Below are 56,752 nucleotides of genomic sequence, written 5' to 3'. Positions count from 1 at the left end.
GAACCTCACCGGGGTCTACATCGACCACTGGATGACGATCGACTTCGCGGGCGTCGTGAGCATGGCGGACGCGATCGGCGGGGTCGAGGTCTGTGTGAGACAGAATGTGAAGGACGGTCCGCTGCCCGGTGTGCCCGGCGGCTCCGGCCTGAAGATGAAGGCCGGTAAGAAGAAGGTCAAGGGCAAGCAGGCGCTCCAGTGGTTGCGCACGCGCCACGCCTGGGGCAGTGACCTCATGCGGGCCAGGGCCCAGCACATGTACATGAACTCGATGATCCGCGGGCTGAAGGACCAGAACGTCTTCACCGACACGGGCCGCCTGATGGGCCTGGCCGAGTCGGCGACGAAGTCGCTGAAGGTCTCCGAGGAGATCGGCACGGTCAAGAAGCTGTACGACCTGGGCATGCAGCTCAAGACGGTGCCGACGAACCGCATCACGATGACGACGATGCCGAACGTCGCGGACCCGCTGGACGCCAACCACGTGGTGCCGGCCGGTGCCGACGCCGAGAAGCTGTGGTCGATGCTCCGCGACGACGTGCCGTTCGACAAGAACGGCTCGGACGCGGACGCGAAGAAGAAGACCGAGGAGAAGGTCTCCAAGGACCCGGCCGCGGCCGACGGCCAGATCGCCGTACAGGTGCAGAACGGCACGCGGACCGCCACGGAGGCGGCGGCGCCCCTGCGGGCGAGCGCGATCGCGGATCAGCTCACCAGCAAGGGCTTCACACAAGCGGTGGCGGACCGCTCCGCGGCGCTGAGCGAGGACAAGACGGTCGTCCGCTATCCGAGCGCGGACCTGGAGGGCGACGCCCAGCGGGTCGCCAAGTCCCTCGGGATTCCGCTGACTTCGGTGAAGCGGAGCACCGACGTCTCCGGTGTCACCCTCGTCGTGGGCGCCGACTGGCGTACGGGCACGGCCTATCCGAAGAAGTCGGCCCCGAAGGCCGGCGACGTCCCCGGCAACGCCGACGCCATCAACGGTTCGGACAAGAGCCAGTGCATGGACGTGTACGAGCCGTACCGCTGGTAGCCGTCCCGGCGGGGGCCTACCGCTGGTAGCCCTCCCGGCGGGGCGGCGGCCGGTGAACACACGCGTGGATCGCGCAACGCGAGCCGCGTCCAGGTCGGCCGCAGGTCCGCCACAGGTCCGCTACAGGTCCCCCGCGGCTGATCCCGCTGACGACGAAGGCCCCTTCCCGGTCCAGGAAGGGGCCTTCGCCATGTACGCCGAGGGGCGGTCAGGTCTCGCTCAGCACCGCCGGCCGCCGCGACGCGATGACCTTCTTCGCCAGGGCCTTCGGGCTGGTCAGGAAGCCGAAGCCCCAGGACATGTGCATGGTGGCGAGGGCGACGGGAATCTGCAGCCGGGCCTTCGGCGGCAGCCCCTTGCCCGCGGGGACGGAGCCGAGGGCGATCGCCGCGAGGTAGCCGCCGGGGACCAGGAAGCCCCAGGGGGTCACCGCCGCACCCACCACGAGCCCGGCGACGATCGCGCAGACCGCGGCCGGCGGGGCCAGATAGCGCAGGTTGATCGAACCCGAGTGGTAGCGGGCGACGACATGACGCCAACGCCCGTAGTCCTTGTACTGCTTGGCCAGGGCGCGCACCGAAGGACGCGGGCGGTACGAGACCCGCAGCTCGGGCGAGAACCAGATCAGGCCGCCCGCCTCGCGGATCCGGAAGTTCAGCTCCCAGTCCTGGGCGCGGATGAACTCCTCGTTGTAGCCGCCCTGTTGCTCAAGGGCCTCGCGGCGGAAGACACCGAGGTACACGGTCTCGGCCGGTGCGGCCTCGCCGCCCGTGTGGAAGGCCGCGTTGCCCACGCCGATCTTCGACGTCATCGCCGCGGCGACCGCGTGCTCCCAGTCGTTCTCGCCCTCGGCGTGCATGACGCCGCCGACGTTCTGCGCCCCGGTCTCCTCCAGGAGGCGGACGGCGGTCGCGATGTAGTTCGGCGAGAGGATGCCGTGCCCGTCGACGCGTACCACGATCGGGTGGCGGGACGCCTTGATCGCGGCGTTCAGCGCGGCGGGGGTGCGACCGGTGGGATTCGGCACCGTGTGCACACGGGGGTCTTCTCGTACCAGCTCGGCGGCGATCTCGTCCGTACGGTCCGTCGAGGGACCGATGGCGATCACGACCTCCATCTCGCCCCCGTACTCCTGGGCGAGGATCGCTTGGACGGCTCCGCGCAGATGCCGTTCCTCGTTGAGGACGGGCATGATCACGGAGACGGCGGGAAGCTGCACGTCGGGCTTGGCGTTCATCGCGGATTACGTTACCGCGAATGGGGGACACGGACGCGCGCCGCCCGGTCCCTGCGCCGGGCCGCAGATCGTATGGGCCTACGGTGCTCACGGACCCCCACACCCGGCCGACGCGGAGGTGTCCGCCTTGCCCACGCCGCCCCGCTCCCCCGCCCGCCCGCAGCGGCAGCGTCCAGCGCGGCCGCCCGTACGGCGCAGGCGGCCGCGCTGGGCCATGCGGGTGACGACCTCGGTGTCCGTGACGGTGCTCGCGGCGGCCGGCATCGGGCACGCGCTGCTCACCGGTCTCGGCTCCGACATCGACCGGATCGACCCCTTCAAGGACATGAAGAACCGGCCCGCGCACGGCCACGGCATGAACGTCCTGCTGGTCGGCACGGATGGCCGCGACCGGATCACCCCGGAGGAGAAGGAGAAGTACCGGCTCGGCGGCGCCCCCTGCCACTGCACCGACACGATCATGATCGTGCACCTCTCCGAGGACCGGAGGCGGGCCAGCATCGTGAGCCTGCCGCGCGACTCGTACGCAGAGACGCCCGCCCACATCGACCGGACCACCGGCCAGCGGCACCAGCCGCACCCGGTCAAGCTGAACGCCGCGTACGCGGAGGGCGGGCCCCAGCTGACCGTGCGGACCGTGGAGAACATGACCCATGTGAAGATCGACCACTATCTGGAGGTCGACTTCACCAGCTTCATCAAGACCGTGGACGTGCTCGGCGGGGTCCGGATCTGCACGGTGAAGCCGCTCAAGGACACCTACACCGGGCTCGACCTGCCGACCGGTGTGCACGACCTGAACGGCGGGCAGGCACTGCAGTACGTGCGCTCGCGGCACATCGACGGGGCCTCGGACCTCGGCCGGATGCAGCGCCAACAGCGCTTCCTGGCCGCGCTGATCGAGCGGGCCACCTCGTCCGGGGTGCTGCTCAACCCGATCAAGTTCCGGGAGGTGACCGGGGCCGTGCTCGGCTCGGTGCGCGCCGACAAGGGTCTCGGGTCGAGCGAACTCATCGACCTGGGGCGGGCGATGCGGACCTTCTCGCCGTCCTCCTCGGAGTTCACGACGGTCCCGATCGGGAAGATGGGGTACGCCGTCAAGGGCATCGGCTCGACCCTGAAGTGGGACGAGGGGAAGGCGGACCGGCTCTTCCGCACCCTGCGCGACGACAGGCCACTCGCCCCGCACCGGGTCCGCTCCAAGGCCCTGCGCGTCGATGTCGCCCCGCAGCAGATCCGGGTCCAGGTCGAGAACGGCACCATGACCGCCGGCCTCGGCCGCCGCGTCGACAGCGGCCTGTCGGCCACCGGCTTCCGCACGACCCGGGCCCCCGTGAACGCCCCCGACCGCTCGGTCCCGCGCACGATCGTCCAGTACGACCCCCGCTGGGACCGCTCCGCGAAGTCCCTCGCCACGGCCCTGCCCGGCAGCGAGCTGCGCCCCGTGAACGGCCAGGGCCCCCTGATGAAGGTCATCGCCGGCTCGGACTTCAAGCAGGTCCACAAGGTCCGCGCGGAGGACCCCACCCAGGGCGAATTCAAAACGGTGACGGGCGACCAGGTGGTCTGCCCGTAGCCCGGCAATCCAAGGAGGGGTTCGCCACCGAATGTGTTGTGGAGGGGCGCGCCCCTTCAGGGGCGCGGGGAACTGCGCGACCAGCCACAACGAACCCGCACCCGCCACACGCCCTAGTCGTCGAGCCCTTCTGCGGATCGTTTCTCCCGCAACTCCACAATCGCCCGCCGCCGCGCCAGCCGATGCGTACGCCGAATCTGCGCCTCCTGATTACGGCGCCGATCACGCTCACTCTCCGCCACCACCGGAGGTACCCGCCGAGGCTTCCCATCGGCATCCACCGCCGCGAACACCAGGTAGGCAGAGCCGACCTGCTGAGGCGGCGTCGACTCGTTCCAACGCTCGGCGAGAACGCGGACGCCGACCTCCATCGACGTACGACCCGTCCAGTTCACCTGTGCCTTCACATGCACGAGGTCGCCTACGCGTACGGGTTCCAGGAAGGCCATCTCGTCCATGGAGGCGGTCACGGCGGGCCCGCCGGAGTGCCGCCCGGCCACCGCGCCGGCCGCGTCGTCGACCAGTTTCATGATCACGCCACCGTGCACCGTGCCCAGAAGGTTGGTGTCGTTGTGGGTCATGATGTGGCTGAGGGTGGTTCGGGACGCCGAAGTCGGCTTGCCCGGAATATCGGATTCCGGGGTACGGGCCTGGTCTGTCATGCCGACCACCTTATGCCGGGCACTCGCAAGGGTTGCTTTGCATCAGGTCTGCAACAGCCCTGGTGCGATTTTCCGAAGACTCTTGTATGGCACACAGTGGGACCCTGCACACTGGGGCCCATGAGCGATTGGCCCCAGGGATACAACGGCGGCGACCGGCAAGGCCGCGGCAGCACAGGCGCCGAGCCCGAGGGCGCCCGTGTGATGCGGCAGGTGCAGCGCGGCCCGGGGGCCGGTCCACGCCCCACGGCGCCGTCACGCGGGGTCCCGCCCCAGCCGACGTACACGGACGGCTACGGCGAGGACGCCTACGACGGTTACAACACCGGACAGGTCTACGGCTCGCCGGGCGGAGGCGGTCCGCAGGAACCACCGGGCGGCCATGGACGGGGTCCGCGGCCCGCGCCGGACTGGCGCAAGCGGATCAAGTGGACGGCGATCACACTGGTCACCGTGCTGGTCGTGGTCTCCGTGGGCACGTACTTCTGGGCCGACTCGAAGCTCAAGCGCGAGGTCGACCTGTCGAAGGTGATCGACCGGCCCGACGGCGGCGAGGGCACCAACTACCTGATCGTCGGCTCCGACAGCCGCGAGGGCATGTCCGCCGAGGAGAAGAAGAAGCTCCACACGGGCTCCGCCGAGGGCAAGCGCACGGACTCGATGATGATCCTGCACGTCGGCGACAACGGGAACACGATGATCTCGCTGCCGCGCGACTCGAACGTGACGATCCCCACGTTCAAGGGCTCCGAGTCCGGCAAGACCTTCCCCGGCACCGGCCGTCAGGTGAAGCTCAACGCGGCGTACGCGGAGGACGGGCCCGAGCTGCTCGTGCGGACCGTCGAGGCCAACACCGGGCTGCGCATCGACCACTACGCGGAGATCGGCTTCGGCGGCTTCGCGAAGATCGTCGACGCGGTGGGCGGTGTCGAGATGGACATCCCCAAGGCGTTCAAGGACGACAAGTCCGGCGCCGACTTCGAGGCCGGCAAGCAGACCCTGAACGGTGAGCAGGCGCTGGCCTTCGTCCGTACGCGCTACGCGTTCGCGGGCAGCGACCTGGACCGTACGAAGAACCAGCAGAAGTTCCTCGCGGCCCTGGCGAGCCAGACGGCGACGCCGTCCACGATCCTCAACCCCTTCAAGCTCTACCCGACCATGGGCGCCGGCCTCGACACCCTCACCGTCGACAAGGACATGTCCCTCTGGAACCTCGCCTCGATGTTCTGGGCGATGAAGGGCATCACCGGCGGCGACGGCAAGTCGATGAACATGCCCATCTCCGGCAACTCGGCCAACGGCAACCTCCAGTGGGACACCGCCAAGGTCAAGACCCTGGTGAACCAGCTGAAGAACGACGAGAAGGTGACGGTGTCGGGGAACTGACCCGGTCCCGAGCCGTACCGCGGCGAGACGCGAAGGCCCCCGGCACGACGCCGGGGGCCTTCGACGTACGGCGGCGGGGCGTTACGGCAGGTTGCGCGCCATCACGATGCGCTGGACCTGGTTCGTGCCCTCATAAATCTGTGTGATCTTGGCGTCGCGCATCATGCGCTCGACCGGGTAGTCGCGGGTGTAGCCGTAGCCGCCGAGGAGCTGGACGGCGTCCGTGGTGACCTCCATGGCGACGTCGGAGGCGAAGCACTTGGCCGCCGCGCCCTGGAAGGTGAGGTCGCTGTCGCCGCGCTCCGACTTGGCCGCCGCCGCGTACGTGAGCTGGCGGGCGGCCTCGATCTTCATGGCCATGTCGGCGAGCATGAACTGGATGCCCTGGAACTCGGCGATCGCCTTGCCGAACTGCTTGCGCTCCTGGACATAGCCCTTGGCGTAGTCGAGGGCGCCCTGCGCGATCCCCAGGGCCTGGGCGGCGATCGTGATGCGGGTGTGGTCCAGGGTCTTCATCGCGGTGGCGAAGCCCGTGCCCTCCTCGCCGATCATGCGGTCGGCCGGGATGCGAACGTTGTCGAGGTAGACCTCGCGCGTCGGGCTGCCCTTGATGCCGAGCTTCTTCTCCGGGGCACCGAAGGAGACACCCTCGTCCGACTTCTCGACGACGAAGGCCGAGATGCCCTTGGAGCGCTTCGTGGGGTCGGTCACGGCCATCACCGTGTAGTACTCCGACTCGCCCGCGTTGGTGATCCAGCGCTTCACGCCGTTCAGCACGTAGAAGTCGCCGTCGCGGACCGCCTTCGTCTTCATGCCCGCCGCGTCCGAGCCCGCGTCCGGCTCTGAGAGGCAGTACGAGAACATGCCGTCGCCCTTGGCCAGCGGGCCCAGGTACTTCTTCTTCAGGTCCTCGGAGCCGGAGAGGATCACCGGGAGCGAGCCCAGCTTGTTCACCGCGGGGATCAGGGAGGAGCTGGCACAGACCCGCGCCACCTCCTCGATCACGATGACCGTGGCCAGCGCGTCCGCGCCCGCACCGCCGTACGTCTCCGGTACGTGCACGGCGTGCAGGTCGGAGGAGACCAGGGCGTCCAGGGCCTCCCGGGGGAAACGGGCCTCCTCGTCCACCGCCGCGGCGTACGGCGCGATCTTCGCCTCGGCCAGTGAACGGATCGCGTCACGGAGCATGTCGTGCTCCTCGGACGGGCGGTACAGGTCGAAATCAGCCGATCCGGCCAAGGTCTCTCACGCTCCAAAGACGCTGTGATGCTGACGCTAATTACCGTTAAGTAACTCAAATTTTAGGGGCCCGCCCACGGGAGTGATACGTGAGCTTGGCGACAAGGGGAAAACTGCCCGGTGAAGCACTCGAACAAGCCCCGACTATGCTCGGTCAGCGCACTCGAGGCGCGCTGCAGGCGCACACCTGACGGATACCTGACCGACACCTACTGGAGCATCCATGGCCCTCAAGATCACCGTGATCGGCACCGGCTATCTCGGCGCCACACACGCCGCGGCCATGGCCGAGCTGGGGTTCGAGGTGCTGGGACTCGACGTCGTACCCGAGAAGATCGAGATGCTCCAGCGGGGCCAGGTCCCGATGTACGAGCCGGGGCTCGAAGAGCTGCTGGCCAAGCACGTCTCCGGGATCGAGGGGTCCAGCGGGCGGCTGCGGTTCACCATGGACTGGGCCGAGGTCGCGGCGTTCGGCGACATCCACTTCGTCTGCGTGAACACCCCGCAGAAGCACGGCGAGTACGCGTGCGACATGTCGTACGTCGACGCCGCCTTCGCCTCGCTCGCACCCCATCTGACGGGCCCCGCCCTCGTCGTCGGCAAGTCCACCGTGCCCGTGGGGTCGGCCGAGCGGCTGGGCCGCACGCTCGTCGAACTCGCCCCCGCCGGCGAGGAGGTCGAGCTGGCCTGGAACCCCGAGTTCCTGCGCGAGGGCTTCGCCGTCCAGGACACCCTGCACCCCGACCGCATCGTGGCCGGCGTCCGCAGCGAGCGCTCCGAGAAGCTGCTGCGCGAGGTGTACGCGACGCCGATGGCCGAGGGCTCGCCCTTCGTGGTGACCGACTTCCCGACCGCCGAGCTGGTGAAGACCGCCGCGAACTCCTTCCTCGCCACCAAGATCTCCTTCATCAACGCGATGGCCGAGGTCTGCGAGGCCGCCGGCGGTGACGTCGTGAAGCTCGCCGAGGCGATCGGTTACGACGACCGGATCGGCAGGAAGTTCCTGCGCGCGGGCATCGGCTTCGGCGGCGGATGCCTCCCCAAGGACATTCGCGCGTTCATGGCACGCGCCGGTGAACTGGGCGCCGACCAGGCCCTCACCTTCCTGCGCGAGATCGACTCCATCAATATGCGGCGCCGCGGCCAGATGGTGGAAATGACCCGTGAGGCGCTGGGCGGCGGATCGTTCCTCGGGAAGCGGATCGCGGTGCTCGGCGCGACGTTCAAGCCGGATTCGGACGACGTCCGGGATTCGCCCGCGCTGAATGTCGCCGGGCAGATTCATCTGCAGGGCGGCCAGGTCACGGTCTACGACCCCAAGGGCATGGACAACGCCCGACGCCTCTTCCCGACACTGGCGTACGCGGAGACGGCCGCGGAGGCCGTACGCGGCGCCCACGCCGTTCTGCACCTCACCGAGTGGAGCGAGTTCCGCGAGCTGGACCCGGCGGCGCTCGGCGAGGCCGTGACGGACCGCGTCGTACTGGACGGCCGCAACGCGCTCGACCCCGCCGTGTGGCGGGCGGCGGGCTGGACGTACCGGGCGATGGGGCGACCGGCCGCCTGAGGCGCCACGACGGCTCGGCGCCACGGCGGCACGTCGGCCCGGCGGCTCGGCGGCTTGTTGTTCGCCGGGCACAGCCCTGCACTCCTTCTCTCCAATTGGTTCGAATCGCATTCGAGCAATGTGGTGGAATTGCCGTGCCGTGCGCGCTACATCTTCACAGTCGCAATGCGCGGAATGACGTCGTTGTAGCCCGTTCTCACAGCAGGGGTACCCCTGGAGGAGAGGCAGGCAACAGGCGATTAACCAACGCGTAGCCGCGCGGAATTCGGCTCCCACTCCACTGGTCCGCATTCACCGATCCGAATGACCGGACCATGCCAGGAGTGATCATGCCCCTGTTCAACAGGGCGGACTGGCCGAGGGATCACCGCGACGAGGTGGTCGCGGGCGCGCTCGTGGGCGCTGTGCTGATCGTGCTCGGCTACGCCTCGGGGATCGGCGCCCCGCCGTCGTCGGGGTCGGCACAGGCCGCCGTGCCGCCCGTGTCACCGCCCGCGGCGACGGCACCACCCAGTACGGCTCCGGCGCCGGGCGAGGAGGCGCCGGAGGGAGACGCGCCCGCGCCCCAAGTTCCGGGCGGGGTGGGCGAGTTGCCGATCGGCACCGGTGTCGTGCCGATCGGGGGCGGCGGCCATGCCGGGCACGGGACCGGCACCGGCAACGGGAGCGGCACGGGGAGCGGGGATTCCGGTACCGGTGGCCATGACGGTCACGGCGGGCAGGGTCCCACGCCCTCCCCCACGCCGACTCCCACCCCCTCGCCTTCGGAGCCCCCGGCCGACGACGGCTCCTGCGACGACGGCGACGTACACCTCGTACAGCCCCTGCTCACCGGGATCGCCGGGCTCACGGGCCAGGCCCTCGACCTCGCGGGCGGCACGAAACCGACACCCGGGCCGACACCCGAGCCGACGCCCTCCCTCTGCGTCGGAGTCGCCACCCCGGACCTCCTCTCCGCCCCGGACGACGCGGAGGCCACCCCGTGACATCCCAACCCCGCCTCCTCGCTCCCCTCCTCGTCCTCCTCACCGCCCTCCTGTACGTCCTCGCCGGCGCGGCGCCCGCCTCCGCCCACACCGAGCTGGTCCGCTCAACTCCCAAGGACGGCACGGAACTCGGCAAGGCGCCCGCCCACCTCACCCTCACCTTCGACGAGCCCGTCGAGCTGTCCGACGTACGCGTGATGACGCTCGACGGCGACCGGCTCCCCGTCTCCCGCGCCCCGCGCGGAGGCGGCGACACCGTGCGGGCCGCGTTCCCCGAGGTGGCTCCGAAGACCGGTGAACTCGCCGTCACCTGGTCCGTCGTCGACGAGGAGGACGGGCACGCGTCCTCCGGCCGGCTGACGTTCGGCATCGGTACGGCGGCGGCGTCGTCCCCCGCCGCCCAGGACCGCGGCGACGAGGCCGCACCCGCGCCCTCCCCCTCGGTGCGGCACGGCCTCGTCGCCGCTCGCTGGGCCGGTTATCTCTCGCTGGCCCTGTTCATCGGCGGGATCGCCTTCGTCGCGCTGCTCTGGCCGCGCGGGGCGGGTGAGCCGCGGGCACGGGCGCTGCTCGCCCTCGCCTGGACGGTCGGCCTGCTCTCGACGGTCGTGTCACTCGGACTGCAGGGCGCGTACGCCGAGTTGGGCGGCATCCGCGACGCGCTCTCGGCGTCGGTGTACGCGAACGTGCTCGCCACCGGGCCGGGTCTCGCGCTCGCCGCCCGCGGGCTGCTGTGGGTGCTCGCCGCCGTGGTGCTGAGCGCGCTGCTCCAGGGCGGCGGCCGTACGGCACGCTCGCCCGGCTGGCGGGTGGGTGCCCTCGCCGTGTCGCTCGGGCTGCTGCGCGCGACCGGGATGACGGGCCACAACTCCGAGGGCACGGAGCCGACTTGGGGTGCGCTGGCCGACCTGGTGCATCTGCTCGGGGCGAGTCTGTGGATCGGCGGTCTGGTCATGCTCGCGGTGGCCGTGCTGCCGCGCCGGGACCCCGACGAGCTGGCGCTGGTCGTGCCCGGCTACTCGAAGCTCGCGGGCGCGTCGGTGGCCGCGATCGCCGTGGCCGGGCTGGTGCTGGCCTGGCAGGTCGTGGGCTCGTACGACGCCCTGCTGCACACCTCCTACGGGCAGTTGCTGCTGGTCAAGACCGGTGTGCTGGCCCTCGTTCTGTTCGCCGCGTGGCGCAGCCGTCAGTGGGTGCGTACGCGTCTGGAACTCGCCGTGCTGTTGCGCGGCGAGGCCGCCACCGTGCGGCCCTTCGGTTACTCGGTCGCGGCGGAGACGGGGCTCGTCCTCGTCGTGCTCGCCGTGACGAGTCTCCTGGTCACGGCCGATCCCGGCCGCTGATCTCCCCTGAAAACCCCGAAATCCCCTCACAGACAAGGGAGTTGCGTTGATGCGCAGTAAAGACACCGGCGAACGGCGCCGCCGGGCGCCCGCCGGGAACCGCGCCCTGCTGGTCGCCGGGCTCGGCGCCGCCTTCGCGGCGGTGCTCAGCCTGGGGCTGCTTCAGGCGACGGCCGGCTCGGCGTCGACGACCGACACGGCGGCGGGCGCGGCTCAGGCGCCCGCAGCCGCGGCGGCCGAGGCCCAGCCCGCGGCAGCCGCCGCTGCCGACCACCAGGTCGACATCATGGGCAACAAGTTCGGCGACGGGAAGCAGCTGGTCGTCAAGGTCGGCGAGACCGTCCAGTGGACCAACCACGACACGGCCCCGCACACCGTCACCACCACCAAGGGCCCGAAGAAGTTCGACTCGGGCACCCTGGAGAAGGGCGACTCCTGGTCGTACACCTTCACCACGGCGGGGACGTACGAGTACTACTGCGCGGTGCACCCGGACATGGTGGCGTCCGTGAAGGTCGTCGCGGACGACAGCGGGTCAACCGGCGGGTCCACGGGTGGATCCACGGGTGGTTCCGGGACCGGCGGTACGTCCGGCGGCTCCACCGGCGGTACGTCGGGGGGCTCGACCGGCGGCTCCGGCTCGGGCGGTACGAGCGGGGGTGACACCGGCGGCACGTCCGGAGGCAGCTCCGGCGGAACCAGCGGTGGCAGCACCGGTGGGAGCACTGGTGGCAGTACCGGTGGCGGCACGGGCGGCGGGGACGGCGGCGACGAGCAGTGCGCCAGCGTCCAGGACGTGCTGCTGCCGATCCTGCAGCACCTCAACGCCGCGCACCTGGAGCGTTCGCCGGGTGAGCAGGTGCAGGACGCGCTGGCCCTCGACTCGTACATCAAGATGCACACCGTCTGGGTCGAGAGCATCCTCACGCCCGCCACGGAAGGCGGGGGCGCGGTCGTCGACGACACCCTCGGTGTGCTGCTCCAGCACGTCAACTCGGCACATCTGGAGGAGTCGCTCGGCCAGCAGATCACCGATCTGCTCAACGTCGACAGCTACGTGAAGATGCACACGGTCTGGGCCGAGCACATGCTCGCACCCACGACGAGCTATCTGACCAGCAGCTGCTGACACCGGCGCCACCAGCGCCGTGACAGGAGGACGCCGGGCCGGCCGAGGCTCAGTCGGCCGGCCCGGCGTCCGGCGTTCATTCTCCCCCGCTCTGTTTCTCCTCGGAAGGAGAACCAGGATGACGACCGTCACCCTGCCCACCGTCTCCCCACCGCCCGGCCGGTACGCCGTCGCACCCGGCCGCTCCTTCGCCGAACTCACCGCCTACTACGGACCGTTGGCGACCCTGCGACGCCGCGTCACCCTGACCGGGGCGTCGCTCACGGTCCCGGAACCCGACTCCGACTCCGACTCCGACTCCGAGTCCGTGTCCGAGCCCGGGTCCGAGCCCGAGCCCGTGTCCCTGTCCGAGGCCATGTTCCGGGCGGCGGGCGCGCGGCCCGTGTTCCGCTTCGACCTCGCCGGCACGATGAAGGCCTCCCTGGTCTCCGAGCACGTGGAACCCCTGGCCGACGGACGGCACCTGCAACTGCTCGCCGACCTCGACGTACGGGGTGTCGCGTTCCCGGTGCTGATGCGCCTGCGCGTGGTGAGGTGCGCCGAGGGGCGGCTACTGGTGGTGGGTTCGACCCGGCTCTCGTACCGCCTGCTCCGGCGCGCGACCGGCTTCCGGCTGCCGCGGTCCCGCCCGGCGACCCGGCTGCGGCTGCTGCTCGCCGCGGAGTTCGCGTGAGCGCGGGATGGCGGGGGCGGCGCGTGCCGCCGGGACCCGCCGCGTTCGCCGTACGCTCCGCACTCTCCCCCCTGCTCTCGGCACTCTCCGTACTCGTCCTGCTGGTACCGCTGTTGCTGCTGTGGGCGGCGCCCGGGCCCGCGTCGGCGGCCACCTACCGGGTGGCGATGAAGGGGTACGCGTTCGGGCCCGGGACCCTCACCGTCCCGGTGGGTTCCACGGTGACCTGGACCAACCAGGACACGGCCCCGCACGATGTGAAGACCACCTCCGGCCCGGCCTCCATCCACTCGCCGATGCTGCAGAAGGGACAGAGCTGGAGCTTCACGTTCACGACGGCCGGGTCGTACGGGTACTACTGCACCGTGCACCCGGACATGACGGCCCGAATCGTCGTCCGGGCGGCACCGACTCCCGCGGCACCGACTCATACGCATTCGGGGTCGGACGATCACGGGTCCGGAACGGGAGCCGGGGCCGGGGCCGAAACTGGCACCGGGTCCGGGACCGGGACCGGGCACCACACGGCTCCGACAACTCCGGCAGCCTCTCAGGCGGGGCGTTCCAAATCGCCGACTGCCACCAAGTCCCCGTCCGCACCGCCCACTTCGGCCCCGGCGGCCGCGGCGGCACCTTCGGCGGCAGGTCCGGCGGCGACCCCACAGGCCATCGAACCGACCGCCTCCTCCCGCCCCCTCGACGGCCTGCTCGTCCTGGCGGGAGTGGTGGCGGGAGTGGCCGTGCTGTGTCTGCTGCTGGTGGGTTCGCGCTCGGCGGCGAGGGAGAAACAGGACACCCCGTAGCCGTAGTGGCGGGGGCGGCCCGGCGGCCCCGGCTCGGGCTACTTCGCGCGATAGCGGCGCATCTTCGCCCGTGCCCCGCAGACGGACATCGAGCACCAGCGGCCGCGCCCCGCCGGACTGCGGTCGTAGTACGCCCAGTGGCAGTCCGGCGCCTGACATGCCTTGAGGCGGAGCCAGGTGCCGGCAGTGAGGGACTCGGCGACGGCCGCGGCCACCCGGGAGGTGAGGGCGGCCGGGTCCGCCGGCCGGAGGCTCGCGGAGCCGTCCGCCGCGGAGACCGTGACGACGAGCGGGGCCGAGGCAAGCAGCTCGTCGAGGGGTCGTACCTCCCGGTGTGCGGGATGGCCCGCGTGCGCGAGACAGACGGCCCGCAGCGACTCGCGCAGCTCCCGCGCGGCCTCCGCGTCGGCCTCCGCCAGGCCCAGCCCCGCGCGCCCCTCCGCCGTGTCCAGGGCATCGGCACCCGTCTCGATGTCCAGGGTGTTCACCAGGGACTCGAGCAGGGCCAGCCCACCGGGTGCGGGCGTGCGGTCATTCATGGTTGCGACGTTACCTCTTATGGGGGAGCATGCAGTAACCGTTACCTGTTGAGCCAGTTTGCAGGTAACGATCGACGCATGGACATCAGAGGAGGAAGTCATGGCTGTCGCCGAACTGGGCACCGTCGTTCTGGACTGTCCCGACCCCCGCGCACTCGCTTCGTTCTACGCCGGGGTGCTGGGCGGCACCGTCGAGACCGAGGGGGAGGCCGACTGGGTCGACCTGCGGCTGCCCGACGGACGGACGCTGGCGTTCCAGGCCGCCCCCGGCCACGTACCGCCGAAGTGGCCCGCGCCCGACGGCTCCCAGCAGTTCCATCTGGACCTGACGGTCCAGGACCTCGACGCGGCGGAGAAGGAGGTCCTGGCCCTGGGCGCGACCGTGCTCGAAGCGGCGGACCGTGGGCGGGGCTGGCGGGTGTACGCGGATCCGGCCGGGCACCCGTTCTGCCTCTGCGCCTGCTGAGGCGGAGACAGGGGCGCAGCCCCGTCTTTCAGGGGCGCGGGGAACTGCGCGCTCAGCCCCCACCCACCCGCAGCCGACGAACGACCGCGGGGGAGGCTAACCATCCATTTCGGCGATCTTCGCCGTCGACGGCTCACGGCGGCTGCGGGCCGCCCGAGCCGTGAAGTCCGCACTGCGCAGGACACGTTGGACGTTGCCCCAGGTGAGCAGGGCGAGGTCGGACTCGGACCAGCCCCGGCCGAGGAGTTCGGCGACGAGGCGCGGATACCCCGAGGCGTCGGACAGGTCCTGGGGGTGCGCGGCCCCGGAGTCGTACGTCCCCGAGAGGCCGACGCACTCCGGCCCCGCGAGCGCGCGTACGTGGTCGAGGTGGTCCGCGACGTCCCGTACCGACGGGCCCGTCTGCTCGGCGGTCAGCGGCACGAGGCACAGGCCCTTGGTGATGCCGAGTTCGACGAGCACGTCGTCGGGGAGGTTCGCCGGGTGGAGGCGAAGGGCGCGGGCGGCGGAGCGGGTGAAGACGACCGGGGACTTGGAGATGGTGAGGGCGCGGCGGACGGTCGCGTCGGAGGCGCCGGACAGGTCGACGAGCACGCCGATGCGGTTCGTCTCGCGTACGACCTCCTCGCCGAACCTGGTCAGCCCGTTCTCGCCGGCCCAGGACGCGCCGGAGAGGGTGAGAACGCGCAGGCCGAGGGCGTGCAACGCGCGCAGGATGCCCAGCGAGTCGTCCAGCGCGGCGGCGGCCGCGGGACCGAGCAGCACGGCGACCCGCCCGCAGTTCCTGGCGTCCGTGACCTGGGTCGCGCTGTGGGCCATCCGCAGGCCCTCCGGATGGGCCTCCACCACGGTCCTCACCAGGTCGAGCTGCTCCAGCGTGGCCCCGACCGCCCGCTCGCCGACGAGACCCTCGGGCAGATGCAGCGCCCAGAACAACGCCGCGACGTGCCCTTCCCTCAGCCTGGGCACGTCTGTGTCTATCGTGCTCTCGCCGAGCTCCAGGTCGTACCAGGGGAGGTGCCGCAGGGCCCACGGCAGACCGCTGTAGCCGTCGGCGACGGGGTGGGCGGCGAGCAGCGCGTGCGCGCGGACGAGGGGGTCGTCGGCCGCGTCCGCCGCGTCCGCCGCATCTCCCTCGTCTCCCTCGGGTCCGGCATCGACCGCGAGACGCCGCTCGTCCTCAAGAACATCCGGCTCGAACTCGGCCTCGGCATCGGCCTCGACATCGGGGCGATCCAGCTCGCCGACCTCGGTGGTTGCGTGCAGTTCGTCCTGCAGATCTGCCATGACGACGCTCCCGGGTCCGGTGGTGGCGACAGGTATCCCCACCGTGACACGGCAGCGGGAGAGGCTCTCGGTGGATGGGCCGTTCGAGCGACGGCACCCGGCACCCTGCCCGCGCCCCTAAGGGGCGCGGGGAACTGCGCGCCCAGCCCCCACAAACCCGCAGACTCCAAGCCGCCCGCCAGCAAAACGAACCGCCGAAACCAACAGCCGAGCCAAACCAGCGGAGCTACCCGCACTCCTCCGCCCGCCCCAGCAAAAGCCCCCGCTCCCTCTCGTTCCGAGTCAACGAAGCCGCCCTCTCGAACTCCCCCCGCGCCTCCTCCACCCGCCCGAGCCGCACCAGCAGATCCCCCCGCACACTGGGCAGCAGGTAATAGCCCCGCAACGCCGATTCGCCGGCCAACGCGTCCACGAGGACGAGCCCCGCCTCGGCCCCCTCGGCCATGGACACAGCAACGGCCCGGTTCAGCTCGACCACCGGAGACGGAGTCCGGGCGGCAAGCAGCCCGTACAACGTGGCGATCCGCGCCCAGTCGGTCTCCTCGTACGTATGGGCGTGGGCGTGACACGCGGCGATGGCGGCCTGCAGCACGTACGGCCCAGGCCCGCCCCCCGTGGACACGGCCTCCGCACGGGCGAGGGCGGCGAACCCGCGGCGAATGAGGAGCCGGTTCCACCGGGAGCGCTGCTGGTCCCTGAGCAGCACGGGCTCGCCCGACGGCCCGGTGCGCGCGGCGGACCGGGACGCCTGGATCTCCAACAGGGCGGCCAGCCCGTGCACTTCGGCTTCCTTGGGCATCAACTCGGCGAGCACACGCGCGAGTCGGAGGGCGTCCTCGCAGAGCGCGGGCCGCAGCAGATCGTCGCCGGCGGTGGCCGCGTACCCCTCGTTGAAGATCAGGTAGATGACTTCGAGCACGGACCCGAGCCGGGCCTCGCGCTCGGGTCCGTACGGCACCTCGAAGGCGACGGCCTTCGCGGCGAGCGTCCGTTTGGCGCGCACGATGCGCTGGGCGACGGTCGCCTCCGGGACGAGATAGGCACGGGCGATCTCGACGGTGGTCAGCCCGCCGAGCAGCCGCAGAGTGAGGGCGATCCGGGCCTCGGCGGACAGCACGGGATGGCAGGCGGTGAAGACGAGTCGCAGCAGGTCGTCGTCGATGTCGTCGGGATCGGCCGGCTCGTCGATGTGCCCATGCGGCGCGGTCGCCTCCAGGTCCCGCCCCATCTCCACGAGCTTGCGCGCGTACCGCTCACGCCGCCGTACGAGATCGATCGCCCGGTGCTTGGCCGTGGCCATCAGCCAGGCCCCGGGATTGCCGGGCACCCCCTCCCGGGGCCACTGCTCCAACGCGGCGACCAGCGCGTCCTGCGCCAGCTCCTCCGCGATCCCGACATCCCGCACGATGCGCGCGACCCCGGCGATGATGCGGGGCGACTCGATACGGAAGACGGTTTCGATGGCGTGGGCGGGGGCGTCCGCCGATGGTTCTGGTGTCACGCTCCACCATCAGACACCCCCGGGGCCGTACAGCCAAGGCTCACCCTCGGCCTTCACCGCGCAAGTTCAGCCTTCGACGATTTCCCGCACCTCACAGGTCACCGTCCAGTGGGCCTCGTGGATCTGGAGGAACCGCTTGGTCCACTCGACGGCCTCGGCCTTGTCCTTGGCCTGCAGCATCGCGTACCCGCCGACGACCTCCTTGGCCTCGGTGAACGGCCCGTCGGTGACGGACATCTCCCCGCCCTCCCACCGCACCCGCGTCCCCTCCGCGGTCGGCTTCAGCCCGGAGGTGTCCAGCAGTACCCCGGCCTTCGTCATCTCCTCGATCAGCTCCCCCATCCGCGCCATGAGCTCGTCGCTGGGCCCCTCGGCGGGCGCGTTCTGCTCATCGATACGGATCATCGACAGGTAGCGAGGCATGGTGACTCCCTGGTTTTCTCGGTACGGAGGCGGGGTTCCTCCCTGCCTCTCACCCAAGCGTCGATCTGCGGACGGTGGGATCGACACGCTCGCCGAATTTCTTCGGGATTTCTTCGAGAAGATCTCCGCCAACCCGTTTCCGCAGGTCACCGGGCCATGTCAGTAGGCGAACTCCTTGAGTTCATCCGTCTCCAGGGTGAAGCCGACGGGATCCGGCAGGTCGATCGCGACACCGAAGGCCCGGCTGGTGACCGAGCGGTACTCCCCCTTCTCCGGATCGGCGTACACGGTGACGCTGTTCGTGTCCCTATCGCGTGAGGTGACCTCGACGAGCATCTGGGGCTGATCGGCAGTGCTGGGGGTCATACGCGTGCTCCGTTCTCTGTACTCCCTGTACGTCGCCCTGTGCGCAGGGCGGCGCGCACCTGCCCGGCACGGGCATGGACGTGTTCCGACGCGAGGCCGGGCCGTCCGCCCCAGCAGCCACCGCACAACCCGCCCCGCATCCCACCCCCGTCACCGGGCTCACCACACGCCGTGCACACCACCTCGTACCGCGCTTCCCGCGTCTCGACCGGCTCCGGCGGCAGCTTCCCCAGCAGCCGAGCCCGTACGAACCCGTACGGATGCTCCACCCGCTCCGGAAGCCCCGCGATCACGGCCTGCACAAGCTGCGCCACGCTGGCGCCCCGCACGAACCACTCGGCGGCCTGCTCCTCCAGCGCCCCGCATTCGGCTGCCGAGAGCGTCATCCGGGCGTCGATACGACCGAGTCGCGCGAGTGCGTCGTACGCGACCGTGCGCGCGGGCCGCGAGGGCTCGGCGACCGGCACCTCCCCGCCGAGAAAGGAGCCCCACCAAGCGTCATCGCGTGCCGTCCGCGAGAAGAAGGTGTGCCAGACCCACCGGGGGCAGCCATCGACGGTGACGGGCCGTCGCACTCGCCGCACATGCCCGGCCGCGGAGAGGTTGTTGAGGGCGGTACCGATGGCGCACTGGCCGTAGGGCAGATGCTTGGCGAGGGTCTTGATGGACATGTCCGCCTCGTCGTCGAGCCGGTCGAGATACCCGGCGATCGACGCCTCACGGGCGGGCAGATGTACGAAGTCCCGCCCGGTACGGGGCTCTTGGTCGGGCGCGGACCTCTTCCCGTACCCCGGATTGGCCATGGGATGGGCGGACGGGCGCGGGGCAGCACTAAGCTGGGCGGTAGCCATGGATCGAGCCTCATTCGATCTGGTGGTCAGACCCCCGCGTGGTGCGCTAACACCCACGGGGGTCATTTCTTTGGGCGCACGCTACACGCCCGCCACACTCCGCCGCGACCCGATCACAAAAAGTCATCTCCCCTGGCCCGGGCGCCACTTGAGCCCGGCTGGGCCGGGCACAGGGGAGGGTGGGTGGGTTGAGCCACCCACCCATTCCTTACAAAAAGGGTCTCGAATCCCGATCCCCGAAGCTCAAGCCCCGACGTACGCGACGAACTCCGCCCACGCGGAGGCGGGGACGGTCAACTCGGGGCCATCACCAATGGGGTTGAGCTTCGAGTCTCGTATGTGGATGGCGCTGGGATGGAGGGCGACCTCGACGCAGGCGCCCCCCTCAGTTCCGCTATAGCTCGACTTGAACCAGGCGAGTTCTATGTTCACCACTCGTCAGCCACCTTCCCGATGAACCGTGCCGACTCCTCCGTACTGAGAGCCTGCGTCCGGATCATGCCAAAGCGTTGAGTCAGATTACTGAGATCCTCCGAACCGGAGTGCAGCATGCTGACCGCCTGCCCTTCCTCGTACGCATAGTGCTCGCGCTCGGGCGTCTCGATCAGCACCATGGGGCCGTTCAGACCGGCATGCGCACCCCGGTCGGTCGGCAGCACCTGGATGGAGACATTCCGCAACTGCCCCACTTTCAAGAGGCGTTGACACTGCTCCCGCATGGTCGCCGATCCTCCCACGGGGCGTCGCAGCGCGATCTCCTCGAAAACAAACCCGAAGTACGCCGTCGGCTTGCGGACCAGCAGTTGCTGCCGCTCCAGCCTGGCGGCCACCCGGCTCTCGATCGTCTCGTCGTCCAGCGGGGGATAGTGGGCGCCCAGCAGCGCCCGCACATAGGACTCGGCCTGCAGCAGGCCGGGGATCAGCAACGTCTCGTACCACTGCAAGGCGATTGCGCTCGCCTCACAGTCCATGAAGTCCTGCGTGCGCGGCGGAAACTTCTCCGGCTCCAGATACTGCGCCGCCGCCTTCAACTTCCCCCGGGCCCCGAACAGTTCGTCCCCGATGTCGAGCAGTCGGGCCGTCGGCCGGCGCACCCCGCGCTCGAACGAAGTGATCGTGTCCGGCGAGTAGTTGGACTCCTTGCCGACATCCTCCCGGCTGACCCCCGCCTCCTGCCGCCACATCTTGAACTGGTGGCCGCAGTACCTCCACGCGATCGGCGACTGCTCACTCAAGAACCCCACCTCCACCTGCGCACACCACACTGTGTGCATAAACGGTCACTTCGAGGCTACGGCAGGTGACCGATGTTCCACAGGCGTACGGTGCCGTCGTAGCTGGCGGAGGCGAGCTTGGTTCCGTTCGAGTTGAAGCTCATGGAGTGGACCTCGCTCATGTGCCCGTAGAGGGACTTCCAATGGGACGGGGTGCCGTCGGTGCGCCACAGCTCGATGGTTCCGTCGCCATACCATTCCTCGCTCGGGAACGTCCGGCTGAGCGCAAGAAACGGCTTTCGTGGATGGAACGCCACCGAGGACGGGGAAGGCACATGCCCGGTCTTGTGCCATTTTCCGTCACGGGGATCGGGGCGCCACAGTCCACTGTGCTCAGGCAGGCCCGATGCCAGAGCGTTCAGGTGCAGGCAGTCGTCGTGCGGGCTGACGACCAGTTCGGAATTCAACAGGTCTTCGCCCTGTGGCGCCCCCATCAACGGCACGCCAGGGCCTTTTGCGAATGTCGGCGCTGCGTGCAACCGCACCTGCCCGTCTTTGCCGACCAGCACCAGACTGTTTCCACGCAGCCAGCCCGAGGCCACCAGGTACGGATCTCCCCCTCCGATGTCGATTTCCTTCGGTTGACCTTCCTCATCGATCCGCAGCAGCGTATGGAAGGGGCCATGATTGGCATACCCCGACAAATAGCCATCACCGAACGCCAAGCCACTCGTTGCCATGCCTGCCCTCCCGATCGTGCGCCACTCCGACTTCCCATGCGTGTTCCAGAGCTTCAGCTGGTCCCTCCGGCCGACAGCCAGAACGCCGCCGTCCGGGCGAAACGCCAAGCCCGTGACGCCGCGATCGATCACGTCGTCCTCTTCCGAGGCGGTAAGGCGCACACGCCCCAGAAGCGACCGGTTCCATCTCAGGTGGCCCCGCCACAACCGCCCGTCCTCCGCACCCCAGACCACTTCATCGCTATTGGGCCGAAACACCACCGCGGTCATCGGCACCTCATCGGGATCCCAGTACAGAACCTCCCCCTGGTCTTCGTGCCGCCCGATCAACGCCACCCCACCGCCCAGCACCGCAGCCGCCCCCGCGCTGAGGACCAGACGGCGTCGCACGCCCCCCGTCACACCCGGTCGCGCGGATGTCGACCCTCCGGCATACGCCGGCTCCCCGGCCAGTGCCTCCTGCAGCCGGATATGACGGAACTGATAGGTGCTGTTGGACTGCTTGACGATCTCGCGTCGCCGGGCATCTCCGAGGAAGGCGAACAGTCGCCAGGGCAGTTGGCCGCTCGCCGCGAGCCAGACCTTCGCCAGCAGGAACCGCGGCCACGCGCGCGTCATGAGGATGAAGAGCGCGAACGCCACTCCAGGCAGAACGAAGGGCATTCCCCAGCCATGCGAGTCCAGGCCCAACGCCTCATTGTCCTGACGCCACTTGAGCGCCCCGGAATCCGACACATCGCCTGTGCCGGGCAGGCCCGGCCAGTCTGTGAGCGCGCGGAAGACCAGGTCCCCCGCCAACTGACCGGCATGCAGCCCAAGCAGCCCGGCGGCTCCGACGACGAGTCCTCCCACCGATGCCCCGGCCAGCGCGGAACGGCGGTCCTGCGCATAGGACTTCATGGGACTTGCCTGAGTCGCCCTGGACGGAGGCGCGTTGAGCCAGTTGTGCGCGGCGAGAGCCACTCCGACCACCAGGCTCAGCGTGGCACAGGCCATGAGCGACTCGGACACCTCCGCCGCGGCCTGCAACGAACCCGGTCCCGGCGTCCGTGTGAGAACTCGGAAGACGCAGATCCCGGCAGTCACCGGCACCACGGCCGCCGCTCCCAGCAGGACACCGAGGCGAAAGCCGCGCCGCAACCGCCCGGCGGACCCCCGCAGCGAGAAGGAGAGGCGACCCGGCGGACGGGTTCCTGCCGCGTACCAGATGAGGCAGCTGATCAGTGCGAAGGCTCCACCGATGTACATGGGGACGAGAACGTCATTGCTCGACAGCGCCTGCCCGAACCCTCTGGTCGCGGCGGTCCACACCACGGCCCCGACGGCCAGTAGCAGTCCCAGTCCGAAGGCCAGAACCGGCCCCGCCCACACCGGCAGCACCCGCCCGCTCACGAGCCACCAAGCCAGATCCCGCTCCCGGTGGTCGTGCAGATAACGGGCCAGAAACGTCAGCCATCGCCGCGCCCGCTCGGCGCCCCACGGTTCCCCGGCCGGCGCCCCCTCCGGCACGCCTGGATCCGACCCGTACGTCGCGTCGACAACCCGGTGCGTGAGGTGATCCTCCACCGCGTACCGGCAGTCGAACCGCTCCCGGTCGAGGAGTTCGGCCGGGTCACCACCGCCGCGCTGGTACACGAGACGTGCCGTGGTCACCATCAGCGGGGTGGACAGCGCTTCGGCCAGTGGACCGCTGGGCTCGGCACGCAGTCGGGCGAAGACGCCGTCCCACCCGGAGCCGCCCTCCGGCCAGTCCACGTCCCGCAGGTATCCGATGACATCCCGAGGCGGCACCGGCGTCACCTCCACCACGGGTGCCTGTCGCAGCGTCGGAGCCCCGCCTCGGATCAACTCCTCGTACTCCACGGCACGGCACGTGACGACGACCGGCCGTTCACCGCCGATCGCGTGATTGATGCCCCGGATGGCTCCGCGGCGGGCCGACTCGGGGATCTCGTCCAGTCCGTCCAGGACAGGAAGCAGTAGTCCGTGAGCCAGCAAGGCACGCGGAATCTCCTGGCGTCCGCTGTAGTACGGCACCGCGAGTGTCCGCACGATCCAGTCGTCGAGGGGCTCGCGCACGGGGTCCCAGGTCGAGACGGGAAGCAGGACCGGGACGCGTCCGCCCGGCTGCCGGGCGCCCAGCAGGCCCAGGGTCAGCAGCGTCGCCAGGACCGTCTTGCCCGCGCCGGGCTCACCAATGACGACCAGGCGGCGTTGCGGCAACTGCTCATAGCGTTCCGCGAGTTGGCCGATGACCGCATCGAAGCGGCCATCCAGGCGGCCGTCGAGGCGCACGCGCAGCACCCGCGCGCCGGAGGCCGAGGTGTGAGGTTCGTCGGCCACCAGCCGGGATGTGGTCGCCCACGCCAGCGGCAGCACCCGCGGATCCCGCAACCTCCGCGACTCCGCCTCCTCCAGCCACTGTGCCCTGATCGTGAGGGCCAGGTCGTCGGCGTACGCGGCCGGGTCGGCGGGGGCCGGTTCCTGGCGGAAGAAGTCCATGAGGGCCACAAGGAGGGAGGCGATTCCCACGAACAGGCTCGCCACCGTGGCCAGTTGGTTGTCGGCGTTGCTGTCGCCGCTCACCAGTATCGCCGTGGCGAGCCCGACGAACGTGAGGCCCACGCCCGCGATGACGGAGTCTCGGACAAGTCGGTGGCGCGAACGCCGTGAGGGTCCCCGGAGCACTTCAGCATGATGGGTCCGAGGCGGCCTCGGCGGCTGCCGCATCCGGCCGCTGCCCCTCAACGGGGTGAAGAGCGACCGGTGTTGCCCGGCCCCCCCTCCCCACCTGCTAAAAGCACCTCACCGCAACGACTCCCACAGCTCGCTCGCCTCCGGCTCGTTCGCCACCACCCTGTTGGGGTCGGACGGGGCCGGGACCACCGGCATCATCACCGTCTCCGTCGTGGCGGAGGAGAGGGACTTGAGGCTCTGGCCGAGGCTCATCAGTTCGGTGAGGGAGTCGAGGCCGGTGTCCGTGGTGATGCTGTCAGTGAGGGCGTCGGCGACCCGGTAGAGGCGGGTGGGGTTGGTGAGGAGGTTGGTGGTGTCGACCTGGTCGAGGAGGGCCTTCACCAGTTGCTGCTGGAGGCCTATGCGGCCGAGGTCGCTCTGGTCGCCTATGCCGTGCCGGGTCCGGGCGAGAGCCAGGGCCTTCGTACCGTCGAGGTGGTGGGTGCCCGCGTCCAGTTCGAGGTGACTGTCCTCGTCGGAGATGTCCTCCTCCGTCGTCACCGTGACCCCGCCCAGCGCGTCCACCAGATCGGCGAAACCGGTGAAGTCGATCTCGATGTAGTGGTCCATGCGGACGTTCGTCATGGACTCCACGGTCTTGACCGCGCAGACGGGCCCGCCCACCGAGTACGCGGAGTTGAACATCGCGCCGTACGACACCGATGTCGAACCGCCGGACTCCCGCGGGCAGGAGGGGCGCGTGACGAGCGTGTCGCGCGGGATGCTCACGACGGTCGCCTTCGTCCGGCCCTCGTCGAGGTGGATGACCATCGCGGTGTCGGAACGGGCTCCGCCGTCACTGCTGCCACCGCCGAGTTCCTGGTTCCGCGCGCCACTTCGCGAATCCGAGCCGAGGACCAGGATGTTGAGCGCGCCGCTCGGGATCGGGGAGGGGGAGGCCGCGCCATAGGGGCTGGGCGTCGTCATCGACTTCGCCGGGCGGTCGTCACCCAGCGCACTGTCGATGTCGACGCTCTTGATGTTCTGGTTCAGATGCCAGTACGCCCACGCCGCACCGGCCAGCGAGACGACCAGGGCGCAGCCCAGCGCGATTCCCGCCGCCCTGAACAGCCGTGCCCGTCTGGATCGTTGCCGCCCCGCGCCGGGTGTCTCGGCGCCCCCGCCCCCGTGCTCGTCTTCTCCGCTCACAGAGAGGAACGTAAGTCCGAATTATTACAACGAGGAACCACTTCCCGGTTTTCCTAGTCAAACTCTCATATTTCGTTGAGTCTCCTCAGTTGCCGTCGAGGGGCCGGCAGCGCCCCGCCGAAAGTCAGCGCCCCGCCGAAAGTCTTCGAAAGTTTCGAAGCGATCTCCGGGCAGGACGCCGGGCAGGACGGAAGCCCAGGCCGGGCACGGCTCGGCTCAGCCCAGCTCGGCTCGGCTCGGCTCACGGGCCGCCGCCGGCCGAACCCGGCTAGCCGCTCACCCCTCACCCCTCACCCCTCACAGCCCACGGCCGACCCGATCACCGCGCCCCGAAGTACGCCGTCCGCTCCTCCCCCGCCGGCGCCGCCGTGCTGCTGCGCACCACCAGGCTCGTGGCCAGTTCCACCCGGGTCGCCGCCGAGGGGCGCTCGCCGCGGCCCAGGTCGAGGACGAGCCGGGCCGCCGCCTCGGCCATCTCGGTGAGCGGCTGGCGGACGGTGGTCAGCGGGGGGCCGACCCAGCGGGCCACCGGCAGGTCGTCGAAGCCGACGATGCTGAGGTCCTCCGGTACGCGCAGACCCAGCTCGCGGGCGGCCTCGTACAGGCCGAGGGCCTGGAGGTCGTTGCCCGCGAAGACGGCCGTCGGACGGTCGGGGAGCTTCAGCAGCTCAAGCCCCTCCCGGTAGCCGCTCTCGTGGTGGAAGTCGCCGGTGCGGATGAGCGCGGGGTCGGCCGGCAGCCCGGCCGTGTCGAGGGCCGCACGGTAGCCGTCGAGCCGGGCGCGGCTGCACATCATCCGCGAGGGCCCGCTGATCACGCCGATGCGCCGGTGGCCGAGGTCGGCGAGGTGACGGGTGGCCGCGAGGCCGCCCTGCCAGTTGGTGGCGCCCACGGACGGCACGTCGTCGCCCGGGTCGCCCGCCGGGTCGACCACCACGAACGGGATCGAGCGGCTGGTGAGGAGCGCCCGCTGGGACTCGTCGAGCCCGTTCAGGACGAGGACGACCCCGTGCGGGCGGCGCGCGGCGACCTGGTCGGCCCAGGTGCGCCCGGGCGTGAGGCGGCCCGCGCTCTCGGAGAGGACCACGCTCAGCCCCTCGTCCCGCGCCACGTTCTCCACGCCCCGGATGACCTCCATCGCCCACGCGCTCTCCAGTTCGTGGAAGACGAGGTCGATCAGCGGCGACCGGGACGCCTCGGCCCGGCGGCGCCGATAGCCATGGTTGCGGAGCAGTTCCTCGACCCTGGTGCGGGTCGAGGGGGCCACATCGGCACGGCCGTTGAGCACCTTCGAAACAGTCGGAGCGGAGACTCCCGCCTCGCGGGCGATCTCGGCGAGTGTCGCCGACTGGGCTACAGCGGGATTCGGGCGAGTCATGGACCGGATCGTATCCCTGCGCAACCTCTTGACGAAGCCCTTCGACAGCCATACGTTCCCGGAACATTCGAAGTACCTTCCGAAACATTCGTCTCGCGAGTCCAAAAACGAGTACAAAATGAGGTGCTGTCATGGAGTCGATCAGCGGGTGGTCCAACGGCGGACGGCCCACGGGCGGGCAGCCGACGGGCGAGAGCCCCGGGAGTCCGGGCGGCGGGACGTTCGGCAGCAGGACGTTCAGCAGGCGCTGGGTCCTCGGCGCCGGTGCCACCACCCTGCTCACCACTGGTCTGACCGCCTGCGGCTCCGGTGAAGGTTCCGGCGGGGGCGGCGGCACCATCACCGCCATGGTGTACGGGGACGACGCGGTGAAGGTCCAGACGGCGGCCGTCGACCGTTTCAACAAGTCCGCCGCCAGCAAGTCGGCCAAGGGCAAGGTGAAACTGGAGAAGGTCCCGGGCTCGGACTACTCGGCCAAGCTGCGCACGGCGATGGGCTCCCCGAGCGCCCCGGACGTCTTCTTCAACTGGGGCGGCGGCTCCATCAAGGCGTACCAGGAGGCCAACCAGCTCATCGACCTGACCGACACCATCGAGGGCGACCCGGTCCTGAAAGGCGGTTTCCTGCCCTCCGTGCTCGCGGCCGGCGGACTCGGCGGCCGCAACTACGGCATACCGATGCGCGGGATGCAGCCGGTCATCCTCTTCTACAACAAGTCCGTTTTCGCCGAGCACAAGCTCCAACCGCCCACCACCTGGGCCGAGTTGCAGGACATCAACGCCAAACTGAAGGCCGCCAAGATCACCCCGTTCGCGCTCGGCGGCGCCGACACCTGGACCGAGCTGATGTGGCTGGAGTACCTCGTCGACCGCATCGGCGGCCCCGAGGTCTTCGCGAAGATCCAGGGCGGCGACGCGTCCGCCTGGGGCGACCCGGCCGTCCTCAAGGCCGCCGAGACCGTCAAGGAACTCATCGACGACGGCGCTTTCGGCTCGAAGTTCAGCTCGGTGTCGTACGTCAACGGCGGCGCCCCGGCCGTCTTCGCCAAGGGCAAGGCGGCGATGCACCTGATGGGCTCGTGGGAGTACTCGACGCAGCTCGGCAAGTTCCCGTCCTTCGCGAAGAACAACCTGGGCTGGTGCGCGTTCCCGACGGTCGAGGGCGGCACGGGCGACATCCGCAACGTCGTCGGCAACCCCACCAACTACTGGTCCGTCAACTCCCGTACGCAGAACAAGGACGCCGCGATCGCCTTCCTGAAGGACTGTGCCTCGGAGGCGTACGCGAAGGCGCTGGTGGCCAACGGTGACATCCCGACGACCGCCAACGCGGCCAAGCTGCTGGAGGCCTCGCCCAACCCGGAGTTCGCCACGTTCCAGTACGAGATGGTCGAGAAGGCGCCCGCCTTCACGCTCTCCTGGGACCAGGCGCTGGGCGCGGACATCGCGACCCCGATGCTCACCGAGATCAACAAGCTGTTCGTCGGGAAGTCCTCGCCGAGCCAGTTCGTGTCCGCGCTCAAGGATCTGAAGTGAGCGCACCGAGCCCATCAAGCCCGACGAGCCCGACGAAGGCCCGCCCCACCGAACCGACAGCCACCACGTCCGCCCCGCACGCCAAGTCGTCCAAGTCCTCCACGGTCGGCCGCCCGCACGCCGCCTGGGCCCTGCCCGGCGTCCTCTTCTTCGCGTTCTTCGCCGTGGTCCCGATGGGCCTGGCCTTCTACCTCTCCTTCACCAGCTGGGACGGCCTGGGCGACCCGCGACCCGTCGGCCTGGACAACTGGCAGAAGCTGATCAACGACGACCGGATGGTCCAGTCCCTGTGGCTCACCGTCCTGCTGACGGCGGCGAGCTGGGTCTTCCAGACAGTGATCGCCCTGTTGCTCGGCGTCTGGGCGGCGGGCCGCCAGCGCAACCGGGCGGTCCTGTCCGCGATCTTCTTCGTGCCGTTCCTGCTCTCCTCGACGGCGATCGCGCTGCTCTTCTACGCCCTGCTCGACCCGAACTTCGGCATCATCCAGGAGAACATCCTCGGCTCCTCCAACGGCGCGTTCCTCGCGATCGTGTTCGTCGGCGGCTGGCAGTTCATCCCCTTCCACACCCTGATCTACCAGGGCGGGGCCCGCCAGATACCCGAAGTGCTCTACCAGGCGGCGGCGATCGACGGCGCGGGCCGCTACCGCCAGTTCTTCTCGATCACTCTCCCGCAGCTGCGGCACACCGTCACGACGTCCACCGTGCTGCTGGTCGTCGGCTCGCTCACGTACTTCGAGACCGTGCTGATCCTCACCAAGGGCGGCCCGGGCACCGACACGGCGATCCTGCCGTACCTGATGTACGAGGCGGGCTTCAAGAGCTACGACTTCGGCTACGCGAGCGCCATCGCGTCCTTCCTGGTGGTGGCCGCCACGGGGCTGTCCCTGATCCTCGTGCGGCTGACCGGCTTCGGCAGCATGCGCAGCACCCGCGAAGGGATGTGACGGAGTGTCACACGATACGTTGCCGCGTCCGCGTCCGCGTCCCGCGAAGACCGAGGAGCGTCCCACGCCACCGCCCCCGCAACGCCGCCGCAAGCACTGGACGAAGCGCGGCAACCCCGTCTCGGGCCTCGGCTCGGTCATCTGGCTCGCGATCGTCCTCGTCCCGATCTACGCGATGCTGTCGGCCTCGCTCACCAGCCAGGACAAGGCACTCACCGGCAACCCCCTGAACCCGCCCACGAGTCCGACGCTCGACAACTACAACACCGTGCTGAACAGCGGCTTCGGCCATCTGCTCAGCAACACCGCGATCGTGGCCGTCTCCGTCGTGGCCATCGTCCTCGGCCTGTCCGTCCCGATCGCGTACGTCGCCGTCCGCACCCGCAACCGCTGGTCGGGCCTGGCCTTCCGCCTGTTCCTCCTCGGCGTGGCGATCCCGGCCCAGGCGGTGGTGGTCCCCCTCTACCTCCTGATCGCCAAACTCAACCTGTACGACAGCCTGTTGGCGGTCATCCTGCCGACGGCGGCCTTCGCGATGCCGGTCTCGGTACTGGTCCTCGTGGGCACTCTCCGGGACGTGTCCGAAGACCTCTACGAGGCGATGGCCCTGGACGGAGCGTCCCCCCAGCGGATGCTGTTCCAGCTCGCCGTGCCGCTGGCCAAGGGCGGCATCAGCACGGTCGTCATCTACTCGGCGCTCCAGGCCTGGAACGGCTTCCTCTTCCCACTGATCTTCACCCAGTCCGACGGCCCACGCGTCCTGACCCTCGGACTCTTCAACTACGTCAGCCAGTTCGGCGTGAACATCCCCGCCCTGCTCGCCTCGGTCGTCCTCTCCGGCATCCCCATCTTCGCCGTGTACCTGGTGGCCCGCCGCGCCCTGGTCGGCGGCCTGATGGGCGTGGGCGGCAAGTGAACCCACTCGACCCCGACCCCGACAGGAGTTTCATGACCACCGCCCCCTGGCGTGATCCCGCCCTGCCCGCCGAGGCCCGGGTCGACGACCTGCTCGCCCGGATGACCCTGGAGGAGAAGACCGCCCAGCTGTACGGCGTGTGGGTGGGCGCCGCCACGGACGGCGACGGAGTCGCCCCGAACCAGGTCGAGATGACCTCGGAGTACGACTGGGACGAGCTGATCACCCACGGCCTCGGCCAGCTGACCCGCTCCTTCGGCTCGGCTCCCGTGGACCCGGCGCTCGGCGCGCAGGCACTGGCCCGCGCCCAGCGCCGCATCGCCGAGGCCGGCCGCTTCGGCATCCCGGCGATCGCCCACGAGGAGTGCCTGGCGGGCTTCACCGCCTGGGGCGCCACGGCGTACCCGGTCCCCCTCGCCTGGGGCGCCACCTTCGACCCGGCCCTGGTCGAGGAGATGGCCCACCGCATCGGCCGGGACCTCGCCTCCGTCGGCGTCCACCAGGGCCTCGCCCCCGTCCTGGACGTCGTGCGCGACCCGCGCTGGGGCCGCGTCGAGGAGACCATCGGCGAGGACCCCTACCTGGTCGGCACGATCGGCGCGGCCTACGTCCGCGGCCTGGAGTCCGCCGGCGTCATCGCCACGCTCAAGCACTTCGCGGGGTACGCGTCCTCCGCGGGCGCCCGCAATCTCGCCCCCGTACGCGCCGGTGTGCGCGAGTTCGCCGACATCACCCTGCCGCCGTTCGAGTTCGCGCTGCGTGAGGGCGGGGCCCGTTCGGTGATGGCCGCGTACACGGACACGGACGGCGTGCCGGCGTCCTCGGACCCGTATCTGCTGACCGAACTCCTGCGGGAGCAGTGGCAGTTCACGGGCACGGTCGTGTCCGACTACTTCGGTGTCGGCTTCCTGGAGACCCTGCACCGGGTCGCGGGCACGAAGGCGGAGGCCGCCCACGCGGCCCTGGCCGCCGGCATCGACGTCGAACTCCCCACGCTCCGCTGCTACGGCGACCCGCTGGTAGAGGCGGTACGCGCGAACGTGATCCCGGAATCCCTGGTGGACCGGGCGGCGGCCCGGGTCCTGCGCCAGAAGTGCGAACTGGGCCTGCTGGACGAGGACTGGACCCCCGAGCCCACGGACCCGATCGACCTGGACTCGACCGCGAACCGCGTGCTGGCCCGCCGCCTCGCCGAGGAGTCCGTCGTCCTGCTCTCCAACCCGGACGGCCTGCTCCCCCTCGCCCCCGACACCCGGATCGCCGTGGTCGGCCCGCGGGCGGCCGACGCCCTGGCCATGCTGGGCTGCTACTCGTTCCCCTCGCACGTGGGCATCAACCACCCCGACCAGCCCATGGGCATCGAGATCCCCACTCTCCTGGAGTCCCTGCGCACCGAACTCCCCGACGCCAAGATCACGTTCACCGAGGGCTGCGACACCACGGACCCGGACACCTCGGGCTTCGCGGAGGCGGTGGCACGCTCCGCCGAGGCGGACGTCTGCGTGGCGGTACTGGGCGACCGGGCGGGCCTCTTCGGCAGGGGCACATCGGGCGAGGGCTGCGACGTCGGCGACCTCCGACTCCCAGGCGTACAAGCCCAGTTGCTGGACACGCTCACCGCCACCGGCACGCCGGTCATCCTGGTCCTCCTCACCGGCCGCCCGTACGCACTCGGCCGCTGGCACGGCCAACTGGCCGCCTCCATACAGGCGTTCTTCCCGGGGGAGGAGGGCGGCCCGGCAGTGGCAGGCGTGCTGTCGGGCCGCGTGAACCCGTCGGGCAGACTCCCCGTGAGCGTCCCGCAGACGCCCGGCGGCCAGCCGTGGACCTACCTCCAGCCCCCACTGGGCCTGGCCGGCACCGTCAGCAACCTCGACCCGACCCCCCTCCACCCCTTCGGCCACGGCCTCGGCTACACGGACTTCACGTGGGAGGAAACCGAGGACCGGGAGGCGGCGATGACCACGACCGACTCGTACGACGTCTCGGTCACGGTCCGCAACACGGGCCCCCGGGAAGGCACGGAGGTGGTCCAGCTCTACCTCCACGACCCGGTGGCCCGCGTAACCCGCCCGGACGTCCGCCTGATCGGCTACCACCGCCTCACCCTGCCCCCCGGCAAGGCCCGCCGAATCACCTTCACCTTCCACCCGGACCTGTCGGCGTTCACGGACGGAAGGGGCCAACGGGTAGTGGAACCGGGCGCCTTGGAACTCCGCCTGTCCAAATCCAGCACAGACACACGCCACACGACCCACATAACCCTGAAGGGCCCGGAACGCCACCTGGGCCCCAACCGCCGCCTGCGCTGCGATTCAAGAGAAACGGAGGCACCTTAGGGGCGCGGAGAACGGCGCAATCTTTTGCCTTCAGGGGCGCGAGAAACGGCGCGCTTCCTGGGGGCGCGGGGAACTGCGCAATCTTTTGTCTTTCAGGGGCGCGGGGAACTGCGCGACCAGCCCCCACCCACCCGCACCCGACGAACAACCCCCCGCCCCCTACGCGTCGAGGGACTCGAACCGCCACCGATGAACCGCCCGCACAACCAACTCCCCAGCCGGCTCCGGCAATTCAGGCAGCTCAGACTCATACGCGGCATCCCACCACGTAATGACGAGCACCCGATCCCCCGGAGCCCGCAGGACCTCCCGACGCAGGGGCCGCGCCGGGAGGTCCTGCCCCCTCACCCAGGCAAGCAGTTCCTCCCCCCGCCCCTCGACGGCCCGCGCCTCCCACATCAACGCGACAGTCATGAGTACAGATTGCCCTTACTGACCTCATGCACATGATCATGACCGTGCCCACGGTCATGAGAATGCGACTGCGCCCGCCCAGGCACATGCGTATCAGTCACCGGCAAAGAAGAATCCGCGGACAGATCCCAATCGGACGCGGCCCGCCCCCGCGCAACCATCTCCGCCCCCAGCGCGGCGACCATCGCCCCGTTGTCCGTACACAACTTCGGCCGCGGCACCCGCAGCCGAATCCCCGCGGCCTCGCACCGCTCCTGCGCAAGCACCCGCAGCCGCGAGTTCGCGGCGACTCCCCCACCGATCATCAGGTGGTCGACGCCCTCGTCACGACAGGCCCGTACGGCCTTGCGCGTCAGCACGTCGACGACGGCCTCCTGGAAGGACGCGGCCACATCCCGCACCGGCACGTCCTCCCCGGCCGCCCGCTTGGCCTCGATCCATCGCGCCACGGCGGTCTTCAGCCCGGAGAACGAGAAGTCGTACGCGGGGTCGCGCGGCCCGGTGAGCCCGCGCGGGAAGGTGATGGCACCCGGGTCGCCCTCCTTGGCGTACCGGTCGATGACCGGCCCGCCGGGGAACCCGAGGTTCAGCACCCGGGCGATCTTGTCGAAGGCCTCGCCGGCCGCGTCGTCGATGGTCGCGCCCATCGGCCGTACGTCACTCGTGATGTCCGAGGAGAGCAGCAGCGAGGAGTGCCCGCCGGAGACGAGCAGCGCCATGGTCGGCTCGGGCAGCGCCCCGTGTTCGAGCTGGTCGACGCAGATGTGCGAGGCGAGGTGGTTGACCCCGTACAGCGGCTTGCCCAGCGCGTACGCGTACGCCTTCGCCGCCGACACCCCGACGAGCAGCGCGCCCGCGAGCCCGGGGCCGGCGGTGACGGCGATCCCGTCCAGGTCCTTCGCGCTGACGCCCGCCTCCTTCAGCGCCCGCTCGATGGTCGGGACCATCGCCTCCAGGTGCGCACGGGAGGCGACCTCGGGCACCACACCCCCGAAGCGCGCGTGCTCGTCGACGCTGGACGCGATCGCGTCCGCGAGCAGGGTCCTGCCGCGGACGATGCCGACGCCGGTCTCGTCGCAGGAGGTCTCGATGCCGAGGACGAGCGGTTCGTCAGCCATTGATCTCGGTTCCTTGTACGGATGTCGATGGGTCGTTGAGTCGCATGACGAGCGCGTCCACGTTCCCCGGCTGGTAGTAGCCGCGCCGGAAACCGATCGCCTCGAAGCCGAAGCGCTCGTACAGCTTCTGGGCGCGGACGTTGTCGACGCGGCATTCGAGCATCACCTCGGCGCACTCGAACGCGGTCGCGGCCCGCAGCAGTTCGGTCAGGATCATCGCGCCGAGGCCGGTGCCCCAGTGCTCCCGGGAGACGGCGATGGTCTGCACGTCACCGACGTCCCCGGCGGCGGCGAGCCCGCCGTACCCGACGATCCGCGCGCCTCCCGCCGTGTCCCCCGCGGTCTCGGCCACGACATACCGCCGGGTCGCCCCCGGCCCCCGCGCATGGGCCAGGTCCGACCAGAACATGCCCCGCGACCAGGCGTCCTCGGGGAAGAGGTCCTTCTCCAGTTCCAGCACGGGCTCGATGTCCCACCAGCGCATCTCGCGCAGCACCGCGGTCGTCACTTGGGGGTGACCACCTTGTAGTTCTTGGGCACCTGGGCGTCCGGCCGGCGCAGATAGAGGGGCCGGGGCGCCTCCAGTTCCTCGCCCGCGGCCAGCCGTTCCGCCGCCAGGGACGCGAGTGCCGCGGCCGAGACGTGCTCGGGCCCGCGCACGTCCGGGAAGGTGTCGGGGTAGAGCAGCGCACCCGCGCCGACGGCGGGCAGCCCCCCGATGTCCAGCTCGCCCGGCCGGTCGACGGCGGGCTCGGTGACCCGGGTGCGCGAGTCGGCGTACCGCGCCCAGTAGACCTCTTTGCGCCGCGCGTCGGTAGCCACGACGAAGGGCCCGTCGGCAACAGATCCCTCGGCCGCGTAGGCGAGACCGTCCAGCGTGCACAGTCCGTGTACGGGGATGCCGAGCGCGAGCCCGAAGGTGTCGGCGGTCATCAGACCGACGCGCAGCCCGGTGTACGGGCCGGGGCCCACGCCGACAACGATGCCGGTGACGGCGTCGAGCCGCAGCCCGGCCTCGGCGAGCACCCGGTCGACGGCCGGCAGGAGCAACTCCCCGTGCCGGCGCGCGTCCACCTGACTGGAGGCGGCGATGACGGACGTCCCGTCGTGCAGCGCGACGGTGACGGCGGGGGTGGCGGTATCCAGAGCGAGCAAGAGCACGCGAACAGCCTACGGCGCCCGGGCTCGGAGCACGGCCGCCCCAATCCGCCGCAGACCTGCTGCTAACGTCACAGAAGTAATAAATGCCGTACGAGAGGTGGGCACCCAAGGTGGTTCGGAGCAGCTCGGGAATCGTGGCCGGGCTCACCACGGCGGCGCTCGCCGCGATCGGCTTCCTCACCTACCAGGCGGCGGCGCACGTGCCGAGCGGCCTGGGCTCCTCCCGGCCCGCCGACTCCTCGACGGCGGCGGCCGCCAAGGCCCCGCGGGACAAGCAGCACCCGACGGCACTGCCCGCCGCCTCGGGCACGGGACGACGGGTCGTCTACTCGGTGGACGACGACCGCGTATGGCTCGTCGGGTCGGGTGACCGGGTCAAGCGCACGTTCAAGGTGACCCCCGGAACGGTGGATCCCACGCCCGCCGCATACGTCGTCACCTCCCGCTCCGGCAGGATCACCGGCTCGGACGGCGTCGCCGTCGAACACGTCGTCCGCTTCACGAAGGTCTCCGGCGCAACAATCGGCTTCAGCGCCGCCCTGAACGGCACGACCTCCGCCCCCGCCCCCTCGAAGAAGCTCGGCGGCATCCGCGAATCCCGAGAAGACGGCACAGCCATGTGGGAGTTCGCCACAATCGGCACAAGGGTCACAGTGATCAAATAGACCAACACCAGCGCCCCCCTCAGGGGCGCGGGGAACGGCGCAATCTTTGGCTTTTAGGGGCGCGGGGAACTGCGCAATCTTTTAGGGGCGCGAGGAACTGCGCGACCAGCCACAACGCACCCGCAGAATCCGAACACCGCTCCCCGCGGAGCGCTACGCGGAGCGCTACGCGGCGCGCCGCCGTTCCTCCCGCACCGCCTCAGCCGGAGAAGGCGGCGGCGTGGAAACGACCCGCGCAAACACCCCAGCCGCAAGCAACTCCCGCATCGACACCCCAGCCACCCCAGCCACCCCCGACGAAGTCGACTCCACAGGCACAGACGGCCGCCGCGTCACATCACGTTCAGACGTCGCCATGGCGGCCTCCTAGTGGCTCCGGGAGCAGACGTGGTTAGGTAGACCTAACCAACTCCTCCGTCCATGTGAACACGCCGAAGCCGCCCGACGCAACATCTTCCCGACGCCTTGTCGGAATGTTGGGGCGAACCTACGAGGACCGAGCCAGACCAGGCCGGACCAAGCCGGACCAGGCGAGATCAGAGGCGGCCAGGCCCTCTCAGGCGGAGAGCACGCCGAGCCCGACCGTCGCCCACCGCTCCCCGACCCCGGTCAGCGTGACGTGCCGTACCTCGTCGGTGGTGTCGCCGACGGCCCGGTGGATGAGGACGTGCAGCCGGTCGTCGGCCAGTTCCTCGACCTTGCCCTCGCCCCACTCCACGACGATCACGGAGTCGGACAGCGAGACGTCGAGGTCGAGGTCCTCCATCTCGTCGAGCCCGCCGCCCAGGCGGTACGCGTCCACGTGGACCAGCGGCGGACCGTCGCCGAGGGGCGGGTGCACGCGCGCGATCACGAAGGTCGGCGAGGTGACCGCACCCCGCACGCCGAGCCCCTCGCCGAGCCCGCGGGTCATCGTCGTCTTGCCCGCACCCAGTTCGCCGGTGAGCATCACGAGGTCGCCCGCCCGCAACAGCTTGGCGAGCCGGCGGCCCAACTCCCGCATCTGTTCGGGTGAGTTGACGGTGATCTCAGTGGTGACGCCGGCCACGGAAGGCTCCGAGGGTCCCGAGGGCTCAGCCGGGTTGCGCGGTGCTGCTGGTGCTTCCATAGCCACCCACGGTAGCCCCTGCCGGGACGGCTCCCGCGCGGGTGAGGAGGTCGGCCAGCCGGTCTATGACGACCTCCGGGTGCTCCAGCATCACCAGGTGCCCGGCGTCCGGCACGAGCACAAGCTCGGCGTCCGGCAGCAGATCGGCGATGGCCTCGCTGTGCTCGCTCGGCGTGACGAGATCCTTGACCCCGGCCAGTACGAGCACGGGCATCTCGGCGAAGTGCGCGAGCGCCTCCGTCTTGTCGTGGTCGGTGAAGGCCGGATAGAACTCCGCGACCACGTCGATGGGCGTGCCCTCGATCAGCCGCTCCGCGAACCGCGCGACCGCCGGGTCGACGTCCCTGGACGCGAACGAGTACCGCTTGATGATCCCGGCGAACAGGTCGGCCGTGGCCCGCCGCCCGCGCTCCACCAGCGCGGCCTGCTGCCCCAGCGCCTTCAGCACTCCGGGGAGCACCCGCCGCACCGCGTTGACGCCCGCGACGGGCAGCCCGAAGTTGACCTCGCCGAGCTTCCCCGACGACGTACCGACGAAGGCGACGCCGACGACCCGCTCACGGATCAGGGAGGGGTACTGGTCGGCCAGGGCCATCACCGTCATGCCGCCCATCGAGTGGCCGACGAGGACGAGCGGGCCCTCGGGTGCGGCCGCGTCGATGACGGCCTTCAGGTCGCGGCCGAGCTGGTCGATGGTGACCGGCATGTCGTCCTCGACCTGGGCCACGCCCCGCGCGGAGCGGCCGTGGCTGCGCTGGTCCCAGTGGACGGTCCGCACGACACCGCGCAGCGCGGCCCGCTGGAAGTGCCAGGAGTCCTGGCTGAGGCAGTAGCCGTGGCTGAAGACGACGGTGACGGGGGCCGGGGCCTTGCGGCCGAAGAGCCGGCGGCGGCGCGGGGCGAGGGTGGTGTCGGGCTCCACCTCGTCCACCTCGTAGTACAGCTCCGTGCCGTCGTCCGCGACGGCCTTGCCGGGCATGCCGCGCAACGCCCCGTACGGACCGGCCGAGTCGAGGGCGAGGCGGGCCTTCCTGCGCATGCCCCGGCCGACCGTGAGCCGCTCTATGGCGACTCCGGCGGCGGCGCCCGCGGCGACCACGCCTATCGCGGCGCCGGCGATCCCCGCCCCCCTGCGCCAGGTCGCGCCCCCCGCCGCGGAAACGGCCGAGGCGGCGGCCGTGGCCGCTTCCACGGCGGCCTCCGCGCTGCTCTCGCTCACGTACCGCTCCTCTTCGCCGGGATGATGCCCATGTCCACTGTCGGTGTCGCTGTTGCTGTCGGTCGTGCTGTTGCTGCCGGTTCCCGCGATGTAGTGCCCGGCATCTATGCGGTTACCCCGCTTGTTCGGTATTCACGTAAACGCGCGGCACCCGGGTTCCGATCCGGGTGACGATTTCGTAGGCGATCGTGCCCGCGGCCTTGGCCCAGTCCTCGGCGGTCGGCTCGCCTTGGTCGCCGGATCCGAAGAGAACGACCCTCTCACCGACCGGTGGCTCGTCCCCGCCGAGGTCGACCGCGAACTGGTCCATCGCGACCCGACCCGCGACCGTCCGCCACTTGCCGGCGACCAGGACGGGCCCGGTGCCGGAGGCGTGGCGCGGGATGCCGTCCGCGTACCCGACGGGCACCAGGCCGAGGGTCGTGTCGCCCGCCGTGACGTAGTGGTGCCCGTAACTGACACCGTGCCCCGCCGGTACGTGCTTCACCAGCGCCAGCGACGCCGACAGCGTCATCACCGGGCGCAGCCCCAGGTCGGCCGGGGTGCCCAACTCGGGGCTGGGCGATACGCCGTACACCGCGATCCCGGTCCGTACGAGGTCGAAGTGACTGTCGGGGAGCGTGAGCGTGGCGGGTGAGTTGGCGATGTGCCGGACCTCGGGGCGCACGCCCTGCCCCTCCGCGTACGCCAGCATCTCGCGGAAGCTGCCGAGCTGGGCCTGGATGGAGGGATGGCCCGGCTCGTCGGCGCAGGCGAAGTGGGACCACAGGCCGGTGACGCGGACGAGCCCGTCGGCCTCGGCGCGCAGGGCCTCGGCCACCAGCTCGGGCCAGTCGGCGGGCTGGCAGCCGTTCCGCCCGAGCCCGGTGTCGGCCTTGAGCTGGACGCGGGCGGTACGGCCGGACGCACGCGCGGCCTCCACGGCCTCCCGCAGCGCCCACACCCCGCTGATCCCCAGATCCAGATCGGCCTCGACGGCCGCCCGCCAGGGCCCGCCCGGGGTCCACAGCCAGCACATGATCCGGCCCGGCAGCCCGGCCGCGCGCAGGGCGAGGGCCTCCTCGGGCGTGGCGGTGCCCAGCCAGGTCGCGCCCGCGTCCAGGGCCGCGCGGGCGCACGGGAGCGCCCCGTGTCCGTACGCGTCGGACTTGACCACCGCCATGAGGGCGGCGGTCGGCGCCTGGGCGCGCAGAGCCCGCACATTGGCCCGCAGTGCGGCCAGGTCGATCTCGGCGCGGGCCCGCGCGGGTGCAGTTTCAGTCATCGCGCCCAGTGTCTCAGAGGGGTCGGACACAGCCCTCAGGTACCGGGCCTGCGGCCCCACACGTACACGCTGTCACCCTTGTAGAGCACACCCCACAGCGTGCGGGCGTCGGCGATCCGCATGTTCACGCAACCCATCGAACCGGGCGGGTTGTAGACGCTGCCGTAGATGCCGTGGAAGGCCTGGCCGCCGCTGAAGAACTGGCTGTACGGCATAGGGGTGTTGTAGAGCGTCGACCAGTGGTTCTTGTGCTTCCAGTAGACGCGGTGCCAGCCGCTCCTGGTCCGGTACCCGGCCTTCCCGCTGCGGATCGGCACCGGCCCGAACAGCACCTTGGTGCCCTTCTGCACCCAGGTCAGCTGGCGGGTGAGGTCGACACAGGCGACCCGGTAGGCCCGTACGGGACACCTGCCGGCGGCGTTCGGATTCCTCGCGGCCGACAGGAGCTGCATCTTCGCCCAGGTCACGGGCCCGGCGAAGCCGCTGTCGGGCCGGATCCCGTATCGGATCTGAAAGGCCCGGATCGCCAGGCAGTCGTTCGCCGACTGCCTCCCGTCCACCCGGAGCCGCAGCCACCCCTCGACCTGCCGCTGGTACGGCCCGGTCTGCTTGCTGCACGCCACGACCCCGGCCTGCCGCGCCACGGCGTCACTCAGCGGTACGTACTCGATCAGCTCGTCGCTCTCCGCGTCGGCGTCGGCCGGCTCGTCGGCGTCCTCCTCGGCGGTCGGCGTGTAGACCTTCGGGGCCAGTGCCTGGTCGGGGGTGTCCAGGTGCCAGGGCTGGGACGGCCCGGGGGGCACCCCGGGCACCAGCTCGCTCAGCGGCGCGGGAACCCCGGGGGCACGGGGGACGCCGGGGGCGGGCGGAGGCTCCGCGACGGCCCCCGGCACGGACAGCGCCGTGATGACGGCGACCAACACGGCAACGGTTCTCTGACGGACCATGCCCCCAGCGAAACCCCCGGGACGGCGTACGGGGTTCAGCCGCGCGGAAGGGTCGCCCGTTGTGCGCACGCGGACGGGGTACGGGTCCCGCCGCGCGGCGGGACAGCGCAGCGGGACAGCGGAGTGGGAGCGGCTCAGCCCTCCATGACGTCCCGCCAGGCCTCCCGTACCGCGTCGGCCACGTCGTACGCCCCCACGGGCGCCCCGTCCGCCGCGAACCGCCCCGCCAGCCCGTGGAGATACGCCCCCACGCTGCCCGCGTCCCGCGCCCCGAGCCCGGCGGCGAGCAGCGACCCGGTCAGCCCCGACAGCACGTCACCGCTCCCGGCGGTGGCGAGCCAGGCGGTGCCGGTGGAATTCACGCGCACAGCCCCACCACCGGGCTCGGCCACCAAGGTGGTGGACCCCTTGAGTAGCACGGTCGCCCCGTACGCCGCCGCTAGTTCCCGTACGGAGGTCAGCCGGGCCCCCTCGACCTCGTCCCGCGAGACACCGAGCAGCGCGGCGGCCTCACCGGCGTGCGGCGTGAGCAGCGTGGGCGCGGTCCGGGCCCGTACGACGTCCCGGTTCGCGAGCCGCAGCCCGTCGGCGTCCACGAGGACCGGCACGTCCGACTTCAGCACGGCCGCCACGGAATCGGCGTCGTCGCCGACCCCGGGCCCCGCGACCCAGGCCTGCACGCGGCCGGCGCTCTTCGGCCCCTTGTCGGACACGAGTGTCTCGGGGAAGCGCGCGATCACGGCGTCCGCCGCGGGCCCGACGTACCGTACGGCCCCGGCCCCGCCCCGCAGGGCTCCGGCGACGGCCAGCACGGCGGCACCGGGATACCGGGCGGACCCGGCGGCGATCCCGACGACCCCGCGCCGGTACTTGTCGCTCTCGGCGCCCGGCACGGGCAGCAGCGCGGCCACGTCGGCGTGCTGGAGGGCTTCCAGTTCGGGGGCGCCGGGCAGGGAGAGCCCGATGTCGACGAGCCGTACGGATCCGGCGTATTCCTTGGCGGGGTCGACGAGGAGACCCGGCTTGTGCGTCCCGAAGGTCACGGTCAGATCGGCCCGTACGGCGGCGCCCCGTACTTCCCCGGTGTCGGCCTCGACGCCGCTGGGCAGGTCGACGGCCACGACGGCGGCGCGGGAGTCGCGGGCCAGGTCCGCGAGGGGGGCGGCGTCGGGGCGCAGGCCGCCCTTCCCGCCGATCCCCACGATGCCGTCGACGACGAGGTCGGCGCGACGGATCGGTTCCGCCGCCGCGTCCGCGTCCGGCCCTCGCACGATCGTGCCGCCCGCCCGTCGGAGGGCGTCGAGCCCGGCGCCGTGGGTGCGCTCGGGGGCGAGGAGCACGGCCGTGACGCCCGCGCCGCGCCTGCTCAGCCGGGCCCCGGCGTACAGCGTGTCGCCGCCGTTGTCGCCGCTCCCCACGAGCAGCACGACCCGGCTGCCGTAGACGCGTCCCAGCAACTCGGCACAGGCCGCGGCCAGGCCGGCTGCCGCCCGCTGCATCAGGGCCCCCTCCGGGAGCCGCCCCATCAACTCCCGCTCCGCCGCCCTGACCGTCTCAACCGTGTACGCACTCCGCATACGTCGAGTCTCCCCTACGGGGCCCTCCGGGGGTTGGCGGTCGACTTGGTGCGGGCCCGCTGTGGCTGATCGCGCAGTTCCCCGCGCCCCTGGGGTGAGTGGGGGCTGACGTCCGTCTTTCGGGTGCGGGGCCGCGTCGGAATGTCCGCCCGCAGCGCAAGACGCACGGCCCGTTGCCGCACGGTTGCCGCATCCGCGTGTCGTCGTAAGCTGCGGCCACACATCCCGCCACGTCCCCTCCGGCCGGTGCCCCACCAGGTGGCGCAGGGAGCGCAGGGAACGGCGAGTGCGCCCCTTTTAGAGGCGCGGGTAACGGCGGGCGCGCCCCTTAAGGGGCGCGAGGAACGGCGCGAGCAACGAGGACGAACCGGCACGCGGCGAACGGGCCGCGACCACCGACGTCCTCAGGGGCGCGGGGAACTGCGCAGTCTTTTAGGGGCGCGGGGAACTGCGCAATCTTTTAGGGGCGCGGGGAACTGCGCGGCCAGCCCCCACCGGGCCCGCGGACGACCAACAGCCCCAGCCACCCCTACCCCTCCGCGACAACCACCGCAGAAGCCACCCCCGCGTCATGGCTCAACGACACATGCCACGCCCGAACCCCAAGCTCAGCCGCCCGCGCAGCAACGGTCCCGGCAACCCGCAGCCGAGGCTGCCCACTGTCCTCGACATAGACCTCGGCATCGGTCCACCGCAGCCCACCCGGCGCACCCAGCGCCTTGGCCAGCGCCTCCTTCGCAGCGAAGCGAGCGGCAAGAGAGGCGACACCCCGACGCTCCCCACTGGGCAGCAGCAACTCACTCTCCAGAAACAGCCGTTCGGCCATCCCGGGCGTCCGCTGCAGCGACGCCGCGAACCGGTCGATCTCCGCCACGTCGATTCCGACCCCGATGATGCTCATCAGGGCACTCTACGATCCGCCGGGTTCCCGCAGGCTCGGCTCCCCGGCGACCAGATCGCCCGCGTCTGTCGCGGTGACGGCACGGTCGAGGAAGCGGGTGAGTAAATCCGCGTCGGTGCAGAGGTTGAGAGGCCGGAAAAGATGCTTGTCCTCACCGAAGTCGAGACCGCGGGCGTCCAGAACGCGCAGGACCGCTGCAGCCCAGGCCGCGAGATATCCCGCGGCGAACCCTGCGGCCCACTGGGCAGGGTGCTCCTTTGTGCCCGCGTCCGTGGAGGCGCGCAGCTGGGCCAGTTCCTCAAGGGGCAGAACTCCCCGCTGTCTGAAGTCCTCCAGCGAGTGCCGGAAGTCGCCCGCCACCCTCTCCTTGGGGACACCCAAGGAGAGGCACGTCGTAGTGAACCGGAAGAGGTTGAACAACTCATCCTCTGAGCCGTCCCCCTCACCGCCCTCCGTCTCAGAACCGCCCATCGGTCAGGCCCCTTCGGAGGGGCTCGACGGGACCTCCGGGTCCTCGGCAAACAGATCCTCGGCCCGCTCGACCGTACGGGAACGCTCAAGCCAGGCGTCCATGCGGTCGAGATCGGTACAGGTGGAGATGCGCTCGCGCACACTGTCCGGTACGGGGATGCCACGCACCTCCAGTACGAGCAGGATCCCCTTGGCCTCCCCTTCAGCCCTGCCCTTGGCCTCGCCCTTGGCCTTGCCCTTGGCCTCGCCTTCGAGATAGGCCGTCTCACGGACCGTCCCCCGGCCGGGGAAGTAGCTGACGAACGACATGATGTCCTTCCATTTCTTTCCAGCTGGGGTCTTACCCAGAGTGACTTCCAGGAAGTCGAAGAAGTACTCGGCGGTGTCAGGGTCGGTTTCCCGGAGTTCCTGAAGGGCGCTGCTGATTGCTTCCAGTATGGCGTCGCAGTCGGGGCTGCGGGCGTGCGCCAGGGCGGAGAGCACGGCCAGCGGCAGGTTCTTGGCCGCGGTCCTGGCGTCCGTGATCACCGGCAGGTTGTCCGGCCCGGCGACCAGCGGATACACCCGAAGAGCCGTCCAGCCGCGCGTGCCGCAGTCGAAGGGACCGGTCGCCCACTTGGCTGTGGCTGCGTCCTGACAGACCACGAGCAGCAGCACGGGCAGTTCGTACTTCGCCTGGAGGTAGGCGACGTAATACGCCCAACTCCACTCCTTGCCCGCGACCTTGCGCGACTGCGACTCGATCGCGAGCAGGAAGTCCTCACCGTCGGACGGGCCGATCCGCAGCACGGTGTCCACGCGGCGTTCCAGCGGCCGGGTCTCCGTCACGTCCGTGGTGACAGCGTCGACGGTCGCCTTCACGGCGAACGGGACGCCCAGCACGCGGAACACTGGACCCAGGATCTCGGGCCGCTCCTGGAAGATCCGGTGCATGCCCTCGTGAGCAGATGTGACCATGTGCGCAACCTTGGTGGAGTCGGAGGCCGAAGATCCGGACGATCGGGATGCGTTCACCCATTCGAGCGGCGACGAAACGTTCACGCCGTCGAACTCAGCTCGCACCACACGTACTTGCCGCGGTTCCCGAATCTGGACAGCGGCTGCCACCCCCACAGGTCCGAGCACGCCCGGACCAGCGCGAGCCCCCGCCCCTCCTCCGCCTCACCGAGCAGCTCCAGCTTCCCCGGCGGTTCGGGCGGCTCCGGATCGGCGTCCCACGCCCCGATCCGCAGCACATCCGCCGACCAGCGCACCCGCAGGGCAGCGGGGCCCTTCGTGTGGCATACGGCGTTGGCGACCAGCTCGGTCGCGAGGAGTTCGGCGACATCGACGAGGCGGATCAGGCCGTGCATGGTGAGGATCAAGCGGAGGGTGCGGCGACAGATGGTGACGGCTCGGGGGTCGTTCGGGATGTAGAGGGAGTACTCCCAGGGTTCGGATCCGCTTTCGGGCATGCGCCAACTCCGTTCAGGTGGTGGGGGGTTGAGGAGGGACGGGCGGTGGCTGTGCCGCAGCCGTCATGGCAGGACGGGGCGGTGCACTTCCGGGGATCCCGGCATTCCACAGCGTGTGCGTCGCGTCACCGACGGTAGGCGTAACATGTAACGCCGAGCAAGCCGATCGCGTAAGTCGACCCCGAACGAGGAGCTGTTGATGTCCCAGAGGCGCGAACCAACCGCACGTCAGATGCGCTTGGCGATCGAACTGCGCAGGCTCCGCCAGACGGCAGGACTCACCACCACCGAAGCAGCAGCACTACTCGGGGTGAATCGCGTACAGATGAGCCAGATCGAATCTGGACTCGTGGGCGTGAGCAAGGAGCGAGTACGCCGCTTCGCATCCCACTACGCCTGCACGGACAAGGAGTTCATCGACGCCTTGGCCGCGATGGCCACCGACCGAACCCGTGGCTGGTGGGAGGAGTACCAGGACTTGTTGCCCAAGCCTTTCCTGGACCTGTCCGAGCTGGAGCACCACGCCCGTTTTCTACGCAGCGTGGACATGCTGTTCGTACCGGGCCTGCTTCAGACGGAGGACTACGCACGTGCCCTCTTCTCTGCCAGGCTGCCCGAACTCACCAGCCAAGAGCTTGAGTTGCGCATCCGGCATCGACAGGCACGCCAGGGGAACAGGATCCCGTACGAAGCGGTCATTCATGAGGCGGCGCTTCGGATCAGGGTCAGCGACCGCGCCACCTCGAAGTCCCAACTCGCCCGGCTCCTCGAACTCTCCGAAGCGGACCACATCACCGTGCGTGTCATTCCATTCGACCTGGACGGCTTCGCCAGGGCGTCGAGCACGATGACGTACGCGGGCGGGCCCTTGCCCAGGCTGGACACAGTGGTGCGGGACGCACCCCACGGCTCAATCCTTCTCGATGCCGAAGCCCAGCTCAACATCTATCGAACGCGCTTCCGTATGGTGGAGGCCGTATCAATCGACCCCGTACGATCGCGCGACTTTATCCACGAGCTGGCGAGAGAGTTGTGAGGCACCTGTGGACAACTGGCGGAAGTCGTCCTACTCGGGCGAAGGCGACGGGAACGCCTGTGTAGAGATAGCCAACTCCCCCACCCAGGTCGCCGTCCGCGACACGAAAGCCCCGGCCAGGGCAACCCTCACCTTCCCGACCGGAGCCTTCACCCCCTTCATAAAGGCGCTGAAGTCGCCCTACTCCACCGTCACAGACTTCGCCAAATTCCGCGGCTGATCCACCTCGTTGCCCCGGGCCGTGGCCAGCTCGCAGGCGAACACCTGCAACGGCACAGTCGCCACCAGCGGCTGGAGCAGCGTGGGAGTGGCAGGAATCCGGATCAGGTGATCCGCGTACGGAACCACCGCCTCGTCCCCCTCCTCCGCGATCACGATCGTCCGGGCCCCCCGAGCCCGGATCTCCTGGATGTTCGACACGATCTTGTCGTGCAGCACGGACCGCCCGCGAGGCGACGGCACGACCACCACCACCGGCAGGTCCTCCTCGATCAGAGCGATCGGCCCGTGCTTCAACTCCCCCGCCGCAAAGCCCTCGGCATGCATGTAGGCGAGTTCCTTGAGCTTGAGGGCGCCCTCCAGAGCCACCGGATACCCCACGTGCCGCCCCAGGAACAGCACGGTGTTCTTCGAGGCGAGCGACCGCGCGAGCGCCCGTACCGGCTCCATCGTCTCCAGCACCCGCTCGACCTCGCACGAGATCCGGGACAGGTCACGCACCACGGCCTGGATCTCGTCGCCCCACTTCGTGCCGCGCACCTGCCCCAGGTAAAGGGCCACCAGGTAGCAGGCCACGAGCTGCGTCAGAAACGCCTTCGTCGAGGCGACCGCGACCTCCGGCCCCGCGTGCGTGTAGAGAACGGCGTCCGACTCCCGCGGAATCGTGGACCCGTTCGTGTTGCAGACGGCCAGCACCCTGGCCCCCTGCTCCCGCGCGTGCCGCAGCGCCATCAACGTGTCCATGGTCTCGCCGGACTGCGAGATGGCGATCACCAGGGTCCGGGCGTCCAGGATCGGGTCCCGGTAGCGGAACTCGCTCGCGAGCTCGACCTCGCAGGGAATCCGGGTCCAGTGCTCGATGGCGTACTTGGCGATCAGGCCGGCGTGGAAGGCGGTCCCGCAGGCCACGACCACGACCTTGTCGACCTCCCGCAGCTCGCTCGGGGAGATCCGGACCTCGTCGAGCGAGAGCGACCCGCTCGCGTCGATGCGTCCGAGCAGCGTGTCGGCGACGGCCTTCGGCTGCTCGGCGATCTCCTTGAGCATGAAGTAGTCGTAGCCGCCCTTCTCGGCGGCGGAGGCGTCCCAGTCGACGTGGAACGACCGGACCTCGGCGGGCCGCCCGTCGAACCCGGTGACGCTCACCCCGTCCCGCCGCAGCTCGACCACCTGGTCCTGCCCGAGTTCGATGGCGGACCGGGTGTGCGCGATGAACGCGGCGACGTCGGAGGCGAGAAAGGCCTCACCCTCCCCGACCCCGACCACGAGCGGCGAGTTGCGCCGCGCGCCCACGACGACGTCCGGCTCGTCGGCGTGCGCGGCGACCAGCGTGAAGGCGCCCTCAAGCCGCCGGCACACCAGCCGCATGGCCTCGGCGAGGTCGGCGCAGGCGGAGAACTCCTCGGCGAGCAGGTGCGCGACGACCTCGGTGTCGGTCTCGGAAGTCAGCTCGTGCCCCCGCTCCGCCAGCTCGGCGCGCAGCGCGGCGAAGTTCTCGATGATGCCGTTGTGGACGACGGCGACCCGTCCCGCGTTGTCGAGATGCGGGTGCGCGTTCGCGTCGGTCGGCCCTCCGTGAGTGGCCCACCGCGTATGGCCGATGCCCGTTGACCCGGTCGGCAACGGCCTCTCGACCAGCTCCTTCTCCAGGTTGGCGAGCTTCCCGGCCTTCTTCGCGGCGGCCATCCCGCCGTCCGCGAGCACCGCGACGCCCGCCGAGTCGTAACCCCGGTACTCCAGCCGCTTCAGCCCGGCCACCACCACATCAAGCGCCGACTGCGACCCCACGTATCCCACGATTCCGCACATGGCGGCAGCCTAGATGCCGACGCCCGCCCCGCCCCGGTACCGCGTGCCCGATATCGGAAATTCCCGCCGAGGGAAGCCGGGGGAGCCCCCTGTTCCCCGCTATTCGCCCCGCTCGATCCGGTCGATCGCCTCCTGGACCATGCCCAGGTACTCGACCTCCTCGCAGCGCGGCTTGCTGCCCATCTCGTAGAGGTCGATGCAGTCGTAGAGGTACTCGCTCAGGTCCTCGTCCGGCAGGTCGACGCACAGCTCGCTGCGGACCCGGCCCTCGTGCTCCACCGACGGGACGACCCCGACCGTCGGCCCCGGTCTGCGTCTGCCGAATCCACGCACACGGAAACGCACGGCCATGACGACCACCCCAAACCCCCCAGAACACCGGAAGGCGGCTCGCTCCCGGATGGGCGGACGCTATCCCCGTACGAGCGGGCGGTCCAGACCTTCGGACGTCTCCGGACGCGTGTAGAACGCACCGACGTGACGGACTCCACCCGCCACCCTGTTCAAACTCCCGTAACAATGAACTGTGATCTCACCGGTCTCCTCGTTGCCGCGGAGCGCCCACCGGCCCAGGCCGGAGGCGACTCCCTACCTCGACCTCACCCGCTCGGAGTGGAGCGCCCTGCGTGAGAAGACGCCGCTTCCGCTGACCGCCGAGGAGGTGGAGAAGCTGCGCGGGCTGGGCGATGTCATCGACCTCGACGAGGTGCGGGACATCTATCTGCCGCTCTCCCGGCTCCTCAACCTCTACGTCGGCGCGACCGACGGCCTGCGCGGCGCCCTGAACACGTTCCTCGGCGAGAAGGGCTCCCAGTCCGGTACGCCGTTCGTGATAGGCGTCGCGGGCTCGGTCGCCGTCGGCAAGTCCACCGTCGCGCGCCTTCTGCAGGCCCTGCTGTCCCGCTGGCCCGAGCACCCGCGCGTCGAGCTGGTCACCACGGACGGCTTCCTGCTGCCGACCAAGGAGCTCCAGGCCCGCGGCCTGATGTCGCGGAAGGGCTTCCCGGAGTCGTACGACCGCCGGGCGCTGACCCGTTTCGTCGCGGACATCAAGGCGGGCAAGGACGAGGTGACGGCCCCCGTCTACTCCCACCTGATCTACGACATCGTCCCCGGCAGGCGGCTCACCGTCCGCCGCCCGGACATCCTGATCGTCGAGGGCCTGAACGTCCTGCAGCCCGCCCTGCCCGGCAAGGACGGCCGCACCCGCGTCGGCCTCGCCGACTACTTCGACTTCAGCGTGTACGTGGACGCCCGGGCCGAGGACATCGAGGCCTGGTACCTCAACCGCTTCCGCAAGCTGCGCGCCACCGCCTTCCAGAACCCGTCCTCGTACTTCCGCAAGTACACGCAGGTCTCCGAGGAAGAGGCTCTCGACTACGCCCGGACGACCTGGCGGACCATCAACAAGGTCAACCTCCTGGAGAACGTGGCCCCGACCCGCGGCCGCGCCACCCTCGTCGTCCGCAAGGGCCCGGACCACAAGGTGCAGAAACTGAGTCTCCGCAAGCTGTAACCCGGGGTCTCCCCTCTGCGGCTACTCTGCGTCGCATGCTTCATCTGCGCCTGATCACCCCCGCCGACAGGACCGACGCCGTGGTCCGCCTGATCGAGAAGACGGTCGGCACCACGCACCTGTGTGTCGTGCCGGGTGCCGCCCGCAACCCCGCGGGCGACATCGTGATGGTCGACGTGGCGCGCGAGGCGGGCGACGAACTCATCGGCGGGCTGCGCGAGTTGGAGATCGACACGCACGGCTCGATCGCCGTCGAGAACATCGACCTGTCGCTGTCGGAGCGTGCCGACAAGGCTGCGGAGGACGCGCCCGGCGAGGGCGCGGACGCGGTCCTGTGGGAGCACCTGGCGGACGCGACGCACGAGGAGTCGACGCTCTCGATCACGTACGTCGCCTTCATCACGCTCGCCACGATGATCGCGGCGTGCGGTGTGGTCCTCGACAACGCGATCCTGATCGTCGGCGCGATGGCGGTGGGCCCGGAGTTCGGCCCGCTGGCCGGCTTCAGCACGGCCCTGGTCCAGCGTCACCCGCGCCTGGCCCTGCGCTCCCTGATCGCGCTGCTGGTGGGCTTCGCGGTGGCGATGGCGGTGACGGTCGGCTTCAGCCTCTTCATGGACGGCCTCGGCCTGTTCAGCGAGGCCCAGTTGGAGGCCGACCGCCCCAACACGGCCTTCGTCTACGCCCCCGACGCGTTCTCGTTCGTCGTGGCGGTCCTCGCGGGCATCGCCGGCACCCTCTCCCTGACCTCGGCCAAGTCGGGCCTCCTGGTCGGCGTGGCCATCTCCGTCACCACGGTCCCGGCCGCCGCCAACGCGGCCGTGGCCCTCAGCTACGGAGACACCACCCAAACCATCGGCTCCACCAACCAACTACTCCTCAACCTCCTGGGCATCGTCCTGGCAGGAACACTGACCCTCCTGGCCCAGAAGTGGCTCTGGTCAAGGCAGAGAGCACGCACTTAAGGGGCGCGGGGAACTGCGCAGTCTTTGGCTTTTAGGGGCGCGGGGAACTGCGCGACCAGCCACAACCAACCCGCACCCCGCAACGAATCCACAGCCCCCACCCCCAACCCGGCCCGGAAAATCAGCCCAGCGCAGACTTCACCGCATCAGCCAACCGCCCCGCCACAGACCGAGCCTGATCAATATCCGCCGCCTCGACCATCACCCGAACCAACGGCTCGGTCCCGGAAGGCCGCAACAACACCCGCCCGGTGGCCCCGAGTTCCCGCTCGGCCTCGGCAACGGCCGAAGCCAGCTCCGCGGACGTCCCCACCCGAGACCGGTCGACATCCGGCACGTTGATGAGAACCTGCGGCAACCGCTCCATCACGGACGCGAGTTCCCGAAGCGTACGACCGGTCTGAGCGACCCGCGCCGCGAGCAACAGCCCGGTCAGCGTCCCGTCGCCCGTGGTCGCGTGGTCAAGGATGATCACGTGCCCGGACTGCTCGCCGCCGAGCGCGTACCCGTGCTCCTTCATCTCCTCCAGCACGTACCGGTCACCGACAGCGGTCTGCACGAGGGACAGCCCCTCACGCTCCATGGCCAGCTTGAACCCGAGGTTCGACATGACCGTCGCGACGACGGTGTCGGACCGCAGCTCGGAACGCTCCCGCATCGCGAGCGCGAGCACGGCGAGGATCTGGTCGCCGTCGACCTCGGCGCCCGTGTGGTCCACGGCGAGGCACCGGTCGGCGTCACCGTCGTGCGCGATACCGAGAGCGGCCCCGTGCTCGACGACGGCGGCCTTCAGCAGGCCGAGGTGGGTGGAACCGCACCCGTCGTTGATGTTCAGCCCGTCCGGGTCGGCACCGATCGTGACGATCTCGGCGCCCGCGCGAGTGAAGGCCTCGGGCGAGACCCGCGCGGCCGCGCCGTGCGCCTCGTCCAGGACGACCTTCAGACCGTCCAGACGGTTCGGAACGGCCGTGAGGAGATGGGCGACGTACTGGTCGAAGCCCTCCTCGTACGAGCGGACGCGGCCGACGCCCGAGCCGGTGGGCCGGTCCCAGGGAGCGCCGGTGCGGTGCTCCTCGTAGACGGCCTCGATCCGGTCCTCCAGTTCGTCGGCGAGCTTGTGTCCGCCGCGGGCGAAGAACTTGATGCCGTTGTCCGGCATGGCGTTGTGGCTGGCGGAGAGCATCACACCGAGGTCCGCGCCGAGCGCACCGGTGAGATACGCCACCGCGGGGGTCGGCAGGACGCCGACGCGCAGGACGTCCACGCCCGCGCTGGCGAGGCCCGCGACCACGGCGGCCTCCAGGAACTCCCCGGACGCGCGCGGGTCCCGGCCGACCACCGCCGTCGGCCGGTGGCCTTCGAAGGTTCCCGCTTCGGCCAGTACGTGTGCCGCCGCCACGGAGAGACCGAGCGTGAGCTCGGCCGTCAGATCCGCGTTGGCGACACCGCGTACGCCGTCCGTCCCGAAGAGTCGTCCCACTGGTGTCCTCCGAACTTGCTCAGGTACTCAGGCTTACTCAGAAACGTGCGGCTCGGGCCAGGGGTCCGGCTACGGCCCTTGTCAGGGTCCGGCTACGACCCCTGTCAGGTATATCCCCCGGACCTGTATATCTCCCAGGTCCCTCGCAAGGCTGCCGCCTTACAGGCCTGTCTCAAGGCAGACTTCCGGACCTGTTCCAAGGTTGTGGTAAACGAACGCCCCGGCGGCACAGAACGTGCCGCCGGGGCGTTTCGTGCAGAACAGCTGAGCGGATATTTAGCGCTTGCTGTACTGCGGGGCCTTACGGGCCTTCTTGAGACCGGCCTTCTTGCGCTCGACCGCACGGTCGTCACGCTTGAGGAATCCGGCCTTCTTCAGGGCGCCGCGGTTGTTGTCCACGTCCGCCTCGTTCAGCGCGCGGGCCACGCCGAGGCGCAGGGCACCGGCCTGACCGGAGACGCCGCCACCCGAGATGCGGGCGACCACGTCGTAGCGGTCGTCGAGCTCGAGCACCTTGAAGGGCTCGTTGACTTCCTGCTGGTGCACCTTGTTGGGGAAGTAGTCCTCAAGGGTGCGACCGTTGATCTTCCACTTGCCGGAGCCCGGGACGATCCGGACGCGGGCGATGGCGTTCTTGCGACGGCCCAGGCCGGCGGCCGGCTGCGGGTCGCCGAAGCGGCCCGCGAGCGACTCCGAGGTGTACTCGCCCTCGACGGGCGCCTCGGACTCGGTGGTGTAGTTCTCGACGTTCTCGACGAGCTCGCCCTCGGTCTCTTCGACCGGCTGCTCAACGGTGGTCTCGGCCACGATTCTCCTCAGATTCTTTTTCGTCTTAGGGGGTGGCCGGAACTACTGCGCGACCTGGGTGATCTCGAACGGCACCGGCTGCTGGGCAGCGTGCGGGTGCTGGTCGCCCGAGTAGACCTTCAGCTTCGAGAGCACCTGACGGCCCAGGGTGTTCTTGGGGATCATGCCCTTGATGGCCTTCTCGACGGCCTTCTCGGGGTTCTTCGCCAGCAGCTCGTCGTAACGGACGGAGCGCAGACCACCCGGGTAACCGGAGTGGCGGTACGCCAGCTTCTGGGTCTTCTTGTTGCCGGAGAGGTGCACCTTGTCGGCGTTGATGATGATGACGAAGTCACCAGCGTCGACGTGGGGGGCGTAGATCGGCTTGTGCTTGCCCCGGAGGATGTTCGCGGCGGTGGTCGCCAGACGGCCCAGGACGACATCCTGAGCGTCAATGACGTACCACTGGCGAGTGATGTCGCCGGGCTTGGGGCTAAACGTACGCACTTCGTAGCCTTCGCTTCTTCAGTGGATGGGTCCTGACACATGGCATCACTGAAGCGATCGTGCAGCTGGGGACGACAGTGCCGGGGACGCTGCCCGTATGCCGCCCACTGGTAACTGCTCCAGGGAACCTACGTAAGGGCCTCTCGCGTGAGAACGACCAAGCCGATACGCATAACGAAATGCAAGAGTACTCGCGCCGCCCCGGAAGGGTCAAAACGAGTGGCCCCGCCCCTTCCCTGCCGCTGCGGGCAGGCGTCCCACAGGGCGGGACCGGTGGGCACAGCCCCTGGCTCCGGGTGCCGCTCCGGATGCCCGTGAAACCAACCTCAGGGCAACCGCACCCGCCAGCAGGCACAGAGTGAGCGAGTCCCGAAAAGCCCGCCGGGTCACGGGCTCCAGGTACGGCAGGGCATGCCCCGGAACCTGCGGCACCAGTGCCACCCAGAACCACGGCCCCCGAGCCACCGCCCCCGCCTCCATCACCCCCGCAAGCAGCACGGGCAGAACCACCAGCAGATAGTGATCGTACGAGGGCCGGGACACCAGAAAAGCCGACAGCATCAACATCACCCCCGTGTCCACGACCTCCCCCTCCCGCCGCCAGCACCGATACGCACACCACACGCCGACCCCGGCGGCCCCACAGGCCAACAGCACCGCCCCGAGCCCCCGCCACCGCCGTGCGAAGACGAAGAGCAGCACCAGAGGCACCAGCAGCGGCTTCACGGCGATCGCGGCGCCGATCACGACCCCCGCCGCACCCCATCTCCCCCGGCTCGCGAGGAGGAGGGCGAAGGGCAGGGCCACGATCGCGACGACGGTCCAGTTGCCGAGCCGAACGAGATGCCCGAAGGGCGCGAACCCGAGGGCGAGCCCGGTCAGGCCGAGCACGGCGAACCGGCTGCGCCACGGGATTCCGTACAGCCGCAGCGCGCACGCCCAGCCGGCGACGAGCCCCCCGGTGACGGCGAGGGGGACGAGAAGACGCAGTACACCCCAGGGCAAAAGGGCCTGCGGGACGGCGGCGAGCACGGCTCCCGGCAAATAAAGAAAGTGCGGATCGTCATACGGGGATCCACCGTCGAGCCAGGTCCTCGCGGCCCGTACGACGATGGCGTTGTCCATGCCCCCGTCCCGTGTACGCAGGCAGGTCTCCGCCGCGCCGGCCCACAGCACGACCCCCAGAACCACCCACGCGTGCCAGGACGCGGCTCGTACCAACCACCCGGAGATGCCCCCTTTGGCCTCATTCACACTTGACACGCCAGGGGTTTCGGTGATGCCTGAGACGGACCAGCACACCCCTTGTCCCGTCTAAGATGCGGCCCATGAGCTTTGGGCAGGGGGGACCCTCGTGGGGTTCCGGGGGATCAGGTTCTCAACCGCCACAGTGGGGCGGTCAGTCACCGGACTGGGCGGCGCTGGCCGAGGCGTCCGAAACGCGCAACCGGCGCCGCAGATGGCTGCTGATCGGCGGAGGCGCGCTCGCCACGGTCGCGGTCGGCACGGCCGTCGCCATGGCCGTGGTCTCGGCGGACGGCAACGAACAGGCGTCGAACAGGCCTGCCTCCGAGCTGCCCACGTCCGCGGCCATCCCGTCGGACACCACGGGCACCGGCCCGTCCTTCGCGGAGACCTCGGCTCCGCCGCCGCTGGATCCGAAGGACTTCATAGGCAACGTCAAGAAGGACACCGCCCCGCTCGCCCCGGACCTTCTCTTCCCGGGTACGCAGCTGACGATGGGCGAGACCGTCTACAAGAAGGGCGCCTTGGCGTCCACGAAGAACTGCGCGTCGGCCGCCCAGGGCACGCTCGGCCCGGTTCTCACCAAGAACGACTGCACCCGGTTCATGCGCGTCACGTACGAGAAGGACGGGATCGCGGTGACGGTGGGCGTGGCCGTCTTCGACGCCGAGGGCCAGGCCCTCAAGGCGAAGAACGACGCCGACGCCAAGAGCGTGGTCCAGTCGCTGTCCGGTGAGGGCGTCCCCACCTTCTGCCGCTCGGCGATCTGCCGCTCGACCACCAACTCGTACGGCCGCTACACGTACTTCACGGTCGCCGGTTTCACCAACGGCAAGGACGTGACCCAGAAGGACTCCAAGGTCTTCACCACCGGCGACGACCTGGCCGAGTTCACCTTCCGGCAGATCCACCGCCGCGGCGAGTCCCAGGCGTCGGCGGCCGCCAACCAGTAGACCGCGCCTGCAGACCTCGTTCGACCGGCGGAACGGCCGCCGGAGAACAGAACGGCGGCCCGCCCCCCGGCAGGCCGCCGTCCCGTGTCTACACGCCTACTGCTGCTCGCACTTCCGCACGCCTGGTCGCGTTGCGCATGGCTACTTGTGCTTGAGCCGCAGCTTCACCGGCACCACTGCCGACTCCAGCTGCGTCCGCAGGGTCATCTTCGAGACGCCCTCGGTCCGCTCCTCGAAGCGGATCGGGATCTCGACGGCCGCGTGACCGGCCCGTACGGCCTTGAACTTGAGCTCGACCTGGAAGCTGTAGCCGGCGCTGTCCAGGGAGTGCAGGTCGACGTCGCGCAGGGTCTGGGCCGACCACAGGTTGAAGCCCGCCGTGATGTCGCGGATCTTCGTGCCGAGCACCGTACGCGCGTAGCGGTTGGCGAAGCGGGACAGCAGCACGCGGTGCGCGCCCCAGTCGTCGTCGAGCTGGCCCCCCTCGACGTACCGGCTGCCGATGACCAGGCCGACGCCCGAGGCCACGGCGGTGCCGAGCATCCGTGGGACCGCTTCCACGGGGTGGCTGCCATCGGCGTCCATCTGCACGACGTACTGCGCGCCCTCGTCGACGGCGGCGCTCATGCCCGCGACGTACGCACGCCCCAGGCCGTCCTTCTCGGTCCGGTGCAGCACGCTCATCCGGCGCCGCCCGTCCCAGTTGTACTTCTCCGCCAGCTCCTCGGCGATCCGTCCTGTACCATCCGGACTAGAGTCGTCCACTATCTTCAAGTGGAGCCCGTTCAGCGGCAGTTGAAGCACAGCCTCGGCCATTCTCGGCAGATTGGCGGCTTCGTTGTACGTAGGCATCACCACGGTGACAGCCACGTCCGCCCCCACGTCGTACGACATCTCTTTCCCTCCCCATTTCTCTGTTCGCCCCCCACCGGACGCGGGATGGCCCCGCGTCCGGCAACCCAACTCAGGTATGCACCTTGCGCTTGGCGGCGTCGTCCTTTTCCTCGGACGAGTCGTCCGTCGCCGCGCGTGTCCTTTCGAGGAGCACGAGCTGGAGGTATTTGAGCTTCTTGGTCTTGACGACCTTGAAGCTTCGCTGGATCACGGTCGCCGACGTCTTCGGCATGCCGCTGAACGGCTTCCCGTCGAGCGTGGTCGACACGAGCCAGAGCCGGTCGGCCTTGGCCAGGCACTTGGCGGGATGCGGGCACTCGGCCGCGTCGAACGAGCCCCGCTCCTGCGGTGTGCGGTACATCAGCCAGTCCTTGGGACGGCCCGCGTCGTCGCGCAGCTCGTAGGCCATGGCCCGGCGCTCGGTCTGCACACCGCTGAAGACGATGCCGTCGCCCTTCTTCTGCCCGGCCTCGATGAGCTGTGCGGCGCCCCGGTAGTCCGGCTCGCCCAGCGCGTTCTGCCGGGTCTCACGGATGCCGGGCAGCGACTGGAAGGCGATCCCGGCGACGGTGGCCGCCACGAGCACCCAGCCGAAGCCGCGCCGGGCCGCCGCCCCCGTACCGGCCTTCGCACCGGCCACGGGCCCTGCTATCCGGACCACGGCGACGGCCGCGAGCAGCACCCACGCGGGCGCCGTGAACAGCAGATAGCGCGGCAGGAAGAGGTGTAGCTGCGCGGCGGTGACATAGGTCAACAGCGGCGGCAGCACGATCCAGGCGGCCAGCGGAAGGGCCAGCCGGCCGGCGAAGAACAGCCCGACCGTGCCGAGCGCCATCACCGGTACGGCCACCGCCCAGGAACCGAAGAGGTTCATGGGGAAGTCCATCAGGTCGTCGACGCCGGGGTTGTTCCAGGCGATCTGGCCGCTCTGGCCCGAGCCCGAGACGGCCATCGGGACGACGAAGCACATGCCCAGCGTGAAGGCCGCCGCGTACGCCCAGCCCACGATCTTGTCGCCCGAG

At 70.1% G+C, this 56,752-nt stretch carries 55 protein-coding genes (2 of these 55 only partly in view); 20 read left to right on the top strand and 35 right to left on the bottom strand.

The features are described from left to right. On the top strand, positions 1–1,033 hold the 3' portion of the coding sequence (locus tag ACIBEI_RS38065; RefSeq protein WP_398895121.1) for an LCP family protein. Its footprint begins 563 nt before the window's first position; the window shows 1,033 of its 1,596 coding nt (coding positions 564–1,596); its start codon lies beyond the left edge, outside the window; the stop codon is at positions 1,031–1,033. Positions 1,034–1,241: 208 nt separating this feature from the next. On the opposite strand, the gene ACIBEI_RS38060 is transcribed toward ACIBEI_RS38065, so the two are convergent. Beyond that, the gene (locus ACIBEI_RS38060; protein WP_398895095.1) at positions 1,242–2,270 is read right to left on the bottom strand and encodes a glycosyltransferase family 2 protein; all 1,029 of its coding nucleotides are present in this window, start codon (positions 2,268–2,270) and stop codon (positions 1,242–1,244) included. Positions 2,271–2,388: 118 nt separating this feature from the next. Between ACIBEI_RS38060 and ACIBEI_RS38055 the strand changes: the two genes are divergently transcribed. Next, complete coding sequence (locus tag ACIBEI_RS38055) at positions 2,389–3,846, top strand: LCP family protein (RefSeq protein ID WP_398895094.1); 1,458 nt, start codon at positions 2,389–2,391, stop codon at positions 3,844–3,846. Between the two features lie 113 nt (positions 3,847–3,959). Here ACIBEI_RS38055 and ACIBEI_RS38050 read toward each other — a convergent pair whose 3' ends face one another. Beyond that, complete coding sequence (locus tag ACIBEI_RS38050) at positions 3,960–4,508, bottom strand: acyl-CoA thioesterase (RefSeq protein ID WP_307523832.1); 549 nt, start codon at positions 4,506–4,508, stop codon at positions 3,960–3,962. A 120-nt stretch (positions 4,509–4,628) separates the two neighbouring features. On the opposite strand from ACIBEI_RS38050, the gene ACIBEI_RS38045 reads away from it, so the two are divergent. Continuing rightward, positions 4,629–5,894, top strand: coding sequence for an LCP family protein (locus ACIBEI_RS38045; protein WP_398895092.1), 1,266 nt, complete (start codon positions 4,629–4,631; stop codon positions 5,892–5,894). An 81-nt stretch (positions 5,895–5,975) separates the two neighbouring features. Here ACIBEI_RS38045 and ACIBEI_RS38040 read toward each other — a convergent pair whose 3' ends face one another. Next, positions 5,976–7,133: an acyl-CoA dehydrogenase family protein gene (locus ACIBEI_RS38040; protein ID WP_398895091.1), complete on the bottom strand. Its 1,158-nt coding sequence runs from the start codon at positions 7,131–7,133 to the stop codon at positions 5,976–5,978. 223 nt (positions 7,134–7,356) lie between these two features. On the opposite strand from ACIBEI_RS38040, the gene ACIBEI_RS38035 reads away from it, so the two are divergent. The 6 genes from ACIBEI_RS38035 (at position 7,357) to ACIBEI_RS38010 (ending at position 13,634) form a co-directional block, all read left to right on the top strand. Beyond that, entirely contained in the window at positions 7,357–8,700 is a 1,344-nt protein-coding gene (locus tag ACIBEI_RS38035) for a UDP-glucose dehydrogenase family protein (protein ID WP_398895089.1), read from the top strand. 329 nt (positions 8,701–9,029) lie between these two features. Continuing rightward, positions 9,030–9,686, top strand: coding sequence for a hypothetical protein (locus tag ACIBEI_RS38030; protein WP_398895088.1), 657 nt, complete (start codon positions 9,030–9,032; stop codon positions 9,684–9,686). After that, entirely contained in the window at positions 9,683–11,029 is a 1,347-nt protein-coding gene (locus ACIBEI_RS38025) for a copper resistance CopC/CopD family protein (protein ID WP_398895087.1), read from the top strand. The genes ACIBEI_RS38030 and ACIBEI_RS38025 overlap by 4 nt, the downstream gene beginning before the upstream one ends. A gap of 49 nt (positions 11,030–11,078) precedes the next feature. Continuing rightward, complete coding sequence (locus ACIBEI_RS38020) at positions 11,079–12,158, top strand: plastocyanin/azurin family copper-binding protein (protein WP_398895086.1); 1,080 nt, start codon at positions 11,079–11,081, stop codon at positions 12,156–12,158. 118 nt (positions 12,159–12,276) lie between these two features. Then, positions 12,277–12,831: a hypothetical protein gene (locus ACIBEI_RS38015; RefSeq protein WP_398895085.1), complete on the top strand. Its 555-nt coding sequence runs from the start codon at positions 12,277–12,279 to the stop codon at positions 12,829–12,831. Then, positions 12,828–13,634 (top strand): plastocyanin/azurin family copper-binding protein, encoded by an 807-nt coding sequence (locus tag ACIBEI_RS38010; RefSeq protein WP_398895084.1) that lies wholly within the window; start codon positions 12,828–12,830, stop codon positions 13,632–13,634. The genes ACIBEI_RS38015 and ACIBEI_RS38010 overlap by 4 nt, the downstream gene beginning before the upstream one ends. Before the next feature lie 38 nt (positions 13,635–13,672). On the opposite strand, the gene ACIBEI_RS38005 is transcribed toward ACIBEI_RS38010, so the two are convergent. Then, complete coding sequence (locus tag ACIBEI_RS38005) at positions 13,673–14,173, bottom strand: CGNR zinc finger domain-containing protein (protein WP_398895082.1); 501 nt, start codon at positions 14,171–14,173, stop codon at positions 13,673–13,675. Between the two features lie 100 nt (positions 14,174–14,273). Between ACIBEI_RS38005 and ACIBEI_RS38000 the strand changes: the two genes are divergently transcribed. Then, positions 14,274–14,639 (top strand): VOC family protein, encoded by a 366-nt coding sequence (locus tag ACIBEI_RS38000; RefSeq protein WP_398895081.1) that lies wholly within the window; start codon positions 14,274–14,276, stop codon positions 14,637–14,639. A gap of 96 nt (positions 14,640–14,735) precedes the next feature. Here ACIBEI_RS38000 and ACIBEI_RS37995 read toward each other — a convergent pair whose 3' ends face one another. From ACIBEI_RS37995 to ACIBEI_RS37950, 10 genes are all read right to left on the bottom strand, one after another. Further along, positions 14,736–15,926, bottom strand: coding sequence for a dipeptidase (locus ACIBEI_RS37995; RefSeq protein ID WP_398895079.1), 1,191 nt, complete (start codon positions 15,924–15,926; stop codon positions 14,736–14,738). Positions 15,927–16,152: 226 nt separating this feature from the next. After that, positions 16,153–17,427, bottom strand: coding sequence for an RNA polymerase sigma factor (locus ACIBEI_RS37990; protein WP_398895077.1), 1,275 nt, complete (start codon positions 17,425–17,427; stop codon positions 16,153–16,155). Between the two features lie 66 nt (positions 17,428–17,493). Further along, positions 17,494–17,850, bottom strand: a complete 357-nt coding sequence (locus ACIBEI_RS37985) for a YciI family protein (protein WP_055618818.1) — start codon at positions 17,848–17,850, stop codon at positions 17,494–17,496. Between the two features lie 159 nt (positions 17,851–18,009). Continuing rightward, positions 18,010–18,216: a hypothetical protein gene (locus tag ACIBEI_RS37980; protein ID WP_398895075.1), complete on the bottom strand. Its 207-nt coding sequence runs from the start codon at positions 18,214–18,216 to the stop codon at positions 18,010–18,012. Beyond that, a complete protein-coding gene (locus ACIBEI_RS37975; protein WP_398895072.1) occupies positions 18,213–19,067 on the bottom strand; it encodes a hypothetical protein in 855 nt (284 codons plus the stop codon). Before ACIBEI_RS37975 ends, ACIBEI_RS37980 begins: the two co-directional genes overlap by 4 nt. Positions 19,068–19,310: 243 nt before the next feature. After that, positions 19,311–19,502 carry a DUF397 domain-containing protein gene (locus tag ACIBEI_RS37970; protein ID WP_398895071.1) on the bottom strand — a complete coding sequence of 64 codons (192 nt, stop codon included), beginning with the start codon at positions 19,500–19,502 and terminating at the stop codon, positions 19,311–19,313. Then, a complete protein-coding gene (locus tag ACIBEI_RS37965) occupies positions 19,496–20,317 on the bottom strand; it encodes a helix-turn-helix domain-containing protein (RefSeq protein WP_398895069.1) in 822 nt (273 codons plus the stop codon). Before ACIBEI_RS37965 ends, ACIBEI_RS37970 begins: the two co-directional genes overlap by 7 nt. 41 nt (positions 20,318–20,358) lie before the next feature. After that, on the bottom strand, positions 20,359–23,364 hold the full coding sequence (locus tag ACIBEI_RS37960; protein ID WP_398895068.1) for an NACHT domain-containing protein: 3,006 nt from the start codon (positions 23,362–23,364) through the stop codon (positions 20,359–20,361). A gap of 462 nt (positions 23,365–23,826) precedes the next feature. After that, the gene (locus tag ACIBEI_RS37955; protein WP_398895066.1) at positions 23,827–24,906 is read right to left on the bottom strand and encodes an LCP family protein; all 1,080 of its coding nucleotides are present in this window, start codon (positions 24,904–24,906) and stop codon (positions 23,827–23,829) included. Between the two features lie 319 nt (positions 24,907–25,225). Continuing rightward, entirely contained in the window at positions 25,226–26,284 is a 1,059-nt protein-coding gene (locus ACIBEI_RS37950; protein WP_398895064.1) for a LacI family DNA-binding transcriptional regulator, read from the bottom strand. Positions 26,285–26,415: 131 nt separating this feature from the next. Between ACIBEI_RS37950 and ACIBEI_RS37945 the strand changes: the two genes are divergently transcribed. The 4 genes from ACIBEI_RS37945 (at position 26,416) to ACIBEI_RS37930 (ending at position 32,021) form a co-directional block, all read left to right on the top strand. Continuing rightward, a complete protein-coding gene (locus ACIBEI_RS37945; RefSeq protein ID WP_398895063.1) occupies positions 26,416–27,819 on the top strand; it encodes an ABC transporter substrate-binding protein in 1,404 nt (467 codons plus the stop codon). A gap of 131 nt (positions 27,820–27,950) precedes the next feature. Next, on the top strand, positions 27,951–28,766 hold the full coding sequence (locus tag ACIBEI_RS37940) for a carbohydrate ABC transporter permease (RefSeq protein ID WP_398895120.1): 816 nt from the start codon (positions 27,951–27,953) through the stop codon (positions 28,764–28,766). 4 nt (positions 28,767–28,770) lie between these two features. Then, the gene (locus tag ACIBEI_RS37935) at positions 28,771–29,682 is read left to right on the top strand and encodes a carbohydrate ABC transporter permease (RefSeq protein WP_398895062.1); all 912 of its coding nucleotides are present in this window, start codon (positions 28,771–28,773) and stop codon (positions 29,680–29,682) included. A gap of 32 nt (positions 29,683–29,714) precedes the next feature. Further along, positions 29,715–32,021: a glycoside hydrolase family 3 N-terminal domain-containing protein gene (locus tag ACIBEI_RS37930; protein ID WP_398895061.1), complete on the top strand. Its 2,307-nt coding sequence runs from the start codon at positions 29,715–29,717 to the stop codon at positions 32,019–32,021. A gap of 159 nt (positions 32,022–32,180) precedes the next feature. Here ACIBEI_RS37930 and ACIBEI_RS37925 read toward each other — a convergent pair whose 3' ends face one another. The 4 genes from ACIBEI_RS37925 to tsaB are packed head-to-tail and all read right to left on the bottom strand — an operon-like array spanning position 32,181 to position 34,714. Then, positions 32,181–32,435: a hypothetical protein gene (locus ACIBEI_RS37925; RefSeq protein WP_398895060.1), complete on the bottom strand. Its 255-nt coding sequence runs from the start codon at positions 32,433–32,435 to the stop codon at positions 32,181–32,183. Continuing rightward, the gene (tsaD, locus tag ACIBEI_RS37920) at positions 32,432–33,553 is read right to left on the bottom strand and encodes a tRNA (adenosine(37)-N6)-threonylcarbamoyltransferase complex transferase subunit TsaD (RefSeq protein ID WP_398895058.1); all 1,122 of its coding nucleotides are present in this window, start codon (positions 33,551–33,553) and stop codon (positions 32,432–32,434) included. The genes ACIBEI_RS37925 and tsaD overlap by 4 nt, the downstream gene beginning before the upstream one ends. Continuing rightward, on the bottom strand, positions 33,546–34,037 hold the full coding sequence (rimI, locus tag ACIBEI_RS37915; protein WP_398895119.1) for a ribosomal protein S18-alanine N-acetyltransferase: 492 nt from the start codon (positions 34,035–34,037) through the stop codon (positions 33,546–33,548). The genes tsaD and rimI overlap by 8 nt, the downstream gene beginning before the upstream one ends. Positions 34,038–34,057: 20 nt before the next feature. Next, complete coding sequence (gene tsaB, locus ACIBEI_RS37910; protein WP_398895057.1) at positions 34,058–34,714, bottom strand: tRNA (adenosine(37)-N6)-threonylcarbamoyltransferase complex dimerization subunit type 1 TsaB; 657 nt, start codon at positions 34,712–34,714, stop codon at positions 34,058–34,060. An 83-nt stretch (positions 34,715–34,797) separates the two neighbouring features. On the opposite strand from tsaB, the gene ACIBEI_RS37905 reads away from it, so the two are divergent. Further along, on the top strand, positions 34,798–35,379 hold the full coding sequence (locus tag ACIBEI_RS37905; RefSeq protein WP_398895055.1) for a hypothetical protein: 582 nt from the start codon (positions 34,798–34,800) through the stop codon (positions 35,377–35,379). Positions 35,380–35,935: 556 nt separating this feature from the next. Here the strand turns inward: ACIBEI_RS37905 and tsaE are convergent. The 9 genes from tsaE to ACIBEI_RS37860 form a co-directional block, all read right to left on the bottom strand. Continuing rightward, positions 35,936–36,487, bottom strand: coding sequence for a tRNA (adenosine(37)-N6)-threonylcarbamoyltransferase complex ATPase subunit type 1 TsaE (gene tsaE, locus ACIBEI_RS37900; RefSeq protein WP_398895054.1), 552 nt, complete (start codon positions 36,485–36,487; stop codon positions 35,936–35,938). Further along, positions 36,453–37,706: an alpha/beta fold hydrolase gene (locus tag ACIBEI_RS37895; RefSeq protein ID WP_398895053.1), complete on the bottom strand. Its 1,254-nt coding sequence runs from the start codon at positions 37,704–37,706 to the stop codon at positions 36,453–36,455. The genes tsaE and ACIBEI_RS37895 overlap by 35 nt, the downstream gene beginning before the upstream one ends. Positions 37,707–37,818: 112 nt before the next feature. Then, on the bottom strand, positions 37,819–38,970 hold the full coding sequence (gene alr / locus ACIBEI_RS37890) for an alanine racemase (protein WP_398895052.1): 1,152 nt from the start codon (positions 38,968–38,970) through the stop codon (positions 37,819–37,821). Between the two features lie 35 nt (positions 38,971–39,005). After that, on the bottom strand, positions 39,006–39,917 hold the full coding sequence (locus tag ACIBEI_RS37885; protein WP_398895050.1) for a L,D-transpeptidase family protein: 912 nt from the start codon (positions 39,915–39,917) through the stop codon (positions 39,006–39,008). Between the two features lie 134 nt (positions 39,918–40,051). Continuing rightward, positions 40,052–41,494, bottom strand: a complete 1,443-nt coding sequence (locus ACIBEI_RS37880) for an NAD(P)H-hydrate dehydratase (RefSeq protein ID WP_398895048.1) — start codon at positions 41,492–41,494, stop codon at positions 40,052–40,054. Between the two features lie 529 nt (positions 41,495–42,023). Continuing rightward, complete coding sequence (locus ACIBEI_RS37875) at positions 42,024–42,395, bottom strand: holo-ACP synthase (protein ID WP_398895047.1); 372 nt, start codon at positions 42,393–42,395, stop codon at positions 42,024–42,026. A gap of 9 nt (positions 42,396–42,404) precedes the next feature. After that, entirely contained in the window at positions 42,405–42,866 is a 462-nt protein-coding gene (locus tag ACIBEI_RS37870) for a hypothetical protein (RefSeq protein WP_398895045.1), read from the bottom strand. Positions 42,867–42,869: 3 nt separating this feature from the next. Beyond that, positions 42,870–43,823: a hypothetical protein gene (locus ACIBEI_RS37865; RefSeq protein ID WP_398895044.1), complete on the bottom strand. Its 954-nt coding sequence runs from the start codon at positions 43,821–43,823 to the stop codon at positions 42,870–42,872. A gap of 80 nt (positions 43,824–43,903) precedes the next feature. Continuing rightward, positions 43,904–44,320, bottom strand: a complete 417-nt coding sequence (locus ACIBEI_RS37860) for an ATP-binding protein (RefSeq protein WP_398895042.1) — start codon at positions 44,318–44,320, stop codon at positions 43,904–43,906. 199 nt (positions 44,321–44,519) lie between these two features. Between ACIBEI_RS37860 and ACIBEI_RS37855 the strand changes: the two genes are divergently transcribed. Both ACIBEI_RS37855 and ACIBEI_RS37850 read left to right on the top strand, forming a co-directional pair. Further along, a complete protein-coding gene (locus ACIBEI_RS37855; RefSeq protein ID WP_398895040.1) occupies positions 44,520–45,356 on the top strand; it encodes a helix-turn-helix domain-containing protein in 837 nt (278 codons plus the stop codon). A gap of 7 nt (positions 45,357–45,363) precedes the next feature. Beyond that, entirely contained in the window at positions 45,364–45,576 is a 213-nt protein-coding gene (locus ACIBEI_RS37850; protein ID WP_398895038.1) for a DUF397 domain-containing protein, read from the top strand. On the opposite strand, the gene glmS is transcribed toward ACIBEI_RS37850, so the two are convergent. Together glmS and ACIBEI_RS37840 are read right to left on the bottom strand one after the other, a co-directional pair. Continuing rightward, positions 45,537–47,384, bottom strand: coding sequence for a glutamine--fructose-6-phosphate transaminase (isomerizing) (gene glmS / locus ACIBEI_RS37845; RefSeq protein WP_362073385.1), 1,848 nt, complete (start codon positions 47,382–47,384; stop codon positions 45,537–45,539). The two genes, ACIBEI_RS37850 and glmS, sit on opposite strands and share 40 nt — an antisense overlap. 99 nt (positions 47,385–47,483) lie before the next feature. After that, the gene (locus ACIBEI_RS37840) at positions 47,484–47,735 is read right to left on the bottom strand and encodes a hypothetical protein (protein WP_398895036.1); all 252 of its coding nucleotides are present in this window, start codon (positions 47,733–47,735) and stop codon (positions 47,484–47,486) included. 175 nt (positions 47,736–47,910) lie between these two features. On the opposite strand from ACIBEI_RS37840, the gene coaA reads away from it, so the two are divergent. Next, the gene (gene coaA / locus ACIBEI_RS37835) at positions 47,911–48,900 is read left to right on the top strand and encodes a type I pantothenate kinase (protein ID WP_362303954.1); all 990 of its coding nucleotides are present in this window, start codon (positions 47,911–47,913) and stop codon (positions 48,898–48,900) included. Positions 48,901–48,935: 35 nt separating this feature from the next. Then, a complete protein-coding gene (locus ACIBEI_RS37830; protein WP_398895034.1) occupies positions 48,936–49,865 on the top strand; it encodes a DUF389 domain-containing protein in 930 nt (309 codons plus the stop codon). Positions 49,866–49,986: 121 nt separating this feature from the next. Here ACIBEI_RS37830 and glmM read toward each other — a convergent pair whose 3' ends face one another. From glmM to ACIBEI_RS37810, 4 genes are all read right to left on the bottom strand, one after another. Continuing rightward, positions 49,987–51,345, bottom strand: a complete 1,359-nt coding sequence (glmM, locus tag ACIBEI_RS37825) for a phosphoglucosamine mutase (protein ID WP_398895033.1) — start codon at positions 51,343–51,345, stop codon at positions 49,987–49,989. A gap of 276 nt (positions 51,346–51,621) precedes the next feature. Next, positions 51,622–52,152 carry a 30S ribosomal protein S9 gene (rpsI, locus tag ACIBEI_RS37820; RefSeq protein ID WP_398895031.1) on the bottom strand — a complete coding sequence of 177 codons (531 nt, stop codon included), beginning with the start codon at positions 52,150–52,152 and terminating at the stop codon, positions 51,622–51,624. A 42-nt stretch (positions 52,153–52,194) separates the two neighbouring features. Then, positions 52,195–52,638, bottom strand: a complete 444-nt coding sequence (rplM, locus tag ACIBEI_RS37815) for a 50S ribosomal protein L13 (protein ID WP_055614906.1) — start codon at positions 52,636–52,638, stop codon at positions 52,195–52,197. A gap of 210 nt (positions 52,639–52,848) precedes the next feature. Further along, the gene (locus ACIBEI_RS37810) at positions 52,849–53,892 is read right to left on the bottom strand and encodes a glycosyltransferase family 87 protein (RefSeq protein WP_398895029.1); all 1,044 of its coding nucleotides are present in this window, start codon (positions 53,890–53,892) and stop codon (positions 52,849–52,851) included. A gap of 74 nt (positions 53,893–53,966) precedes the next feature. On the opposite strand from ACIBEI_RS37810, the gene ACIBEI_RS37805 reads away from it, so the two are divergent. Then, positions 53,967–54,836 carry a hypothetical protein gene (locus tag ACIBEI_RS37805; protein ID WP_398895028.1) on the top strand — a complete coding sequence of 290 codons (870 nt, stop codon included), beginning with the start codon at positions 53,967–53,969 and terminating at the stop codon, positions 54,834–54,836. Between the two features lie 141 nt (positions 54,837–54,977). Here ACIBEI_RS37805 and ACIBEI_RS37800 read toward each other — a convergent pair whose 3' ends face one another. Continuing rightward, complete coding sequence (locus ACIBEI_RS37800) at positions 54,978–55,730, bottom strand: polyprenol monophosphomannose synthase (RefSeq protein ID WP_143642837.1); 753 nt, start codon at positions 55,728–55,730, stop codon at positions 54,978–54,980. A 70-nt stretch (positions 55,731–55,800) separates the two neighbouring features. Next, positions 55,801–56,752 carry the 3' portion of a glycosyltransferase family 39 protein gene (locus ACIBEI_RS37795; protein WP_398895026.1) on the bottom strand. Its footprint extends 926 nt past the window's final position, so 952 of the gene's 1,878 nt are visible here — the last part of the coding sequence; its start codon lies beyond the right edge, outside the window — the gene reads right to left on this strand; its stop codon occupies positions 55,801–55,803.

The sequence above is a fragment of the Streptomyces sp. NPDC050988 genome (assembly GCF_044456225.1).
In the GTDB taxonomy this organism is placed as follows: Bacteria; Actinomycetota; Actinomycetes; order Streptomycetales; family Streptomycetaceae; genus Streptomyces.
The sequence above is the reverse complement of the archived record's forward strand: the minus strand, read 5'-3'. Positions and strand labels throughout refer to the sequence as shown.

Coding starts and splice junctions, on each gene's coding strand:
- ACIBEI_RS38060 (WP_398895095.1), bottom strand. CDS start 2,270: ATGAACGCCAAGCCCGACGTGCAGCTTCCCGCCGTCTCCGTGATCATG.
- ACIBEI_RS38050 (WP_307523832.1), bottom strand. CDS start 4,508: ATGACAGACCAGGCCCGTACCCCGGAATCCGATATTCCGGGCAAGCCG.
- ACIBEI_RS38045 (WP_398895092.1), top strand. CDS start 4,629: ATGAGCGATTGGCCCCAGGGATACAACGGCGGCGACCGGCAAGGCCGC.
- ACIBEI_RS38035 (WP_398895089.1), top strand. CDS start 7,357: ATGGCCCTCAAGATCACCGTGATCGGCACCGGCTATCTCGGCGCCACA.
- ACIBEI_RS38030 (WP_398895088.1), top strand. CDS start 9,030: ATGCCCCTGTTCAACAGGGCGGACTGGCCGAGGGATCACCGCGACGAG.
- ACIBEI_RS38020 (WP_398895086.1), top strand. CDS start 11,079: ATGCGCAGTAAAGACACCGGCGAACGGCGCCGCCGGGCGCCCGCCGGG.
- ACIBEI_RS38015 (WP_398895085.1), top strand. CDS start 12,277: ATGACGACCGTCACCCTGCCCACCGTCTCCCCACCGCCCGGCCGGTAC.
- ACIBEI_RS38005 (WP_398895082.1), bottom strand. CDS start 14,173: ATGAATGACCGCACGCCCGCACCCGGTGGGCTGGCCCTGCTCGAGTCC.
- ACIBEI_RS38000 (WP_398895081.1), top strand. CDS start 14,274: ATGGCTGTCGCCGAACTGGGCACCGTCGTTCTGGACTGTCCCGACCCC.
- ACIBEI_RS37995 (WP_398895079.1), bottom strand. CDS start 15,926: ATGGCAGATCTGCAGGACGAACTGCACGCAACCACCGAGGTCGGCGAG.
- ACIBEI_RS37985 (WP_055618818.1), bottom strand. CDS start 17,850: ATGCCTCGCTACCTGTCGATGATCCGTATCGATGAGCAGAACGCGCCC.
- ACIBEI_RS37980 (WP_398895075.1), bottom strand. CDS start 18,216: ATGACCCCCAGCACTGCCGATCAGCCCCAGATGCTCGTCGAGGTCACC.
- ACIBEI_RS37975 (WP_398895072.1), bottom strand. CDS start 19,067: ATGGCTACCGCCCAGCTTAGTGCTGCCCCGCGCCCGTCCGCCCATCCC.
- ACIBEI_RS37950 (WP_398895064.1), bottom strand. CDS start 26,284: ATGACTCGCCCGAATCCCGCTGTAGCCCAGTCGGCGACACTCGCCGAG.
- ACIBEI_RS37945 (WP_398895063.1), top strand. CDS start 26,416: ATGGAGTCGATCAGCGGGTGGTCCAACGGCGGACGGCCCACGGGCGGG.
- ACIBEI_RS37930 (WP_398895061.1), top strand. CDS start 29,715: ATGACCACCGCCCCCTGGCGTGATCCCGCCCTGCCCGCCGAGGCCCGG.
- ACIBEI_RS37925 (WP_398895060.1), bottom strand. CDS start 32,435: ATGACTGTCGCGTTGATGTGGGAGGCGCGGGCCGTCGAGGGGCGGGGG.
- tsaD (WP_398895058.1), bottom strand. CDS start 33,553: ATGGCTGACGAACCGCTCGTCCTCGGCATCGAGACCTCCTGCGACGAG.
- rimI (WP_398895119.1), bottom strand. CDS start 34,037: ATGCGCTGGTGGGACATCGAGCCCGTGCTGGAACTGGAGAAGGACCTC.
- ACIBEI_RS37905 (WP_398895055.1), top strand. CDS start 34,798: ATGCCGTACGAGAGGTGGGCACCCAAGGTGGTTCGGAGCAGCTCGGGA.
- tsaE (WP_398895054.1), bottom strand. CDS start 36,487: ATGGAAGCACCAGCAGCACCGCGCAACCCGGCTGAGCCCTCGGGACCC.
- alr (WP_398895052.1), bottom strand. CDS start 38,970: ATGACTGAAACTGCACCCGCGCGGGCCCGCGCCGAGATCGACCTGGCC.
- ACIBEI_RS37885 (WP_398895050.1), bottom strand. CDS start 39,917: ATGGTCCGTCAGAGAACCGTTGCCGTGTTGGTCGCCGTCATCACGGCG.
- ACIBEI_RS37880 (WP_398895048.1), bottom strand. CDS start 41,494: ATGCGGAGTGCGTACACGGTTGAGACGGTCAGGGCGGCGGAGCGGGAG.
- ACIBEI_RS37875 (WP_398895047.1), bottom strand. CDS start 42,395: ATGAGCATCATCGGGGTCGGAATCGACGTGGCGGAGATCGACCGGTTC.
- ACIBEI_RS37870 (WP_398895045.1), bottom strand. CDS start 42,866: ATGGGCGGTTCTGAGACGGAGGGCGGTGAGGGGGACGGCTCAGAGGAT.
- ACIBEI_RS37865 (WP_398895044.1), bottom strand. CDS start 43,823: ATGGTCACATCTGCTCACGAGGGCATGCACCGGATCTTCCAGGAGCGG.
- ACIBEI_RS37860 (WP_398895042.1), bottom strand. CDS start 44,320: ATGCCCGAAAGCGGATCCGAACCCTGGGAGTACTCCCTCTACATCCCG.
- ACIBEI_RS37855 (WP_398895040.1), top strand. CDS start 44,520: ATGTCCCAGAGGCGCGAACCAACCGCACGTCAGATGCGCTTGGCGATC.
- glmS (WP_362073385.1), bottom strand. CDS start 47,384: ATGTGCGGAATCGTGGGATACGTGGGGTCGCAGTCGGCGCTTGATGTG.
- ACIBEI_RS37840 (WP_398895036.1), bottom strand. CDS start 47,735: ATGGCCGTGCGTTTCCGTGTGCGTGGATTCGGCAGACGCAGACCGGGG.
- ACIBEI_RS37830 (WP_398895034.1), top strand. CDS start 48,936: ATGCTTCATCTGCGCCTGATCACCCCCGCCGACAGGACCGACGCCGTG.
- ACIBEI_RS37805 (WP_398895028.1), top strand. CDS start 53,967: ATGAGCTTTGGGCAGGGGGGACCCTCGTGGGGTTCCGGGGGATCAGGT.
- ACIBEI_RS37800 (WP_143642837.1), bottom strand. CDS start 55,730: ATGTCGTACGACGTGGGGGCGGACGTGGCTGTCACCGTGGTGATGCCT.